The organism is Pseudomonas sp. Sample_11, from assembly GCF_004307505.1.
In the GTDB taxonomy this organism is placed as follows: domain Bacteria; phylum Pseudomonadota; class Gammaproteobacteria; order Pseudomonadales; family Pseudomonadaceae; genus Aquipseudomonas; species Aquipseudomonas atacamensis.
This window is the reverse complement of record NZ_RCOD01000037.1, coordinates 36,301-78,320: the sequence shown is the minus strand read 5'-3', so window position 1 is coordinate 78,320 and position 42,020 is coordinate 36,301. Positions and strand designations below refer to the sequence as shown.

Genomic DNA, 42,020 nt, shown 5'->3' with positions numbered 1-42,020 from the left:
AGCGACCGTTCGACGCAGTCGAACACAGCGGAAGGAGGTGCAGCGAAGCAAACCGGAGCCGCTGCGCCCGGATCAGTCCCGCAGCGAAGGAACCCGAGCCTGCGAGGGCCGAACGTAGGAGCAAGCCTTTTTGGGTACTTTTTCGGCGTCTGGAAAAAGTGCCTCGCCGTAAGGGCGAAACCGTAATCAGCAACACCCGCAGCAACGGATACACACACAAAAACATCAGAAAATGCCCCCACCGCAGCACCGAAAACTCCCCGGAAATTGACTAAAAACCCAAACCCATGTTCTCCTGCCCACCTTGTTACGGGTGCCCTTCACAGGGTGAAACGGGAAACCGGTGAATCATGTGCTTTACTCAAAGCCATGTCAGTCCGGTGCTGCCCCCGCAACGGTAAGCGAGCGAAGCGTCAGATCCACTGTGCCCCGGCATGGGAAGGTGATGCTTGCAGGTCGGCCTCGTGCCAACCCCTCGCAAGCCCGGAGACCGGCCCGCAACACCCAGCGCGCGCAAGCGCGGCTGACCACAAACAAACCCGCGGTGGGCGGGCGCTGTTCGAAATCCCTGCGTGCCCGGCTCGCAGGGATTTTCATGCGCTCTGTTTACCCGCTGACATTTCAGAGGGAAGCGCTATGTCGATCATCAGCAATACAGTCAGCCACACTGACCACATCTCCAGCAGCACCACACTCGGCCAACGCGTCGCCGCCGCCCTCTTCGCCTCGATCCTCGGTGCCAGTCTGGTCTGGTTCGCCGGCTTCTCGCACATCGAAGCGGTGCACAACGCCGCCCACGATACCCGCCACAGCGCCGCGTTCCCGTGCCACTGAGGCCTGCCGAAATGATCAAGCGTATCGCGCAAACCGCAGGCTTCACCGGCTTGCTGGCCGCCCTGCTCCTGACTTTGCTACAGAGTTTCTGGGTATCGCCACTGATTCTGCAGGCCGAAACCTTCGAGAAGTCCGAACCGGTCGCGCAAGTCCACGAACACGCCGCCGGCACCGCCGCCCACAGCCATGATGGCGAAGCCTGGGAGCCGGAAGACGGCTGGCAGCGCGTGGTCTCGACCACTGGCGGCAATCTGGTGGTGGCGGTGGGTTTCGCCCTGATGCTCGCCGGCCTATACACCTTGCGCGCGCCGACCAAGACCTCGCAAGGGCTGCTCTGGGGTCTGGCCGGTTACGCCACGTTCGTTCTTGCGCCGACCTTGGGCCTGCCACCTGAATTGCCGGGCACTGCGGCTGCCGATCTGGCTTCGCGGCAGATCTGGTGGATCGGCACTGCCGCTTCGACCGCCGTCGGCCTGGCACTGATCGCCTTCAGCCGCCACTGGCTGATGAAGCTTCTCGGTGTGGCGATTCTCGCCGTGCCGCATGTGATCGGCGCGCCGCAACCCCAGGTGCATTCGATGCTTGCCCCAGAGGCACTGGAAACCCAGTTCAAAATCGCTTCGCAGCTGACCAACGTCGCGTTCTGGCTGGCCTTGGGCCTGATCAGTGCATGGTTGTTCCGGCGCAAAAGCGCAGGCCCATATCAGGCATGACCGATGACCGCGCAGCGCCGACCTTCGTGGTCGGCCTCGGCTGCCAGCGTGGCTGCCCGGCCAGTACGTTGCGTGCATTACTCGATCAAGCGTTGCAGGCGCACCGCATCGAGCTGCGAGCGGTCAAGGCTTTGGCGAGTATCGACCTCAAGCGCGACGAACCGGGGTTGCTGGAACTGGCCACACAATTGAACCTGCCCCTGCAGTATTTCAACAGTGCCGAACTGGCGCCCTATCAACAGCGCCTCAGCCATCAATCGCAGATCGCCTTTGAACGCACCGGCTGCTACGGCGTGGCGGAAAGCGCCGCGCTGGCGCTGGCCGAGCAGTTGATTCAGGCGCCGGCGAAACTGCTGATTCCCCGGCAGAAATATGCGCAGGCCACGCTGGCATTGGCCGGCGCTGCATAAAATCCCGATAATCCCCGCCATCGATCATGAGCACGCTTCATCTGCCGTGGGGCTGCGCCTCTTCACAAGGATTCAACGATGACCGTCTACTTCATCGGCGCCGGCCCCGGCGACCCTGAACTCATCACCGTCAAAGGCCAACGGCTGATTCGCAGCTGCCCGGTGATCATTTATGCCGGCTCGCTGGTACCTGCCGCGGTGCTGGAAGGTCATCAGGCCGAAACCGTGGTCAACAGCGCTGAACTGCATCTGGAACAGATCATCGATCTGATCAAAACTGCCCATGCCCAAGGCCAGGATGTGGCCCGTGTGCATTCCGGAGACCCAAGTCTGTACGGCGCGATCGGTGAGCAGATCCGCTACTTGCGTGAGCTGAGCATTCCTTTCGAGATCATTCCGGGCGTGACCGCGACGGCAGCATGCGCAGCGCTGCTGGGCGCCGAGCTCACTCTGCCGGATATCTCGCAAAGCGTGATTCTGACCCGTTACGCCGACAAGACCGCGATGCCCGCCGGCGAAGAGCTGGCCAGCCTGGCGCAACATGGCGCGACCATGGCCATTCATTTGGGGGTCAATCATCTGGAAAAGATTTTGGTTGAATTGCTGCCGCATTACGGCGCGGACTGTCCGATTGCCGTGATTCACCGCGCGACATGGCCAGATCAGGACTGGGTCGTCGGTACACTGGCGGACATTGCCGCAAAGGTCGAGGCCAAGGGGTTTCGGCGTACGGCGCTGATTCTGGTCGGGCGGGTGCTGGGCAGCGAGGTGTTCAGCGAGTCTTCGTTGTATCGCGCCGGGCATGCGCATTTGTACCGACCGTGAGTGGAACGCGGAGCGTCCCGGGCTGCATGCCCACGCGGAGCGTGTGCATGATCAAGCCACAGGCATAAAAAAACGGCGCTCACGGGGCGCCGTTTTTCATGTTCGCAGCGAACGCCTTAGTAGTAGGCGTTTTCTTTCTGCGTGTGATCGGTCACGTCGCGAACGCCCTTGAGCTCCGGGATGCGCTCGAGCAGAGTACGCTCGATGCCTTCCTTCAAGGTCACGTCAGCCTGGCCGCAGCCCTGGCAACCGCCACCGAACTGCAACACGGCAATGCCGTCCTCGACCACATCGATCAGGCTGACCTGACCGCCGTGGCTGGCCAGCCCCGGGTTAATCTCGGTTTGCAGGTAGTAGTTGATGCGCTCGTTGACCGGGCTGTCGGCATTGACCATCGGCACCTTGGCATTTGGCGCCTTGATGGTCAGCTGGCCGCCCATACGGTCGGTGGCATAGTCGACAACGGCGTCGTCAAGAAACGCTTCGCTGAAGGAATCGATGTAAGCGGTGAAGCTTTTCAGCCCCAGCGCGGTATCTTCAGGTTTCTCTTCGCCCGGCTTGCAGTAGGCAATGCAGGTTTCGGCGTACTGGGTGCCAGGCTGGGTGATGAAGACACGGATGCCGATGCCCGGGGTGTTCTGCTTGGAGAGCAGATCGGCCAGGTAATCATGGGCGGCGTCGGTAATGGTAATAGCGGTCATAAAAACTCCTCGCAGGCTTGGGCGCAGTTTACGCCAATCGGCGCGGCTGACAAAGTCCTAGTATTTTTGTCGGGAAAGAATCCCGGCATATGCCTGCGAATGCTCAAAGGTTCTCGTACCGGTTCATATCCAGCACACCCTCTTCCACCGGATCGGTTTCGTGTATGTACTGGCTCAGATCGTGGAAATACAGCCAGAACTGCGGATGACTGCGACGAATGCCCCAGCGTTCGACGATCTTGTCGAACCGATTGGCATCCCTGGCATTCTCCATGGCATCGACAAACGCTGGCACCTGCTCGGCCGGTACGTTGAACATGAAGTTCGGGTAACTGGTGAGCACGCCCGGATAGATCGTCAAGGTGTCGAGACCCGGTTGATAGCGCAGTGACTCACCGAGCAAAAACGCCACGTTGCTGTGCGCGCGGTTGCGCAGCACGCTGTAGACCTCGCGCTTGCCGCTGGCGGTTTCGACACGCAGCAAGGTCGCTTCGGGCATCTGGTCGATGACTTTCAACCCTGCGGCCGGTCGCGAGGCCAGACGGCTCAGGGCCTGCTCGGCGTTCTGCAACGCCGGATCTATATTCGGTCGCGAGCAATAAGCGCCGTCGCAGCGATTGATCGGGTCTGGCCGCGCGTTCAGATCACCGTAGCGCGCCAGCAACTGCATGGCGAAATCGTGTTTCGGGTCTTTCTCGTCGAGCTTCAATGCGGTCGGTTTGTCGTCATCGATGGCCTCGTAATCGAGCCACATCTTGAATTGGCCGCCGTCCTGGTACCAATCGTTGAGGTAATCCTCACGTGAGTCGGCGGGCATCAGGCGCAGGAAGTTCTGCTCGGCGCCGTTACGGATCAGGTCGAAATACAGACGGGTCTGCGCCTGATGGGAGACGTTGCCGAACACGTCGAAATTGACCGCGAGCTGGTAGTAGGTGCGTTCCAGCAGCGGATAGTCGAACAGCCACATGGTTTGCGGCACCTCACCGATAAGCCCCTTGGTCACCGAAGCGCTGTCGAAGTGGCGGAAAATGCTCAGCAAGGCGTTGTCGTTGCCGGCCCACAGCGTCGACCAGCTCGGCGCCGGCAGATCGGCGTAGCTGTCGCGGCGCAAGGCTTCGTATTCGTTGCGCTTGTCGCGGTAGTTGCGCCACAGGCTGAGCACGCTGCCGACATCGTCGTTCTGCCCCGGCATCGCCAGCAGCGGCGTGGCCTGGCCACGGTAGTTCGGGTCGGTGATGTAGAGGTCATGCTCCGGGGCCTGGAACAGCGCCCAGAAGTTGTCGCGGATCACGTCGGTCGCGATCTGCCCACGGCACACCGGCCCACGAATGAAGGTGCGGACGAAGTATTCGGCGTTATCGAGCATGAACTGATAGCGCGCCTGCGCCGGAATCGCCTCGAAAGTGGCAAACGGATTGGCACGGCTTTGCGGGCCGTAACCCGGCAGCGCATTGACCTGCCAGTTGCCGTTGTAGAACAGGCTCTTGATCCGCGCCATTTTCGCCGCGCTCAGCGGATAAGTGATGTGCGTCTTGTGCACGATCACCCCTTGCACCGGCCACAAGCGGTAATACACCTGCGTGCCCGGGTCGTCGTTGGGGCGGCGCGTGGCGATCAGGTCGATCGGCTGGCCGCTCGGCGTGCGCGAACGCACCCACTGGAAATAATGCCCCGGCTCGCCGTCCTTGAAATAAATGTGCGCCAGATACCAGTGTTCGAACAACCAGCGCCCCACCAGACTCTGCCGCGCACCGGGAGCATTGAGCAGGTTTTCCCACTGCAGGATCTGCATGGCCTCTTTGGCACTCGGCGCCAGGCTCTGTTCGTCGATCGGCGCGCCAGACGCCAGCCAGCGCTGCAGGGTCTGGTATTGCTGGTCGGTCAGGCCAGTGACCGCCAGCGGCATGCCCTCTTTCGGGTGCGCGCCGGCATATCCGTCGAACTCCGCAGGCATTGCGCATAGATTGTTGCGATTGAGCCCCAGGACAATGTCTTCGGGCAGCTTGGCGTTCGGCGTCAGCGGCGTCTTGTGGCCGAGTTCAAGCATGCGTGCCATCAGCGCAGCCTGACTGCCCTGGGCGTCGAGCACCGAATAGAAGTCTTTCTGCTGCCAGGCGCGCTTGCCGAAGGCATCGTAAAACAGGCGCGTGGTCGGTGCTGCCTGAGTGCGTTCGCCGTCGTACACGGGCATCTTGCTCGCGCCACGAGCAGCGCCTTCGCCACTGCCCAGATTGAGCTGACAGGCCGAGTCATAGCAGGCATGGCAGGCTACGCACTTCTCGGTGAAGATCGGTTGGATATCGCGGGTGTAGGAGATGGAAGAAGAAATGGCAGGATCTTGCGCCGCAACGCTCCCGCTCAGGACCAGCAACCATAAACTGATGAAGCGGTGCGGCATGTTGCTGATCTCGATGATAAAAAAAGGCTGCGATTCTACCGTTATGACGCTCGTACCAACATGAGCGATATTCATGCAAAAGCTGCACATGCTCCAAAAGCGCACAGGTTTGCTATGATCCCGCTCCTTCGTAATGGTCTTTTTCGAGTAGTCCACATGTCCGATCGCAGCGTCCGCCTTCAAGCTCTCAAGCAAGCCCTCAAAGAGCGCATCCTGATTCTTGACGGCGGGATGGGCACGATGATCCAGAGCTACAAGCTCGAAGAACAGGATTATCGCGGCAAGCGCTTCGCGGACTGGCCGAGTGACGTCAAGGGCAACAACGACCTGCTGGTGATCACCCGTCCGGACGTGATCGGCGGTATCGAAAAAGCCTATCTGGACGCCGGCGCCGACATTCTCGAAACCAACACTTTCAACGCCACGCGCATTTCCATGGCCGATTACGGCATGGAAGAGCTGGCGTACGAGTTAAACGTAGAAGGCGCACGTCTGGCGCGCAAGATTGCCGACGCCAAGACCGCCGAAAACCCGGCCAAGCCGCGCTTCGTTGCCGGCGTGCTCGGCCCGACCAGCCGCACCTGCTCGCTGTCGCCCGACGTCAACAATCCCGGCTACCGCAACGTCACCTTCGATGAGTTGGTGGAAAACTACACCGAAGCCACCAAAGGCCTGATCGAGGGCGGCGCCGACCTGATTCTGATCGAAACCATTTTCGACACCCTCAACGCCAAAGCCGCGATCTTCGCCGTGCAGGGCGTGTTCGAGGAGCTGCACATCGAACTGCCGATCATGATTTCCGGGACCATCACCGACGCCTCCGGTCGTACCCTGTCCGGCCAGACCACCGAGGCGTTCTGGAACTCCGTGGCCCACGCCAAGCCGATTTCCGTGGGCTTGAACTGCGCCCTCGGCGCCAGCGAACTGCGCCCGTACCTGGAAGAGCTGTCGAACAAGGCCAGCACCCACGTATCCGCGCACCCGAACGCCGGCCTGCCGAATGAATTCGGCGAGTACGACGAACTGCCGTCGCAAACCGCCAAAGTCATCGAGGAATTCGCCCAGAGCGGTTTCCTCAACATCGTCGGCGGCTGCTGCGGCACCACGCCGGGCCACATCGAAGCCATCGCCAAAGCCGTGGCCGGTTACGCGCCACGTCAGATTCCGGACATTCCCAAGGCCTGCCGCCTCTCCGGTCTGGAGCCGTTCACCATTGATCGCAGCTCGCTGTTCGTCAACGTCGGCGAGCGCACCAACATCACCGGTTCGGCAAAATTCGCCCGCCTGATCCGTGAAGACAACTACACCGAAGCCCTCGAAGTCGCGCTGCAGCAGGTTGAGGCCGGCGCGCAGATCATCGACATCAACATGGACGAGGGCATGCTCGATTCGAAGAAGGCCATGGTCACCTTCCTCAATCTGATCGCCGGCGAACCGGATATCTCGCGCGTGCCGATCATGATCGACTCGTCGAAATGGGAAGTCATCGAAGCCGGCCTCAAGTGCATCCAGGGCAAGGGCATCGTCAACTCGATCAGCATGAAAGAAGGCGTCGAGCAGTTCATCCATCACGCCAAGCTGTGCAAGCGCTACGGCGCTGCGGTGGTGGTGATGGCCTTCGACGAAGCTGGCCAGGCCGACACCGAAGCGCGCAAAAAGGAAATCTGCAAACGCTCCTACGACATTCTGGTCAACGAAGTCGGCTTCCCGCCGGAAGACATCATCTTCGACCCGAACATCTTCGCCGTCGCTACCGGCATCGAAGAGCACAACAACTACGCCGTCGACTTCATCAATGCCTGCGCCTACATCCGCGACGAGCTGCCGTACGCGCTGAGCTCCGGCGGCGTGTCCAACGTGTCGTTCTCGTTCCGTGGCAACAACCCGGTGCGTGAGGCGATTCACTCGGTGTTCCTGCTCTACGCCATCCGCGCCGGGCTGACCATGGGCATCGTCAATGCCGGCCAGCTGGAGATCTACGATCAGATCCCGGTGGAGCTGCGCGACGCTGTTGAAGACGTGATTCTCAACCGCACCCCGGATGGCACCGACGCCCTCCTCGCCATCGCCGACAAGTACAAGGGCGACGGCAGCGTCAAGGAAGCCGAGACCGAAGAATGGCGCAACTGGGACGTCAACAAGCGTCTGGAACACGCGCTGGTCAAGGGCATCACCACGCACATCGTCGAAGACACCGAAGAATCCCGCCAGTCGTTTGCGCGGCCGATCGAAGTGATCGAAGGCCCATTGATGTCCGGCATGAACATCGTCGGCGACCTGTTCGGCGCTGGCAAAATGTTCCTCCCGCAGGTGGTGAAATCCGCGCGCGTGATGAAGCAGGCCGTGGCGCACTTGATCCCGTTCATCGAACTGGAGAAAGGCGACAAGCCGGAAGCCAAGGGCAAGATCCTCATGGCTACGGTCAAGGGCGACGTGCACGACATCGGCAAGAACATCGTCGGCGTGGTGCTTGGTTGCAATGGCTATGACATTGTCGACTTAGGCGTGATGGTTCCGGCCGAGAAGATCCTGCAGGTTGCCAAAGAAGAAAAGTGCGACATCATCGGCCTCTCCGGCCTGATCACCCCGTCGCTGGACGAGATGGTCCACGTTGCCCGCGAAATGCAGCGTCAGGACTTCCATCTGCCACTGATGATCGGTGGCGCGACGACGTCGAAAGCGCACACCGCGGTGAAGATCGAGCCAAAGTACAGCAACGATGCCGTGGTCTACGTGACCGACGCCTCGCGCGCCGTAGGCGTGGCGACACAGTTGTTATCCAAGGAACTCAAGGCCGGTTTCGTCGAGAAGACCCGCCTGGAATACATCGATGTGCGCGAGCGTACGTCCAATCGCAGCGCCCGTACCGAACGCCTGAGCTACGCCGCCGCGATCGCGAAGAAGCCGCAATTCGACTGGGCCAATTATCAGCCAGTCAAACCGACCTTCACCGGCAGCAAGGTGCTCGACAACATCGATTTGAAGGTACTGGCCGAATACATCGACTGGACACCGTTCTTCATTTCCTGGGACCTGGCCGGCAAGTTCCCGCGCATCCTCGAAGACGAAGTGGTCGGTGAAGCCGCCACTGCGCTGTACAAGGACGCGCAGGAAATGCTCGCCAAGCTGATCGACGAAAAACTGATCAGCGCCCGTGCCGTGTTCGGTTTCTGGCCGGCCAATCAGGTCAACGAAGACGACATCGAGCTGTACGACGACACCGGCAAGCCGCTGGCCAAGCTGCATCACTTGCGTCAGCAGATCATCAAGACCGACGGCAAGCCGAACTTCTGCCTCGCCGACTTCGTGGCGCCGAAGGACAGCGAAGTCACCGACTATGTCGGCGGCTTTATCACCACCGCTGGCATCGGCGCCGAAGAAGTGGCCAAGGCCTATCAGGACGCGGGCGACGACTATAACTCGATCATGGTCAAGGCCCTCGCCGACCGCTTGGCCGAAGCCTGCGCCGAGTGGCTGCACCAGCAGGTGCGCAAAGAACACTGGGGTTACGCCAAGGACGAGACCCTGGATAACGATGCGCTGATCAAAGAGCAATACCGTGGCATCCGCCCTGCTCCCGGCTACCCGGCCTGCCCGGATCACACCGAGAAAGCCGCGCTGTTCACCCTGCTCGATCCAGAGGCTGCGGAAATGCGCGCCGGGCGCAGTGGCGTGTTCCTCACCGAACACTACGCAATGTTCCCCGCCGCTGCGGTCAGCGGCTGGTACTTCGCCCATCCGCAGGCGCAGTACTTTGCGGTGGGCAAGATCGACAAGGATCAAGTGCAGAGCTACACCGCGCGCAAAGGCCAGGACCTGAGCGTGACCGAGCGTTGGCTGGCGCCAAATCTGGGTTACGACAGCTGAGTCGACCTGACCTGGGAGCGCGCTGCTCCCAGGTCAGGTCGATCACTCAGTCGCGGCGCCACGAAGGCCCGGGTTTCGGTGACGACGGGGCCGATGGCGACGCTCCCGCATCCTGCGACGCCAGGCTCTCCAGCTCTGTGCGAGTCAAATCCTTGAGTTTCTCGATACGCGCATCCGCCAGTTCGATTTCAAGCACCCTCATCGCGTCCAGATAATCGCTGTTTTCTCTGTCCGGGTAGGCATCCTCGACCGCTTCGTGCCGCCTGGTAGCGTCGCGTTCAAGTGCCTCGAACGCCTCGGCGTGGCGATCCTGCAGATAGCGGATCCAGTAGTCCCGCGCAATCAGATCCTCCAGAAACATGGGTGATGCCTCGTCCGCGAGAACCGAGGCACGCGCATTGAGCAATCGTCGCCCGCGAATCGGTGAGGCGTACAACATGTGTTCGGGTTGCGCCGGCAACTCCAGGTCGTCCGGCCAGCCGCGTGTCATGGCGATGCGGTATTGCAGGCGGACTTCCGCGCGATCCTTGTTCCTGGCGGCGGCTTCGGCCAGTCGATCCACCCTTTCCAGGCGAAACAGCCGTCGAGTCAGATCAAGCAGCGCTCTGCCGCGTTGCAGCTGACGATGCCGCGGAATGTCGCGCAGAGCGTTGTATTCATAGACGCGGGTTTCCAGTTCGCTGAACGACAGGATCCGGCCATCGGGGCACGTGCCGTGGGTTTCGGCGTTGAAAAACAACAGCTCGCGCAGTTCAGCGTTTTCCGTGGCAGCCTGGATCACTTGCCAGACCCGGTGGGTCAGATCGGCACCGGCAAACCTGAATTCCAGGGTGTCGGGCAAGGTCGAGAGCAAATGAAAGAACGCCTCATGGTTGGCCTGTCGAGCCAATTGCAGCCATAGCGCTTGCCGCGCTGCACGCGCATCTGCATGCGTATAGGTCATCCATATATCCATCGCCGGCGCCGCCACGTCCTGCGCCGGATTGGCAATCACCTCCGCAGCCTCCACACCGGCATGCATATCCACGGGCCTGCTACTGCTACCGCCACCGCCTCCGCCACGCGGATCATCACCATCGTCGCTATCGGAGTCGGGGTCCGAACCCCGATCCGAATCCGATTCGGATCCGCTATCGCTTTCCGAGTCGCTCGTACGCTCGGCGATCAAGCGCTGCAAGGACTCCGGCGTGTAGCCCAGCACGTCACTGCCGCCATGCGCGACGCTGTAGTCCCTGATCTGCTCCAATGCGTTAAGCGACAGCGAGTTCTCCGACAGATCGGTGCCTGCCACGAGCGCCTCATGATTGCCGCCCAACAGCCGGTCCGGGAAAATCATGATGTTGTTGCCCGACAGGTCCAGCCTTTGCAGATGCGCCAGTTCAAGCACGCCTTCAGGCCAGAAATCCAGGCCGTTCTGGCCGAGGTTGAGGGTTTGCAGACTGCTGAAGGTTGCGGCGTTGAATTCTTCCAGCTGATTGTGACTGAGGTCGAGCCAGCGCAGCCGCGCCCCGCTCGCGTGCTGATACACCGATTGCGCCACGGCCAGGCGATTGCCGCTCAATTCCAGCCGTTCGAGCCGGCTCAGACTGCCGACAGCTTCCGGCAGGCGTGCCAGGCCCGTGCCATTGAGCATCAGCGTGGTCAACTCAGGAAACGCCGGGCAGAAGAGGTTGAAACTCTCGACGGAAAATTTGGCCCCGGTCAGGTCCAGCGTCCGCACATGGGAAAACACGTTCGACAGCGCAGGCAAATCACCCAAGCCGCCCGCTGACAGGCTCAGCGTGCGTCCGGCGGATTCGGTATGGCCGGTGAGCCCGTCCCGCCAGCAAGCGCGGATCCTGGAGGCATCAAAGAATCTTGTTGACGACGCCCCTTCACCAGCCCCTTGCGCCGGGTTGAAGATCCAGCCGTTCAACTCACGCGTCAACGCCTCGTTACTTGCTCGCCACTGATTCAGTCTGCCGACCATTTGCTCAGGGGATAGGCCTTCAGTGCGTAAACGCTCAACGCTGGCCTGGGCCTTTTCAAGCGACAGTGACGGAAAGATTTCCAGCACTGCGCGATGCATGTCGGTGCCTTGCTGAATGACCGAGGCAGATGGCAGTGGCAAGAGATGAGCAGCGCGATTGAGTGCCGTGTCAGGCGTGGCACCGCTGGAACCGCTGGAACCGGCGGGTAACGACGGCGCTTGCGATTCAAACCGTTGCAGCGCCCCTTCGGGCAAACCCAAGGTCATTTCGATCCGTCGCTGCGCCGCCTTTAGGCTCGCTTCGCCGCTGACACTGAAGCGGTTGTCCAGCAGCCGGGTCTTGAGCAGCACAGCGTTGTCGGCAAGCACGTGATCGGGGAGCGAGCCGATGGTGTTATGCCGCAAATCCATTGCTTGCAAATGCGCCAGGTTCTCCGCCCCCTTCGGCCACACATTGAGCCCGTTTGAGCTGAGGTTCAGCGTCCTGAGCCCGGTCAGGCGAGAAACGTCCAGTGTGTCCAGCCGATTGAGGCGGGCATTGAGATGTTCGAGATTGCTCAGCGCGTCGAATTGACCTTGCACCTCGGGGGTCACGGCGATTCGGTTGAAAGACAGGTCCAGCTGTGTGAGCCGGGGCAAATCGGCTGGCCGCACCGGCACTTCGGTCAATCCGCAGGCGGTGACCTCCAGGCTTGTGGCGCCACTGAACGCCTGGAGAAAGCCGCGGATCTGTTCGACCGGCACAGTCAAGCGGTCCAGCCGAACCCGCTGTACATGAGCAAACGTACCGGCCGGCAATTGCGGCAGCTCACTCACCGACTCCGCGCCCAGCGCCCAGGCGGTGTCAACCAGTTCAAACATGCTGGCGTCGTCCAGATCGCTGGCGGATATCCAGTCCTCAGCATTGAAGGGACGAACGTCATCGTTCAAGCGATAACGCCGGCGTATGGCCGCGCGCCAGTTTTTTTCCAGTGCACGAACCACCCGGGCATTGGGCGGCGCTTGCCAGCGCGCTGCCGGCGTCGCCGTACGCAACTCTGCGGATGCGCTGGCCTCGTAGAACTGGCGGAAAATTGCGCTGTGCTCCACGCGCAGAATCTCCACGGCTCCAAGTCGGGTCTCCGGTGTGTTCCACAGACTCATGATGCGCTGAGGTAACGGGTTGAGACGGCCGGCCTCACCCGTCAGAAACTGCAGTTCCCCGGCGCAGTAGCGGCGGACCATCAAGTCCAGATCAACCAGATGCCCCCATTCCCCCATGTAGTTTTTCACATAGTCGTAAGCCGGTTTGAACGCTCCGTGGGAGAACCTCGACCAGTCCAGGGACAAACCGGCCCAGAGTCTCTCGTGCCCGACATAAAGGGTCTGTGGAAGGGATGCGATGGCAGTCTGCGTCAGATCCAGACGCTCCAGCTCAGGCAGTTGTTCCACATAAGCCGGCCACTGCGTCAGGCCCGGCGCTTCAATCTTGAGTTTCTTCAGTCGTTCAAGGGGAGCCAGGTCCAGCTCGGGCGGGCTGCCTGCGCCGCCGGGAAAATCGAGATGAAGCTCCTCAACCGCGGTCAGGCTACGCAATCTTGTCGACAGATCGGCAGCCATCACCCGCGCTGGCGTTCGGAACTTGAGCTTTTTCAACGCGGACATGCGAGTCACGCTCAGGGGCAAGGTCGTCAGTGACTGCTCGTGCTCCATGTAGGTGCCGAACAGACTGCCCCGCTCCCCCAGCGACAACTTTTCGATATTGGCAAATCGCGTCAGGAAGGCATCGGCGTTGGCGTCGGTCAAACCTCCGCCGCCAATCGACAGTTCACGCACGTGAGCAAAGTCGACGGTCATCTCTGGCAGAGGATCGTAGGTGAGAATCGACAGTTGATCGGCACCCGCGACCCCAGTGGACAAAGCGTTGCGCCAGCAGGTTTTCAGCGCTTGCGCGGTGCGAAACTTGTAATTTGTTCCGGAGCGTTCCCAGGGCGCCGCCGTTGCTGTCCCCGCCCATTCATCCAGCGTCGCATTGAGCTGTTCCCACTCACGCCGACGTGATTGCAACAGCTCGAAAATGGCCCGGTCGTTTTTTCCTGCCCGATACTGGTCAAGGAGGAAGCCACGAGCCTGTTCGTCGCTCAATTGCGGGTAGATATCCTGCACGTGAGCCAGCAGGTTCGGTGCCAATCCGGCGCCGCGTCCACTGGCGGGATAACCGATCAAGGTAGCGTTCACCCGCACCGGCGGTTTTATCCACTTGACCTGAGGCGCCAGCAACGCGGGTGCATCGGCCTGGTGCTGGTCGGCGTGATCGATGATCTTTGCTTGCAACTCTGCGGACTGCCCGACCTCAGGGACACCGAGGCTGCGGCGCGCATCATCAGGCAGGGCATGCATGATCGACGAGTAAAAATTGTCGCCGTTGCGAGGCAGGCTGTTGAGTGCCTCACCGCGCTCGTTGAAAGCCTGAAACTGAACGCCTGTTTTGATCAGGTATTTTTTCTCGCTGGCGGTTTCACTGCCGATGCTGTCGAGCAGCATGCCGGCGTCGTGGCCTTCGCGTACTTCAATGCGAAGGCTGTCGGGCCAACCCGCCAATTGCTCCAGCGTGTGCAACGCCAGGCGCCGGCTGTCCGCAGACGCGACGTTTTCGCTGCGCAGACCGGCATATGCCGCTACCTGTCGACTTTGCCGCGCGTACCAGCGGGCCTCCTCCAACAGGCGCAGCGGTACTCGTTGCCCTGAGCCGAGTCGCTGAAGATCATCGGGTCGACCATGCGCCAGTACCGTTTGCGCCGCCGGTTTACTGAGTCCCGGGCAGGCCTTCTGCAAGCGCGCAACCTGCGGATCGACGGGGTCGGTGCCCGAATGAATGCTGTCGTAGATCGCCGGCTGGCGGGTGTTGGCGTAGTCGGCGATCTGCTTGCCAAATTCTGCCGGTCGGCCATCGCGCACGCGTGCCCCCTGCTCGCCGAGGAGCCGAGTGATTTCTGACTCGTCCAGCCCTGCGAGAATACGTGCTGGCAGTTCACCGCTGAAGATATCGGCCCGCGATATCTGAATGGGTGGCTTGACGCCGACATCGCGGAACCGCCGCGCGGAGCCATACCTGACGAACTTGCCGGACAATTGCTCGCCGTCGAAGACTTCCAGCACCCGGTTCTCCGGCCAGCGCGGCATTTCGGTGATCAGCGGCAACGCGTAGAGGTACAGTTCATCGATCGGTTTTGTCCCGCGCAACTGCTCGACAACCAGTGCCGCGTTGCCATCTGCTTGCATCATGCGCATGGCTTGGGTCAGTTCCGGTGGTGGCAGCGAAGAATCAATGTGCATCTTGCGCAGCGCGGCTTCACTGACACCGCTGATATCGGCAGCCTTGATCAGCTGTGCATCGGAAAAAGCTTCGGTTGCATGGCCGATGCGCCGCAACAGGGTCAGACGATCCCAATCCTGCGGACGTTCCAGAGTATGGCGCCAGGCACCGCTTCCATTGCTGTGGAGCACCGGCTGCCAGGCGTTGATGTCGGTCGGATGGCTGATCCGCCATTTGCCGATCGATTCATCGAAAAACTGCTCATAGACCTTGCCGCTCTGGCGAATATAGGTTTTACCCTCAAGCACGTGCTGGCCGGCACTGTTTGGCCCGGGACTGACAGGCAGTGCGACAGCTGACTCGTAAGCGCTCAGGTCGGGTTTCCACAGCCGGGTTTCGCCGTTGGGCAACTTCACCGGATGCAGACTTTCAATGACCGGCACGGCTTTGGCGCTTGAGATTTTCCTTACTGCGGCGCCCACACCGGCCATCAGCGCAATCTGCGCAAGGTTTTCCGCCACATCGATCAAATGATCCTTGGCCGCCCGCCGATCGCCCTCGGCCCATTCGATTGCGCCCTCAAGCGTTTCATAGAGCAGTTGCCCGGCCATCACCACCATCATCACTTCGCCCAACACAGGCACGAACATCGAGACCATGTTCAGACCGAGCATGCCAAGTTGCATCAGATGAGCCAGTTTGGCGTCCCTTGCTCGCGCGTCTACCTCGGCAGTCGGTACCGCATGGCTTCGGGCATCATCGATCAGCTTGGTGCGGTTCTGGCTATAGAGGTATTGCCACAGGTCCTCGTTGGGAGCCCAAAGTCCCTGCCCCTTGCGTCCCAGGGTGGACGGTGCGATGTAAGGGTCCGCCACTGGCTCCCATTTGACCTGGCGTTCGGGCGGTACCTGCTGAATGCGGGTGAACGCCGAGCCGGCGGTGAAGCCCTGCAGCACCGACAGCCATGGCGAGCGCAGCAGATCCCAGCCATCGCCGGGTGAGTCAGGCGCCTTTTGCCTGAACTGGCTGAAATACTCGGGACGCTGGTCATAAGGCAGGAACTGGCTGAGAAAGCGCTGGTAGGCGGTGGGCTCCGCGCCCGTCTGTTGCAAAGCGTCGCGTGCAGTGAGCAAGCGTTTGAGCTCGTCGCGCATCTGCTGGAACGTGTAGCGCTTGAGCGGATGTTCAGGATCGTGCGGGATGTAAAGAATCAGTTCGTCGGTGTAGCGGTATTTCTCGCAGATGACGAACGCGACGCAGCCGGTGAGTCTTTTTTTCATCAACCCCAGGTCCTTGAACCAGACCTGTTTTTTCCCCATCCAGGGATGCATCTCGCCGTCAATCACCGAGACGATCATCGCGTGATCCGCCGCCTCGATATCCTTTTGCAACAGCGCTTGCTCGGCCGCAGCGCGCAGCGTCGCCTTCTGCGCGGCGATGAAGCGTTCGGCAAGCACTGCCTCTGCCACCGCTTCCTCAGGATGAAAGAATCCTTGCAGGTAAGTCTGGTACCGCTGGCCGACATCCAGATCGCGGCAAAGGTGCAGAAACTGGCTGACCGAAATACCGATGCTCACATGGTCGAACGTCTGCGCCGTGGACCCTGCCACCACAAAACCAGAGCTCGAATGGTAGGTCCCTTCGCATTCGCCAGCTTCGAAGTTGTGCAGTGCGGCTTCCAGCAGCGTTAGCTTGAGCACCTCGAATGAGGCCAGTTCGATTTGCTGGATACCCATCTCCACCGGGCGGCGCAGACACAGCAGCGTTTTGTCGACATCGATATCCAGCGAGTGTTTGTCTTTCAGCGCTTTGATGACTAATGGCCGGGCAAACGTCTCGACGTCCTGAAGTTTCGCCATGCACTTGTCGAGACTGTTCTGGGCGATGACACTGGCCTTGAACGTGTCGTCCACGGTTTTGCGCTGGGCCGGCGTCGCATCCTGATACCAGGCTGGCAATGCTGTCGCAACCGCCTTGAAGGCTTCGCGCCGTTGCCGCGAAGCGTCGGTCAACCATTGCGGGATCGAAGCTTCGAGAAACTCGCCGTGCAGGCTTTGCGTGGCAACGAGCTTTACTGACTGACTGGCCTCTGCCGGCTGATCGGTCGACGCAGGCTGCGTCGACACGGGTTTTGGGGAAATAGCGATCATGGTCACTCCTTGTTGATGGAGCGCTCAGCAAACCATGTCGCGTTATCGCTTCTGCGTTATCCGGGTATTGCGCAACCAGCAGTGGTAAGCGGATGTGACTTGGCCTGCCTCGGACCGCCTTAGCAAGGTGCCCTCAGGAACCGGATGTTGGTGGCAGGCGGCCGGGTTGTTCGGATTCCCCGGCGAAGCTGTTCAGCTCGCTGATCACCCGGCGGGTCAGCTCGGCGCGTTTCTGTGTGCGCAGCACGTCCATGGCCTTGCCCAACCTGTTCAGCTCAAGGTCGTATTCCTCGGAACTCAATTCATTGCGGGCGAGACGCTGATTGAGCTGGTCCCACAGTTGCTGGCGTCGCTCGTCAACCGCAACGTCCAGCGCGGCCATCTCTTGTGGGTGGAGATCTTGCAGGTAAGAGATCCAGTAGTCGCGCTCTGCCATGCTTACGGACAGCGCATCGGTGCCCTCTGCCTCAAGAATCGAGGCGCGGGTGTACTCCAGCAGTTCATCACTCAGCGGGACGTCATAAATCATCGACGCGGGTTGGCCCGGTAAATCGACACCGTCGCCCCAGCCGCCCGTCAAACCGATGCGATATTTAAGGCGCACTTCCGCACGATCCATACCGAGTCCGGCGGCTTCAGCCAGCGTCTCGACGCGATCCAGGCGAAACAGTTGCCGCGACAGACGCAGCAGCGCCCGACCTCTGGACGCCATTCGATTCAACGGAATGTCACGCAATTGGTGATAGACCGCGACCCGCACTTCCAAATCACTGAATGTCAGTATCCGCCCGTCCGGGCAGGTGCCGTGGGTCTCGGCGCCCTGAAACAACAGTTGCCGCAGTTCGGTATTTTCCTCAGCGGCCTCCATGACACGCCAGACTCTTTGCGTCAGATCGCCTCGCACCAGCCTGTAGTCCTGCGTATCGAGCAACAAGCGCAGCAACTGGAAAAACCGCTCGTGATTCGGCTCTTGCGCCAATTGCGCCCAGAGCTCGGTTCTGCGTGCAACCAACTGCGGATCGCTGTCCACAAGCCACGGATCGCGTGAGCGTGGCGCAACATCGTTGGCTGGATCAAAAACTTTCTCGGCGGGAAATACCTGCGCATGGGGATCGTCGACAACGCCGCCAGCGTGCTCGGTTGGAGCACCGTCTTCAGGAATCCCGAACAGATCACCGAACACCTGACGGTTGATCATCGTCTCAATCTGCGCGCGCGTCATGCCCAGCACATGCGGTATGGCGCGCTCGCGGCTGTAACGCCTGAGGTCTTGCAATGCAGAAAGCGACAAACTGCGATTTTCTGACAGATCCGTGCCTGCGATCAGACCCGAATGATCGCCATCGAAAAGCGCCGCGGGGATTTCCGCGATTGCGTTACCGCTGAGGTTCAGGGCCTGCAACCCGGGCGCCCGCAACACACCGTCAGGCCATTCGCTCAGTTGGTTGTAGCGCAGATCCAGAGACTCGATCACGCCATAATCGGGCGGATTGAAAACACGAAGTTCGTTGTAACTCAAATCCAGCGTGCGCAGCCGCGAGTTGCCCAGCAAAGGGTAAACACTCGTCGCACTGCGCAAGCTGCAATACTGCATGTCCAGGCGCGTGAGATGACGCATGTGCAGCACCGGCGCGGGCACCGCGCCCAATTCGTTACCACTCAGATACAAGGTCTCGAGGTCAGGAAAACCGTCGAGAAAACCCGCGCTCCCCCGCGCCGTGATCCCTGCACCGCTCAGATCGAGCGTCGTCACGCCCGGAAACTGCACCACAAGCGTCGGCAGTTCTCCGGTCTGCAATCCTGCCAATTCGAGCTCCAGGCCATCGCCGCCGGGGTGCTGGGTCAGGGTGTCGCGCCAGGTCTCGCTGATTCGCCGGGCCACCAGCGAACGCACTTGCGCACTGACCAGGACAGTGTTCGTTCGTACTTCCCTGGTATAGAGCCAATCGTTCAACTGACGGGTCAGCGCCTCGCAGCTCAGATGCCATTGGCTGATCTGCGCATCGATCTGAGCGTCATTCAAGGCCCGTGTTCGCAGCACCAGCAGGCTACGTTGCGCTCGTTCGCGATTGAGGATCACCGCCAACCGCTGCAGATGCCCCGAAGCGCCTGAACTGACAGGCGCCGGCTGCGGGAGTGGCAGGAGCAGATCACTGAACGAACCGCCGGTTTCCAAAGGCGGAAAATGCTCAGGCACCGGCTCTGCGGCGAAGCGAGACAACGTGCCCTGGCCCAACCCCCGCTGCTGCTCGATGCGCTGCAGCGCCGCGTGAAAAGCTGCCTCACCGTCGGCACTGAAGGCGTTGCCCGACAGATTCGTCCTCATCAATGCGTCAGGATGCGCCAGCGCTTGCGGCGACAGGGACGCGATCCGGTTGTCTCGTAAATCGAGCCATGACAGCCGTGGCAGAGTTTCCGCCCCGGTGGGCCAGGCCAGCAAATCCGTCGATCTCAGATTCAAGGCCTCGAGCCCGCTCAAAGCCGTGGCATCGAGTCGCCCCAGCGGGTTATGACTCAGGTTCAGTCGTACCAGTTGTGGCAGCGCATTGAGTTGGCGCTGGACCATTGCCGTCACCGTGATTCTGTTACCGGACACGTCGAGCCGACGCAGCGCGGGCAACGCCTGCGCTGCAAAAGGTAGCTCGGTGAACATGCATCCCCGCAGTTCAAGCGTCTCGATATGACTGAAGGCGCGAATAAAATCCCGCGCCTGGCCGGAGGGCACGTTCAGCCCTCCCAGACGCAGCGTGCGCACATGGGCGAAACTGCCGGCCGGCAACGAAGGAAGCTCGACACCGGTGGTGGCGCCGGGCAGCTCGACGAAGCTAAAGCGCTCAACGTCGGCAGACAGGCCATAGCGCTGACGAATCGCACCCTGCCAGCTGCTTTTCAGCGTATGCAACAGGTCCGCGCTGGCCCCTGTCGACCAACGCCGCGCGGGCGCTGCATAGCGTGATCCCTGGCGCGGGGATGGCGGATAAAACGCGGCGAAGATGGCCTCATGTTCGGCCCGAAGCTGCTCGATCGCCGCCACCCTTGCCGACGGTGTTGACCAGGCTGCATTGAATGCCTGCGGCAAAGGGTCGGCGCTATCCGGGGCGACGGCCATGCTATCGAGTTCGGCGCGGCAATAGTCACTGACCATCTGATGCACATCGAGCAGGTGGCCGCGCGGGCCGGAGCGGCGGCTGACAAACTCATAGGCCCGACGGAACGTCGCTGGGGTGACACGCGACCAATCCAGCGATAGCCCGGCCCAGAGTCTTTCATGGCCGCTGTAGAGCGAGTCGGGCAAGGTTTCAATCAAGGTGTGCGTGAGGTCAAGGCGTCTGAGCTGCTCAAGTCGTTCAACGTATGCTGGCCACCGCCATAACGCGTGGGGCGCATCGATGCGTAATCTGCGCAGTCGTGTCAGCGATTGCAGGTCAAGACCATGCAAGGTGGTGGAATCGAATCCGTGATAGTCGATGCGCAGTTCCTCCAGCGAAGTCAGTCCACCCAGCCTTCGCGCAAAGCTTTCCGCGAGCAATGGCGCATCGGTAGAGAAACGCAGACGTCTCAGCCCGGGCAGCCGCTCAACCGCCTCTGGCAATGTGCTAAGCGGTCGGGTGACAGGTGTCTGGCCATAGCGCCTCAATTCACCGAGCCATAAATCAGTGACATTCGGGAACGCCGCCAGAAACCCGTCCGCATTGGCGTCGGTTATGCCGATGCCGGTGATGGCCAGTTCGCGCACGTGGGGAAAGCCTGTACTCAGCTCGGGCAATGGCGTGTCGCAATGGATTGTCAGGCGGGCCGCCTCCGCCGCCTGCCCCTCCAAGGGACCATTACGCCATGTCTCTCGCAGTGTCTGTGCCAGTTGCGCCCTGTGCGTTGCAATGCGGCTATCACTCGGCGCTGCCTGCCATCGCTCAAGTGCAACGTTCAACGCGTCCCAATCCTGGCGGCGAGATTCCAGTTCGAGCTGAATCTGCGTTTCACTCTGGCCGTGTTGCCGGGCGAGAAATGCCCGTGCCTGACGCGACTCGGGGTATAGATGCGCAATGCGTGATTCGAGGGATGGATTGAGGCCTGTACCACGGCCACTGGCGTAATAACCCAGCAGTCGCGCGCCCACGCGTACCGGCGGTTTGAACCACTTTGCAGCCGGTGACAGCAATCGCGCAGCTTCGGCTCGATGACGGTGGGCCGATTCGATAATTTTCTGTTGCAGCTCACCATGGGCGTTGCCGACAGACAATCCGATTGATGAACCTGTGTCCTCAGGCAACGCGTGCATGAGCGAACTGTAAAAGCTGTCCTGGACCCTCGAGACTCTGTTCAATGCCTGGGCGTGATCATTGAACGCTTGATAGAAGGGTCCGTTTTTCACCAGATAGCGTCTAACCGGCGCCATCGGCTCGCCGATGCTGTCGAGCAAGGTGCCAGTCACGCTCCCCTCGCGAATTTCCAGACGCAGCGAGTGCGGCCAGCCAGACAATTGTTCCAGCGCGTGCAAAGCCAGTCGCCGACTGTCCGCCGACGCCAGGTTTTCGCTGTGCAAACCGGCAAATGCGCGGGCCTGGCGGCCATGGCGGACATGCCAGCGAGCCTCTTCCAGCATTCTCAAAGGGGAACGCCCGGTCGCATCCATTCGGGCCAGCTCGTGCGTCGAAGCATGCTCGATCACATCCTGGGCCGCCACGTCGCTGAGACCGGGACATTCACGCTGCAACAGGCGCACGGGCGCACTCGACGATTCGGTACCCCGATAAAGACTGTCAAAAATCGCCGGTTGACGCGTATAGGCGTACTCGGCGAGTTGTTTGCCGAACTCATCGGGCCGTGCCGGGCGAAATTGGGCAGCCGTGCGTCCCAGCAGATAGTTGATTTCCTGCTCTTCCAACGCAGCCAGAATCCGCGCCGGCATTTCCCCGTTCAACACTTGCGAACGTGTCAGGCGGATAGCGGGCTTGTGGCCCAAACCGGGCAGCGTATTCTGCGCACCATAGCGGATGGACGGCCCTGCTCCGTGCGGATCAGCTGTCATCTCCAGAACCCGATCGGCGGGCCAACGGGGCATCTCGGTGACCAGCGGGACTGCATACAGGTAGTGCTCGTCGATGGGCCTGGCTCCGCGCAATTGCTCGACCATTTGCCTCGCCTGTGCATCGGCATCGAACAGGCGCATGGCGTCTCGCAGTTCAGGGGGCGGGGGCAACTGATTCAGATGCATTTTGCGCAGGGCGCCATCGCTGATACCGCTGATATCGGCCAGCGCCAGCAAGGTGTCATCGGAGTAACCATCGGTGAGGTGCCCGATGCGTCGCAGCAGGGTCAAGCGATCCCACGCCATGGGCTGTTCCAGGCTCAGGCGCCAGGCACCGTGGCCGTTATGGCTGAGCAACGGTTGGTAAGCCAGAGAGTCGGTGGGATGTTTCAACCGCCAGTGCCCGCTGGAGCGGTCAAACGTCTGCTCATAGAGCCTGCCGCCCTGGCGTATCCAGGTTGTGCCGGCGACGCGGTACTGCCCCGCCGCGTCGGGCCGCGACAACTTGCCGGGGATGAGCGCTTGTTCATAGCCGCGCAAGGTCGGCCGCCACAGGCGCCTCTTGCCATCAGGCAGCGTCACCGGGTGCAGATCTTCGATCACAGGCTCCGGTTTAACGGCTGTCACCCGATTGAATGTTGCTCCTGCGGCGGCCATCGCACCGATCTGCGCAAGGTTTTCAGCAACGTCGACAAGATGCGCCCTGGCGGCGTGTTTATCCCCCTCGCTCCACTCGATCACGCCTTCGACAGTTTCGTAGAGCAACTGGGCCGTCATGACAACCAGCATGATTTCGCCCAGTACCGGAACGAACATGGACGCCATGTTCAGCGCCAGCAGACCAAATTGCAGCAGCCCGGACAGCTTGGCATCGCGCGCCTTGGCGTCGACGTCGGCGGTAGGTACCGCGTGACCACGAGCGTCGTTGATTAGCTTGTCACGATGTTTTTCGTACAAGTACGCCCAGAGGTCGCTATTCCTCGCCCAAGGATATACCTGAAGGTGCGGCATCAACGAAACTGCCACGTAAGGATCGGTATCCGGGACCATTTTTTGATATTTCGGTGAAGTCTTCCAGATCTCTACAAAAATCAACGTTGTCTGCAGAATCTTGCGCCACGGTGACGACAGCCAATCCGATGCGCCGTCTGCAGACTTTACGAATTGGCTGAAGTAATACGCACGCTTCTCATATGGGAAGAACTGACTGAAGAATCGTTGATAGGACGTAGGGGCCGTGCTGTCCGCCTGTTGCGCATCGCGAGCACTCAACAGGCGCTTGAAGGTGTCCTGCATTTGCGTGCCGGTATAGCGCTTGAGCGGGTGTTCGGGATCGTTGGGGACGTACAGAATTACCGCGTCGACCGGGCCATACTTTTGCGCGATCTTGAACACCACACATCCGACCAGCCGGTGCCGCATCAAGCCCAGGTCTTGAAACCACACCTGCTTGTCGCCGATCCGGGGGTGCCTGTTGCCTTTGATCACCGAAAGGATCATCGCGTGATCCTCAGGTTGAATATCCTTGGTCAACAGTGCGCGCTCGGCTGCCGCGCGCATGGCCGTTTTCTGACTGGCGATGAAGTGCCGGCGCAACTTCGCTTCCGCGGCCGGATCGACCGGATGGAAAAACCTTGTCAGATAAGCCTGGTACCGGGCACCGATATCCAGTTCGCGGCACAGGTTCAGGTAGTTCCTGACCGACACATTCACCGGAACAGCCTTGAGGGCACCTTTTACGGCGGTCGCGGTTGCGAAGCCAGAGCTGCTGTGAAAGGCGCCATAAGCACACTCATCACTTTCGAAGTTGTGCAAAGCGGCCTGGAGCATCGGCAGCGTCAATGCCTCGAATGAACCGATTTCCTCGCCGAGAATGCCAGCGCGTATTGGCCGCCTGAGGCACAACAGCGTGTTATCCAGATCCACGGCGACCTGATAGCGGTGTTTCAGCGCCTGCGCCAGGAGCGGCCGGGCGAAGGTTTCGATGTCTTTGAAGGTGGACATGGAGCGGTCCAGCCTCGTCTGTGCAATAAAACTCATCCTGTAGCTGGTATTGACCACCTGACGCTGGGCCGGCGTCGCTTGCGTGTACCAGCGCGGGAACACTGTCTGCGCCTGCTTGAGCTCGGTTTTCCTGTGCACCGGCGCCTGAATCAGCCAATGCGGCATCACGGATTCGAGCCAAGGTGCGTGGAGGCTCTCGGACGCCGCAGGTTTGAGGGGGCGCTCGGTTACGGTCGAAACGTCTGAATCGGTGGACATACATCGCTCCTGTAAATGGAGCGACAGCACATCACTGACGCCGCGCTGTCCGGCGGTACATGGCTATATCCCGTGCGCAAAAGTTGTAACGTGGCATCCGTGACCACAGCGATTGACTATGCTTCGGGGGACGATTTTTCGCAGAGGGATTTATGGACGATCCAGTCGACAACAAACCGCCGAGTTTCTGGCAGATGTTGCACAGCGTCATGGCAGCGGCGTTCGGCGTGCAAAGCGGCAAGAACCGGGAAAGGGACTTTACCCACGGCAAACCCAGCCACTTCGTGATTCTCGGCGTTTTGTTTACAGCCGTGTTTGGCCTGACGCTGTTTGCCATCGTCAAACTGGTGTTGTATCTGGCCGGGGTGTGATGGCGCCAGGCCGGGCACCGACTCGAGCTATCCGGGCCCTGGAAGAAAGGCCCGGAACGCTGATTTACTGATGGCTGACCCAGAAGACCGCTGTTCCTACAACGAGAATGATCAGGAACAAAATGGCCCACGCATCGACGCTACTGTCGCTTTTCCTGGCTTTGGTCGGGTTGCTCATTGCATCGCCTCTTGTCGGTTTTATCGGTGATTGCACAAAGACTCGATCACAGTTAAGACGATGATTGTCCGCACGACAAATGTGGATTAGATGACCGGCATTCGCGTTAGGCGATTTGGTTCTTTACATATACTCAAACATCACTTTTGCGCATAACTGCAAACGGGTATATTGCCCCGGCTCCGTGACGGAGTGCGCGGCCGTGCGCGCAGAATTGCAGAGGCAACATCGGACTCCAGCAAGCGAAAACGCAGCGTTTTCCGAGTAGCCCAAGCCTGAGAACAGGACTTATATGTACGTATACGACGAGTACGATCAGCGGATCATCGAGGACCGCGTCAAGCAGTTCCGTGATCAGACCCGACGCTATCTGGCAGGTGAGCTGAGCGAAGAAGAATTCCGCCCCCTGCGCCTGCAAAATGGCCTGTACATCCAGCGCTTCGCGCCGATGTTGCGCGTGGCGGTGCCTTACGGCCAGCTGACTTCGCGTCAGGTGCGCATGATGGCCAAAATCGCCCGCGACTACGACAAGGGCTATGCCCACATCAGTACGCGGCAGAACGTGCAGTTCAACTGGCCGGCGGTGGAAGACATCCCGGACATCCTCGCTGAACTCGCGACCGTGCAGATGCATGCGATCCAGACCAGCGGCAACTGCCTGCGCAACGTCACCACCGACCAGTTCGCCGGTGTCGCTGCTGATGAAGTGATCGACCCGCGTCCATGGTGCGAGATCGTCCGCCAGTGGACCACGTTCCACCCGGAATTCGCCTACCTGCCGCGCAAATTCAAGATCGCTGTCAACGGCTCGACCAGTGACCGTGCTGCCATTGAAGTCCACGACATCGGCCTGGAACCTGTCTACAACGCTGCTGGCGAGCTGGGTTTCCGCGTGCTGGTTGGTGGCGGCCTCGGTCGTACGCCGGTGGTGGGCGCATTCATCAATGAATTCCTGCCTTGGCAAGACCTGCTGAGCTATCTCGACGCCATCCTGCGTGTGTACAACCGCTACGGCCGTCGCGACAACAAATACAAGGCGCGGATCAAGATCCTCGTCAAGGCGCTCACGCCTGAAGTGTTCGCGCAGAAAGTCGATGCGGAAATGGAGCACCTGCGCGGTGGCCAGACCACGCTGACCGAAGCCGAACTGCATCGCGTCGCCAAGCATTTCGTCGACCCGGACTACAAAACCCTCGACAACCAGACTGCGCAACTGGCCGATCTGGACCAAGAGCATCCGGGTTTCGCCCGCTGGCGCAGCCGCAATACCCTGGCGCACAAGAAACCCGGCTATGTGGCTGTGACGCTGTCGTTGAAGCCGACCGGCGTTGCCCCTGGCGACATCACCGACAAGCAACTCGACGCCGTCGCCGATCTGGCCGAGCGCTACAGTTTCGGGCAACTGCGCACTTCCCACGAGCAGAACATCATTCTTGCCGACGTCGAGCAGAGCCAGTTGTTCACCCTGTGGGGCGAGTTGCGTGAAGGCGGCTTCGCTACGCCGAACATCGGCCTGCTGACCGACATCATCTGCTGCCCAGGCGGTGACTTCTGCTCGCTGGCCAACGCCAAGTCGATCCCGATTGCCGAATCGATCCAGCGTCGCTTCGATGATCTGGACTACCTGTTCGACATCGGCGAGCTGGACCTGAACATCTCCGGTTGCATGAACGCCTGCGGTCACCACCACGTTGGCCACATCGGCATTCTCGGCGTGGACAAGAAAGGCGAAGAGTTCTATCAGGTCTCCCTCGGCGGCAGCGCCAGCCGTGATGCGAGCCTGGGCAAGATCCTCGGCCCGTCCTTCGCACAGGAAGCCATGCCTGACGTGATCTCCAAGCTGATCGACGTGTACATTGAACAACGCACCGAAGACGAACGCTTCATCGACACTTATCAGCGTATTGGCATCGACCTCTTCAAGGAACGCGTCTATGCAGCGAATCATTAAGAACAACGAAGTCGTCGACGAAACCTGGCACCTGTTGCCGAAGGATTTCAATATCGATGAAATCAGCAACTGCGACGATCTGATCGTACCGCTGCAGCTGTGGCGCGAACACAGCCGCATGCTCCTGGCCCGCGACGGTGGTCTGGGTGTGTGGCTGGATGCTGATGAAGAGGCCGAGGAAATCGGTGAGGACGTCGCCAAGTTTCAGGTGATCGCCTTGAACTTCCCGGCGTTTACCGACGGCCGTAACTACTCCAATGCCCGCCTGCTGCGTGACCGTTATGGTTTCAAAGGCGAGCTGCGTGCGATTGGCGATGTACTGCGGGACCAATTGTTCTACATGCATCGCTGCGGTTTCGACGCCTTTGCCATTCGTGCGGACAAAGACCCGTACGAAGCACTGGAAGGCCTCAAGGACTTCTCGGTGACTTACCAGGCTGCCGCTGACGAACCACTGCCGCTGTTCCGTCGCCGCTAAGCGTCGGACGTTTGTCGCAGACACAAAAACGCCGGTCATGTGACCGGCGTTTTTTTATGCCTGCGGTTTACCAGAAGCGTTGCTGGGTAAGACGGCTCCACCAGCTCAACAGCACGCGGTCCACCGAACCGCTGGCAGCCATGCCGATGCGTTCCTGCAGGCTTTTGCGCTCGGCATAGTGCAGGTGATAGACCTCGGCCTGTTTGGCCTTCTGTGCCAGGTATTCATCGCTGGTCTTCAGTTCGTCCACCAGTTGGTTTTCCAGCGCAGCGATACCGAGCCACACCTCACCGGTAGCCACCTCATCGATCGCCAGTTGCGGGCGATAACGGGCGACGAAGTTTTTGAACAAGCGATGGGTGATGTCGAGGTCTTCCTGAAACTTCTCGCGGCCCTTTTCGGTGTTCTCGCCAAACACGGTCAGGGTGCGCTTGTACTCACCGGCGGTCAGCACTTCGAAATCGATATCGTGCTTCTTCAAAAGGCGATTGACGTTGGGCAATTGCGCGACCACGCCGATCGAACCGAGGATGGCGAACGGAGCGCTGATGATCTTGTCGCCGATGCACGCCATCATGTAACCGCCGCTGGCCGCGACCTTGTCGATGCACACGGTCAGTGGCACCCCAGCGTCGCGAATGCGCGCCAATTGTGACGACGCCAGACCGTAGCTGTGCACCATGCCGCCGCCACTTTCCAGACGCAGAACCACTTCGTCTTTCGGCGTGGCCAGAGTCAGCAGCGCGGTGATCTCGTGGCGCAGGCTTTCCGTGGCGGAAGCCTTGATATCGCCGTCGAAGTCGAGCACGAACACCCGGGATTTGGTCTCAGGCTTGTTTTTTTGCTTCTTCGCGCTTTTTTCCGTTTTCGCTTCGCCCTTGCGCAATGCCTTGAGCTGATCCTTGTCGAGCAGGGTCTGCTCCAGGCGTTCACGCAGGCCCTTGTAGAAATCGTTGAGCTTGCTGACTTGCAACTGGCCCGCCGATTTGCGCCGGCCCTTGCTGCGCAATGCAGCAAAACTGGCCAGCACCACCAGAATGGCGATCACCAGCGTGACGGTCTTGGCCAGGAAGCTGGCGTATTCGGTGAAAAAATCCACAGAGACTCCTCAAAGCAATGCGTGACGGTGTATTACACGCGGAATGGCTCCAGCATACCCATGCGCCGGCTCATCGGCCAGCCGTGAAACCTCTGGCAACACGCCTGTAACGGGCATTTCAAACAAGCGTATGTTTTTTCATTGACAGCCTTACGCCATCCTCATAACCTCGCCTGACCTTCAACGTACCGGGACGACGCGGACGTGGGCAGCATCTACTTGATACGACATGGCCAGGCCTCCTTTGGTGCAGACGATTACGACGTGCTGTCGCCGACCGGTGTGCGTCAGGCAGAAATCCTCGGCCAGCACCTCGCCGCGCTCGGTATCAGCTTCGATCGTTGCCTTGCCGGTGACCTGCGTCGTCAACAGCACACCGCCACCAGTGCACTGGAGCAATTCAGCGCCAGAGGCCTGCCGGTTCCAGTCCTCGAAACCGATTCCGCCTTCAACGAATTTGACGCCGACGCGGTGATCCGCGCTCTACTCCCGGCCATGCTGCCGGAAGAGCCGGAAGCCCTCGACATCCTGCGCAACGCCGCGCAGAACCGCGGTGAATTCCAGCGCATCTTCGCCCTGATCGTCGAGCGCTGGCTTGCCGGCACCTACGACACACCCGGACTGGAAAGCTGGCTGGGTTTCGTCGAACGGGTTCAGGCCGGGCTGCACCGCATCCTCGACCTGGCGGAAAAAAACCAGAAAATCGCCGTGTTTACCTCCGGCGGCACCATCACTGCCCTGCTCCACCTGATTACGCAAATGCCTGCCAGACAGGCCTTTGAATTGAACTGGCAAATCGTCAACACCTCGCTCAACCAATTGAAGTTTCGTGGTCGCGAGGTGGCTCTGGCTTCCTTCAACAGTCACGCACACCTGCAACTGCTGAAGGCCCCGGAACTCATCACTTTTCGCTGAGTCCGGCTTACTGTGACCCTGGCTGTAACCACCCAGCTCCCATGACCAAGAAAGGATCGAACCATGACCTCCGTAGCTGATGCCGTAAAAGCAATGCAAGCCAAGTTCAACCCAGCCGCCGCTGCCGGTCTGGACCTGGTCTTCGGTTTCAACATCACCGACGAAGACAAGCAATACGCGCTGATCGTCAAAGACGGCACCTGCGACATCCAGGAAGGTGAAAACCCGGACGCCAACTGCACGCTGGTGCTGGACAGCCAGACCCTGAAAGACATCGTCAGCGGCGAAACCGACGGCATGCAGGCCTTCATGGGCGGCAAGCTGCGCGTTGAAGGCGACATGATGCTGTCGATGAAACTGTCCGAGCTGTTCCCTTCGTAAGAAGCAGCCTGGTTCAAACAAATCCCGTCCTTGTGACGGGATTTGTCGTTCATGCAGGAGATCAGCGCAGGGCTCGGCTTCGCGCTCCGCTCACGGAGGTACGATCAACCCTCCTGCAACAACCGCGTATCCAGCCCAAACCGCTCTTGCGAAACCATCCTGAACTGACCCTCCGCCAGATCGCAACTCACCAGCAAATTCCACGAGTGTCGGGTGGCCACCGAAGGCACCAGAACAAATGGATGTTCAGCCAACAGTGCATCGGCAAACTTTCGCTGGTTGGGTGAGGTTTTGATCGGGGTGAGCCAATGCGGATTAGGCACATCTTCCGGTTGCACGATTCTGACGCTGGCGTCGTGGGTGATTTCAAAACAGGTCAACACATAGGGTTCCTGATCAAGCGCATCGAAGCTGCCATGGGCGGCCACCTCCAGTATCGCCGTGGAGGGGTCGACCGACGCATAAACGACTCTGCGGCCGGGCGTATTCCAGCGGCCGCCGTCCCGTTTCGATCCGAGGCCGCTGTCCCAGGTCTCGCTGTACACCTCGCGATCCAGCCGCCAGGCGTACCAGCGATCATCCCAGGGCAAGGGATTCATTGATAAACCCCGTATTTGATCTGGTTCAGATACTCCTCCACCATCCTGAAGCCCAGCGCATGTCCAACCAGATCGAGCGGCACATAACCGTAGAAGTAAGTAGCGCGTTGCTCCAGCCATGATTCGGCCTTGGCCTGACGCCCGAATACTTCGATGGCCAGTTCCAGCGCAGCGGCATATTGGTAGGCGATGACGCTCTGCGGCGTGTCCAGGCGCACCGACGCGCCTTCCTTGAGCAGGCGTCGCACGGTTCTCACGGATTTGCCGGTGATACGTTTGACCATCTCTCCCTGTTGGTACAGCTCGGAGGTTGCGATCATGTTCACCACATCAAGCAGCTCAAATCCTTCGCTTGTGCAGCGCAGGATGAGCATCGGATCGTCGCCGGTGTCCTGCCCACGCAACAGCAACTCCAGAGGTTTGCCCTCGAGCTTCTTCAAGCCCGTGAGCCGGGGCACTTTGGCGCTCGGCATGGCAACGTCCTCCGAGGGACACCTGGCGCGATCGTCGCGCCAGTAATGGCGAGGCGAGTAAGCAGGCGTATGGCTTTCAATCAGTGGGATTCGCATAGTCCATCCTTTGTCCGGGTCCAGAGCGATCTGTGCGCTCGATGACTTCAATGTCAGGACTGATCCTATAGACCCGGCGTCCGACGACCAACCTGAAAAAGTCGTCAGAAATATCCCCAAATCTGATCAAAACGCTCCTGTTTCCGTAGGACTCAAACGCAATTTTCAGCGGTTCAATCCGTTGTTGCTTTCAAGTTGGGGAGAGGGACTTTTGACTTACAATGCGCCCCACCTCCAGATACCGGCCCCGCCCCATGGACATCGACCTCGCTCGCACTTTCCTCGAAATCGTCCGTCACGGCAGCCTTGCCGCCGCCGCGCAGAAGCTGTTCGTCACGCAGACCGCCATCACCGCGCGGGTGCAGAAACTCGAGAGCCAGTTGGGCAGTACGCTGTTCGTGCGCAATCGCGCCGGGGCGAAGTTGACGGCCAATGGCGAAGCGTTCGTGATCTACGCCAATCAACTGGTGCAGACCTGGGAAGCCGCGCGCCGCGACTTGCCGCTGCCCGAGGGTTATCACAACGTTCTGCATATCGGTGGCGAGGTCAGCCTGTGCAACCCGTTGATGCTCAGTTGGGCGGCGGAACTGCGGGAGAAAATCCCCGGCCACGCACTGCGCATGGAAATCCGCGATGGCGAGAATCTGTTGCGTCAGCTCGAACTCGGTGTGCTCGATGCCGCGCTGGTTTATCAGCCGGAATACTGGCCGGGTCTGCAGGTCGAGCAAGTGCTGGAGGAAAAACTGATTCTGGTGCGCGCGCCCGAGCGTCCGGAGCCTTACGTCTACATCGATTGGGGTCCGGATTTCCGCCGTCAGCACGACGCCGCCCTGCCGGAAAAAGCCAAAGCCGCGCTGAGCTTCAACCTTGGCCCGCTGGCCTTGCAATACATCCTCGAACATGGCGGCAGCGGCTATTTCCGCACTCGGGTTGTGCGCACTTACCTGGAGACCGGAGCCCTGGAAGCCGTCACCAAAGCGCCGGAATTCGGTTATCCGACCTATCTGGTGTATTCCCGTGATCGCGACTCGGCCGTGCTGCAACAGGCCTTCGATCTGTTGCGCGAAGTGATCCGCACCGATGACGACTGGTCACAGCGCTGGAATCCGTTGAGCTGACGGGCAGCTTCAGTCCAGAGCATGGCGCTTAAGGCCGCAAGGTTCGCGCTGCACAAGTCAGCGGATCGGCTAATCTGCCGGGTATAAAAACAATACCCGCAGGTGAAACGCATTGAGGCAGACCACCGAGGCATTCCGCAGCCGCTACCGGGCGGCCATTCATCCGTTGTACAACCCATGGCTGCATGGCGCGTTCGTGCTGCTGTTCGGGATTTTCGCGGTCGCTGCGTTCTGGCGCACGGTGCATTCGGTGAGCTGGCTGGAATGGCTGACGGTGCCGCTGAGCCTGTTGTTGTTCAACTTCGGCGTATACATGGTCCATCGCCATTTGGGCCATCACAAAAAAGCCTTCGCAAAGATGTTCTACGCGCGGCATGCCGGCGACCATCACAGCTTTTTCACCCCCGGGCACATGACCTACGACAGCGCGCGGGACTGGCGAGTGATTCTGTTTCCAGCCTGGCTGATCGTCATTCATACGCTATTGATCACCCTGCCGCTGTGGTGGCTGCTCGCGCAGGTCAACGCCAATGTCGCCGGGCTGTTTGCCGGGTGCATGGTGCTCGGTTATCTGCTCTATGAGGTGTTCCATGCCTGTGAGCATCTGCCGCCGCAGAATCCGTTGACTCGTTTGCCGTGGATCCGCCAGATGCGCCGTCTGCATGAACTGCATCACCGCCGCGAGCGCATGCAGGAGCGCAATTTCAACATCGTTCTGCCCTTGATGGACTACCTGTTCGGCACGCTGTACCTCGAGCCGGAACCCGCCCCTTTGAGTAATTCGCAAATGCCCATGACGCGCATGCAGCACCAGATCGATATCGCCGGCGAGCCGGTCGCCGTGCTGGCCTATGCCGCCAGCGTCAGTCACTGGCCGGACTGGCATCCCTCCTCATTGAAGATTGACGGTCCGCACGGTCCGCTGCATGCCGGTGCGCGTTTCGAAGAGGACATCCATGCCGGCGGACGTGCCGGTCACTTGCGCTGGGAAGTCACTGAATACCTGCCGGGCCGGCGCTGGTGCGCACGCGCGCAAAGTGATCAGGGCCTGTCCCTGCGTTTGACTTACGAGTCCTCGGCGGAGGCTGGTGGCACGCGATTCGTGCGTACGCTGGAATATCGCTTTGACGGTTTGCTCATGCGTCTGGCCAATCGCCTGTTGCTCAAGCGGCGCATTGAGCGCGAGTCTGCCGCGTCCATGCTTGCCCTGCGCGACACGACCGCGCAGTACATCGGCGCGGCGAGGGCCAGCGCGTGAAATTACGTTATCTGCTGTGCCTGCTGATCGTTCTGGTCATCGCCTTCTTGTTGTTGCTGCCAACCAAAGTCGAACCAGTGGCCTGGACACCGCCACCGGCGCCCTCGTTGAAAGACGGCATCTACGCGGACAACCAGCGCCTAAAAGCTGTTGCAAAGGTCGGGCCGAGCGACATCGAAGGGCCTGAGGCGCTGCTGCTGGAAGACGAATTCCTCATCACCGGATTGCATGACGGCCGGCTGATCCGCAGCAGCCTCGACGGCACGCAGCGCAAGGTCCTGGCCGACACCGGTGGCCGTCCCTTGGGCCTGGCCCGTCATCCGAACGGCATGCTGGTGATTGCCGATGCGGTCAAAGGCTTGCTGTCGCTGGATGCACAGGGCCGCGTGATCCCCTTGACCACCGAGGCCAACGGCGTGCCATTTGGATTTACCGATGATGTGGCGGTCGACAAGTCAGGCCACTACGCCTACTTCAGCGATGCCTCGAGCCGCTGGGGCTATGGCCATGATGGTGAGGCGATCATCGAGCACGGCGCCGACGGCCGTTTGCTGCGTTACGACTTTCAGAGCGGCAAGACCAGCGTCTTGCTCGACAAGTTGCAGTTCGCCAACGGCGTCACCCTTGGCCCCGACGAAGCCTATGTGCTGGTCAATGAAACCGGTGCTTATCGCATCAGCCGCTACTGGCTGAGCGGGCCGAAGGCCGGTACCCATGATGTGTTCATCGACAACTTGCCGGGGCTTCCGGACAACCTCTCGTTCAATGGCAGCAATCGCTTTTGGGTAGCGTTGTACGCGCCGCGCAACGCGTTACTCGATGGCACCGCGCAGCACCCGTTCGTACGCAAGATGATCGTGCGGGCGTTGACGGTTTTGCCCAAGCCTGTCGAAAAGCGTGGGTTTGTGCTGGGACTGGATCTGGACGGCAAGGTGATTGCCAATCTGCAGGACGCGAGCGAAGGCAATTATTCGCCGATTACCACGGTGCGCGAATATGGGCAGTGGTTGTATTTCGGCTCGTTGAAGGCGAGGCATATGGGGCGGATGGGGTTGGATGCGGCGCTTAAGTAAAACAGAAAAATTTTCACCGTATGGACCGACGATATCGCTGGCAAGCCAGCTCCCACAGTGTCCGTGTGAACTCCAAATATGTGTTCACCAGATGAACCTGTGGGAGCTGGCTTGCCAGCGATAGCGGTCTGTCAGTTGCCGAACCGGTCGAACTTCTCCGGATCTTCATCCTCCGGCAGTTCTTTCACGGTTTTTTCCGGATGCGCTGTGGTATGCGCCGGGCTGTTGGGTTCAGGGCGGGTCGGAATCGGGTCGAAGCCGCCCTGCTCTTCACTGGGGAATTTCGGATCGTTCATGAGGCACCTCGCAACGAGTCGATGGTTTGCAGACTCTGCACATTGGAGGTGCCGTGGGTGGTCGCCGTTCCCTTTGGATGGCGACCACGGGTCAGGTAATTATTGCCCGGTCAGCGGCTGCCCGGCCAACCGGGCGACGATCTGCTCCTTGACGATCACGCGCTTCTCTTTGAGCTTCTTCAATTCGTCATCACTGGGGGCGTCTGACTGGGCGTTCTCGGCCTCGACCACTTCAGCATCCACCTCGAAATACTTGTTGAGCAGCGAATCCAGCTTCGCATCCTCGGAGCGTTTTTGCTCGATCTCTTCCTTTTTGCAGCCCAGGTCCTGATACAGATCATGTGAAACCGGCATGAAACACCTCCATCAAATTGATCGACAACCAACGCGACCGATGCGCTGACTCGTTATCAGCATGGCCTTGCGCAATGGCTTCTGTCGACACCCTGTCAGACCAGCGGTTGCCGTTCGTCGCCCTGTCGTAAATGCGATAAAACCTTTGGCTTATGCGTTCGCTCCATTGGATAACGCTCACAAAAACCTGCGTGGAGATACCCAATGGACGGATTCAACCTGCGTCATCTCGCTCTGGCTGTTGCACTGTCTGCCGGCATGGGCAGCGCCTTTGCCGCGACCGACAATGACTTTGTCGATAACGCCGCCGCCGGTGGCATCGCTGAAATCGAAACCAGCCGCCTGGCTCTGGAAAAAAGCCAGTCAGCTGACATCAAAGCCTTTGCCAATCAGATGATCACCGATCACAGCAAAGCCAACGATGAGCTGGCAGCAATTGCCAAGGCCAACGACATCGAAGTCCCGGACACCACTACCCTGGTCAAACAGGCCAAGGAAAAGATTCTCGACATGCGTGATGAATCCTTCGATGCGGCCTACGCCAACAACCAGGTCAAGGCTCACGAAGAAACCATCGAGCTGTTCAAGAAACAGGCGAACACCGTGACCGATGACAAGGCCAAAGGCGCCACTGAACTGAAAGCGTTCGCGCAGAAGATGCTGCCAGCGCTGGAAAAACACCTGGCCCACGCCAAAGAGCTGCAAGCCAAACATCCGAGCAAGTAACCGCCCGGCAATAAAAAGGCCGCATCCTTCGATGCGGCCTTTTTGCGTTTCAGCGATCAACCGCCATCGGTGTCGATATCGGCGTCGGTGCTTTCGCCCGGTTCAGGACGGTCCGGGTCAGGCATGAAGCCGGGGCTGAAGTCGTTGCTGTTGTCATTGTGATGCTGCTTCTGATCGACCTCGGCAGCCGCGCTGTCCGCCTGTCCTTCTTCAGCCGGCGCGGGGGTATTTTGTCCCGGTGTCTGCGGGTCGATGGCCGGGTCGTTGCGGTTAATTGACTCTGAGGACTGATTTTGCTGTTGCGGCGCTTGCTCGTTCATATCCACCTCATTCATAGTCCTGCCTCCTTCTTCCAGCACGACTGGAAAACGTCGGGCATGCAGATTCGAAGCCTGACGCCGCAGATTCGTTCAAAAGATCGCTGCCTGTTGCCACGCCGACTAGAGTTACCGGGGCCTTCGACGCGGCAGGCAGAAAAATTCGCCGCTGGATGAACAACTATTTCAAGCGGCAAATGTCAGTCAATTCGCGCCGGTCATTTCGCTGAGCCGGCACCATTACGTAACGGAGCGACACGCACATGGCAGCACTGCAGAACAGCACAGTTGAAGCAATCAGGAACAACCAGGCTCAACTGCTGAGCGAATGGACCAAACGCCTCGAAGCCAGCGGCGCCACGCGCAACCTCAAGGAACATGACCTCGCTCAGCAAACCCGCGACTTCCTCAGCCTGTTGCTGACCGGTCTGGAAAACGGCAACGGCAGCAAGATTGCCGCCGCAGGCTGGGAAGACACCCGTCAGTTTCTTGAAAAGCTGTCGCAGAGCCGCGCCCTGCTCGGCCAGGACTCCCAGCAAACCGCCAATTTCATCTTTGCCCTGAAGGGCCCGTTGTTCGCCCTGCTGCAAAACCATTATCAGGACCAGCCGGCACTGCTCGCCGAGCAACTGCTGGAAGTTTCCGAACTGCTCGACACGGTCGGCATGCACACCATCGGCACCTTCCAGAAATCCCGCGAAGCGGTGATCAAGCGTCAGCAGGAAGAGCTGCTGGAACTGTCGACGCCGGTGGTCAAGCTGTGGGACGGCGTTCTCGCCCTGCCAATGATTGGCACCCTCGATTCGCAACGCACTCAGGTAGTCATGGAATCGCTGCTGCAACGCATCGTCGACACCGGTTCCGAGATCGCCATCATCGACATCACCGGCGTGCCGACCGTCGACACCCTGGTTGCCCAGCACCTGCTGAAAACCGTGACCGCGATTCGCCTGATGGGCGCTGACTGCATCATCAGCGGCGTGCGTCCGCAGATCGCCCAGACCATCGTTCACCTGGGTCTGGATCTGCAAGGCGTCGTCACCAAGGCCAACCTGGCCGACGCCTTGAAACTGGCCCTGACTCGCCTGGGCATCAGCCTCGGCAAAGCGGTCTGAGCCGATGGAACGTATTCCGATTCTTCAAATGGGCGATTTGCTGCTGGTGACCATTCAGGTCGACATGCACGACCAGCTCGCCATGACCCTGCAGGACGATCTGTCCGAGCGCATCAGCCGGACCTCGGCCCGTGGGGTGCTGATCGACATCTCGGCGCTGGACATGGTCGACTCGTTCATCGGGCGCATGATCGGCACCATCTCGGGGTTGTCGAAAATCATGGACGCCGAAACCGTGCTGGTCGGCATGCAGCCGGCCGTGGCGATCACGCTCGTTGAGCTGGGCATGACCTTGCCGGGCGTCAGCACCGCCCTCAACGTCGAACGCGGAATGAAACTGCTGCAGGATCGAGTACGCCTGCAATGACCGTGCGCAGCAGTGGTACTCAACCCATCCTGATCGAACAGGACGTGGTACTGGCCCGCCAGACCACACGCAAACTCGCCACCGAATGTGGCATGCGCCTGATCGACCTGACCAAACTGGTCACCGCCGTCAGCGAGCTGGCGCGTAACACCATGGTCTATGGCGGCGGCGGCGACATGGATTGGCAGATCCTCGAGGAAAACGGCCGGGTCGGTTTGCGCATCACCTTCCGCGACGAAGGCCCGGGCATCCCCGATATCAAACTGGCGATGACCGACGGCTGGACTTCCGGCAGCGGACTAGGCCTCGGCCTGACCGGCGCCAAACGTCTGGTCAATGAATTCGAACTCGACACTGAGCCCGGCAAAGGCACGCGCATTACGATCACACGATGGACATGAATATCACCGGGTCGTTGACCCAGGTTCTGCCGATCGAGGACAGCAGCCAGATCGGCCACGCCCGACGCACCGCGCAGAAACTCGCCGAGCAGCATGGCTTCGACGAAAACGATGCCGGCCGCGTGGCACTTGTCGCGACGGAACTTGCAAGCAACGTGCTCAAGCATGCCCAGCGCGGCGAGTTTCATCTGCGTGTGCTGACTCGTCCGGATAACGGTTTCGGCATCGAAATGCAGACCGTGGATCGGGCCCAGGGCTTTGATCTGGATGCCTGTCTGGCGGATGGCTTTTCCACTGGCGGTACGCAGGGCATCGGCCTCGGCGCCGTATCGCGGCAGACCAATGTCTTCGATGTCTACGCCGATCACCGTGGCGCGGTGTTGCTGGCGCGAATTTTTCCGCGCAGCGATCGTCAGGCCGATATCCGCTTCGGCGTCAGCCAGCATTCGCTGCATGCCGATCCAGCCTGCGGCGATGTCTGGCATCTGACGTATGAAGGCTCGCGGATCAGCGCGCTGGTGGTCGATGGCCTCGGTCATGGCGAAGACGCCGAGCGCGCAGGCCTGGCCGGGGCGCAGGCATTCGCCCGGGCACCGTTTGCCGATCCAGTGGTATTGATGGAAGACCTGCATCAGGAAATGCTCGGCACCCGTGGCGGCGCCGTCGCTTTCGCGCAGTTCGACAGCCAGCGCGATGGTCTGACGTTCGCCGGTGTCGGTAACATTGGCGCCAGCTTGCTGGACCCGGCAAAGTCACGCGGGCTGGCCTCGCACCCCGGCATCGTTGGCGGCCAGTACCGTAAAGCCAAACCCTTTGACTATGCTCACGTGAACGGACATTTATTGATCATGTACAGCGACGGCTTACAGTCCCGTTGGAATCTCAAAGACTACCCCGGCCTGGTGCATCGCCATCCGTCCGTGATAGCCAGCGTCCTGCACCGCGACTTCTGTCGTGGTCGCGATGACGTGACGGTACTGGTCGTTGCTCTGGAGGCCGCCCATGGCTGAATCGACTACCTTGAGCCATGCCGAACAGGCGGCGCTCATCGCTCAGTTGCAGCGCGAAACCACTGCCCTGCGCGAAGAGCTCGATGAAACCAACCAGGGCGTGCTGGCGCTGTACGCCGAGCTCGACACTCAGGCAGAAGAACTGCGTCAGGCATCGGATTTGAAGAGCCGCTTCCTGTCGTACATGAGCCACGAATTTCGTACGCCATTGGGCTCGATCCTGAGCATCAACAGTCTGCTCGCTGACGAACTTGACGGTCCGCTCAGCCCTGAACAGCACAAGCAGGTAGCCTTCGTCAGCACCGCTGCCCGCGAGCTCAGCGACATGGTTGATGACCTGCTCGATCTGGCGAAGATCGAAGCCGGGCGAATCAGCATCTCGCCGGCCTGGTTCGACATGTTCGACCTGTTTTCGGCCCTGCGCGGGATGTTCCGGCCAATCGTCGACGCCTCGGCGGTGGATCTGATCTTCGAAGAGCCGCTGGGCCTGCCGCGCCTGTATACCGATGACAAGAAGCTCGGGCAGATCCTGCGCAACTTCATTTCCAACTCGCTGAAATTCACCACCCGTGGCGAAGTGCGCGTGTCGGCGCGACTGGAAGGTGAAGACAAGGTGCGCTTTGCCGTCAGCGACACCGGCATCGGCATCGCGGCCGAGTTGCATGACACGCTGTTCGAAGACTTCTCCCAAGTCGATTCGCCATTGCAGAAACGTCTGCGCGGCACCGGTCTGGGTCTGTCACTATGCAAGCGTTTCGCCGCCCTGCTCGGCGGTGAAGTCGGGGTAGACAGTACGCCGGGCGTGGGCTCGACGTTCTTTGTCATCATCCCTCTGGCAATCGCTCTGGAGAACGTCGATGAATCGTGACATCCGCCTGTTGATCGTCGATGACAACGTCGCCACCCGTTACGCCCTGCGTCGGCGCCTGGAGCGCCACGGCTACACAGTGCTCGAAGCCGGCACCGGCAGCGACGGCCTGGCCCTGATCGAGAGCGAAGCCCTCGATGCGTTGATCCTCGACGTCAACCTGCCGGACATGAGCGGTTTCGACATCGTCCGCCTGTTGCGCGCCGACCCGCGCACTGCGCTGCTGCCGGTGATTCATGTGTCAGCGGCGTCGATCCAGACCGGCGACATCATCACCGGCCTCAACGCGGGCGCCGATGCCTATCTGATTCACCCGGTCGACCCCGATGTGCTCTTGGCCACGCTGCGTACCCTGCTGCGGGTGCGCGACACGGAAAATGCCCTGCGCGAAAGCGAGGCGCGTTTCCGCGAGATCTTCGCCAACGTCTCGGCGCCGATCGCCGTGCTCGATGCCAATCTGAAAGTGCATGAGTGCAATCACGCATTTGCCCAATTGATCGTCGATAACCGCGATCAGCAGGCGCTGCGTGAATGCTTCGCCGAAGATCAATGCTCGATCCTCGATGAACTGCGTCTGCGTCTGGTAGACGGCGAGCGCTGGAAAGGCACGCTGAACATGCGCGTGCAGGGCGAGATTCGCGAGACGCAATGGCAGATTTCGCCGTATCGCACGCCAGAGCTGAGCCTGGTGTTTGTCGAGGACGTCACCGAACATCGCCACCGCGAGCGCTCGCATCTGGCGCGACTGGATGACACCACCACGCAGCTGGCCAAGGAAGTCGCCGAGCGCGTGCACGCCGAAGCGCAATTGCTGCAAGTGCAGAAAATGGATGCGCTGGGCAAGCTCACCGGCGGTATCGCCCACGACTTCAACAACCTGCTCACCGGGATCATCACCAGTCTGGAACTGATCCAGAAACGCGTGGCCGATGAGCGTCTGGACAAGGTGCAGTTCTACACCGAAGCAGCGCTGAATTCAGCCATGAGCGCGGCCTCGCTGACCCATCGTCTGCTGGCATTTGCCCGTCAGCAGCCACTGGATACTCGCCCGGTGGACATCAACGAGCATGTCCGCTCGCTGGAAGAATTGCTGGTGCGCACCATCGGCGAGCGCATCACCCTCAAGCTGGAACTGACCAACAAACCGGCGATTGCGCTGGTCGACCCGGTGCAGCTGGAAAGCGCCGTGCTCAACCTGGTGATCAACGCCCGCGATGCCCTGCCCTCCGGCGGCAATATCTGGGTCAATACTTACGCCGCTTATTCCCACGGCGATCCGAATCTGGCCGATGGCGCGTACGTGGCGCTGTCGGTACGCGACGACGGCACCGGCATCGAACACAACGTGATCGACAAGGTGTTCGAGCCGTTCTTCACTACCAAGCCGCTGGGCCAGGGCACCGGGCTCGGTCTGTCGACGATTTACGGCTTTGCCCGTCAGTCCGGCGGTGACGCGCACATCCGCAGCGTCGCCCGCCGTGGCACCGAAGTGACCATCATGCTGCCGGGTACCAACGACCCGACCGGGGCCGACGCGCCTGTGCCCGTGCCTGATGCCAAAGGCAGTGGCGAACATGTGCTGATCGTCGAGGACATGGCCACGGTGCGCTTGTTCGTCACCGAAGTGCTGGAAGATGCCGGCTATCGCTGCACGCAAGCGGCGGATATCGAATCGGCGCTGGAGCGCTTGCAGAACGACCCGTCGATCGACCTGCTGTTGACCGACGTCGGCTTGCCGCGCATGAGCGGCCGTGAACTGGCGGATGTTGCCCGTGGCTGGCACGAAGGACTGCCGATCCTGTTCATGACCGGCTACGCCGAAACCGCGCTCAACCGCCAGGTCTTCCTCGGCACCGGCATGGACATGCTGGTCAAACCGTTCCAGATCAGCGAACTGCTCGACAAGGTCCGCCGTACGCTGGATGGCGCCTGAACTGGCGCACATGCCCGTATAGGAGCGAGCCTGCTCGCGAAGGCGTCCGTCCAGTCAGCTGATCTGCGACTGACACTCCGCTTTCGCGAGCAGGCTCGCTCCCACAGGGGGTCTGCTGCGTTACCACTTTATTGGGTACAGCCTGCAAAACTGTGGGAGCGAGCCTGCTCGCGAAGGCGTCCATCCAGTC

General features: G+C 60.3%; 30 protein-coding genes and 1 riboswitch. Of the genes, 20 read left to right on the top strand and 10 right to left on the bottom strand.

Going from position 1 to position 42,020, the window contains the following annotated elements; translation table 11 throughout:
• Positions 1 to 294: 294 nt before the first annotated feature.
• A riboswitch (cobalamin riboswitch) is annotated at positions 295 to 514 on the top strand.
• 122 nt (positions 515 to 636) lie between these two features.
• The 4 genes from D8U60_RS09305 (at position 637) to cobM (ending at position 2,782) form a co-directional block, all read left to right on the top strand.
• Entirely contained in the window at positions 637 to 834 is a 198-nt protein-coding gene (locus D8U60_RS09305; RefSeq protein ID WP_016774486.1) for a CbtB domain-containing protein, read from the top strand.
• 11 nt (positions 835 to 845) lie between these two features.
• Positions 846 to 1,547 carry a CbtA family protein gene (locus tag D8U60_RS09300; protein WP_056785224.1) on the top strand — a complete coding sequence of 234 codons (702 nt, stop codon included), beginning with the start codon at positions 846 to 848 and terminating at the stop codon, positions 1,545 to 1,547.
• Positions 1,544 to 1,957 (top strand): cobalamin biosynthesis protein, encoded by a 414-nt coding sequence (locus D8U60_RS09295; RefSeq protein ID WP_056785220.1) that lies wholly within the window; start codon positions 1,544 to 1,546, stop codon positions 1,955 to 1,957. The genes D8U60_RS09300 and D8U60_RS09295 overlap by 4 nt, the downstream gene beginning before the upstream one ends.
• A gap of 78 nt (positions 1,958 to 2,035) precedes the next feature.
• The gene (gene cobM, locus D8U60_RS09290) at positions 2,036 to 2,782 is read left to right on the top strand and encodes a precorrin-4 C(11)-methyltransferase (protein ID WP_130899975.1); all 747 of its coding nucleotides are present in this window, start codon (positions 2,036 to 2,038) and stop codon (positions 2,780 to 2,782) included.
• A 116-nt stretch (positions 2,783 to 2,898) separates the two neighbouring features.
• Here cobM and nfuA read toward each other — a convergent pair whose 3' ends face one another.
• Entirely contained in the window at positions 2,899 to 3,483 is a 585-nt protein-coding gene (nfuA, locus tag D8U60_RS09285) for a Fe-S biogenesis protein NfuA (protein WP_003225494.1), read from the bottom strand.
• A gap of 103 nt (positions 3,484 to 3,586) precedes the next feature.
• The gene (locus D8U60_RS09280) at positions 3,587 to 5,881 is read right to left on the bottom strand and encodes a fatty acid cis/trans isomerase (RefSeq protein ID WP_051600701.1); all 2,295 of its coding nucleotides are present in this window, start codon (positions 5,879 to 5,881) and stop codon (positions 3,587 to 3,589) included.
• A 156-nt stretch (positions 5,882 to 6,037) separates the two neighbouring features.
• On the opposite strand from D8U60_RS09280, the gene metH reads away from it, so the two are divergent.
• Positions 6,038 to 9,748 carry a methionine synthase gene (gene metH / locus D8U60_RS09275; protein ID WP_024012732.1) on the top strand — a complete coding sequence of 1,237 codons (3,711 nt, stop codon included), beginning with the start codon at positions 6,038 to 6,040 and terminating at the stop codon, positions 9,746 to 9,748.
• Positions 9,749 to 9,794: 46 nt separating this feature from the next.
• Here metH and D8U60_RS09270 read toward each other — a convergent pair whose 3' ends face one another.
• Together D8U60_RS09270 and D8U60_RS09265 are read right to left on the bottom strand one after the other, a co-directional pair.
• Positions 9,795 to 17,162, bottom strand: a complete 7,368-nt coding sequence (locus tag D8U60_RS09270; protein ID WP_130899974.1) for a DUF6543 domain-containing protein — start codon at positions 17,160 to 17,162, stop codon at positions 9,795 to 9,797.
• A gap of 133 nt (positions 17,163 to 17,295) precedes the next feature.
• Positions 17,296 to 24,453: a DUF6543 domain-containing protein gene (locus D8U60_RS09265; protein ID WP_130899973.1), complete on the bottom strand. Its 7,158-nt coding sequence runs from the start codon at positions 24,451 to 24,453 to the stop codon at positions 17,296 to 17,298.
• 152 nt (positions 24,454 to 24,605) lie between these two features.
• Between D8U60_RS09265 and D8U60_RS09260 the strand changes: the two genes are divergently transcribed.
• From D8U60_RS09260 to D8U60_RS09250, 3 genes are all read left to right on the top strand, one after another.
• Positions 24,606 to 24,824 carry a DUF2970 domain-containing protein gene (locus D8U60_RS09260; protein WP_016774481.1) on the top strand — a complete coding sequence of 73 codons (219 nt, stop codon included), beginning with the start codon at positions 24,606 to 24,608 and terminating at the stop codon, positions 24,822 to 24,824.
• 470 nt (positions 24,825 to 25,294) lie between these two features.
• The gene (locus D8U60_RS09255) at positions 25,295 to 26,953 is read left to right on the top strand and encodes a nitrite/sulfite reductase (protein WP_130899972.1); all 1,659 of its coding nucleotides are present in this window, start codon (positions 25,295 to 25,297) and stop codon (positions 26,951 to 26,953) included.
• Positions 26,937 to 27,431, top strand: coding sequence for a DUF934 domain-containing protein (locus D8U60_RS09250; RefSeq protein ID WP_016774480.1), 495 nt, complete (start codon positions 26,937 to 26,939; stop codon positions 27,429 to 27,431). The genes D8U60_RS09255 and D8U60_RS09250 overlap by 17 nt, the downstream gene beginning before the upstream one ends.
• 67 nt (positions 27,432 to 27,498) lie before the next feature.
• Here D8U60_RS09250 and sohB read toward each other — a convergent pair whose 3' ends face one another.
• Positions 27,499 to 28,530 carry a protease SohB gene (sohB, locus tag D8U60_RS09245; RefSeq protein ID WP_016774479.1) on the bottom strand — a complete coding sequence of 344 codons (1,032 nt, stop codon included), beginning with the start codon at positions 28,528 to 28,530 and terminating at the stop codon, positions 27,499 to 27,501.
• 204 nt (positions 28,531 to 28,734) lie between these two features.
• Here sohB and D8U60_RS09240 point away from each other — a divergent pair, with 204 nt between their 5' ends.
• Positions 28,735 to 29,445: a histidine phosphatase family protein gene (locus D8U60_RS09240; protein WP_110599334.1), complete on the top strand. Its 711-nt coding sequence runs from the start codon at positions 28,735 to 28,737 to the stop codon at positions 29,443 to 29,445.
• A 63-nt stretch (positions 29,446 to 29,508) separates the two neighbouring features.
• Positions 29,509 to 29,826: an SCP2 sterol-binding domain-containing protein gene (locus D8U60_RS09235; RefSeq protein ID WP_016774477.1), complete on the top strand. Its 318-nt coding sequence runs from the start codon at positions 29,509 to 29,511 to the stop codon at positions 29,824 to 29,826.
• 104 nt (positions 29,827 to 29,930) lie between these two features.
• On the opposite strand, the gene D8U60_RS09230 is transcribed toward D8U60_RS09235, so the two are convergent.
• Both D8U60_RS09230 and D8U60_RS09225 read right to left on the bottom strand, forming a co-directional pair.
• The gene (locus D8U60_RS09230; RefSeq protein ID WP_016774476.1) at positions 29,931 to 30,425 is read right to left on the bottom strand and encodes an RES domain-containing protein; all 495 of its coding nucleotides are present in this window, start codon (positions 30,423 to 30,425) and stop codon (positions 29,931 to 29,933) included.
• A complete protein-coding gene (locus D8U60_RS09225) occupies positions 30,422 to 30,898 on the bottom strand; it encodes an MbcA/ParS/Xre antitoxin family protein (protein ID WP_024012725.1) in 477 nt (158 codons plus the stop codon). Before D8U60_RS09225 ends, D8U60_RS09230 begins: the two co-directional genes overlap by 4 nt.
• A gap of 350 nt (positions 30,899 to 31,248) precedes the next feature.
• On the opposite strand from D8U60_RS09225, the gene D8U60_RS09220 reads away from it, so the two are divergent.
• The 3 genes from D8U60_RS09220 (at position 31,249) to D8U60_RS09210 (ending at position 34,443) form a co-directional block, all read left to right on the top strand.
• Positions 31,249 to 32,112 (top strand): LysR family transcriptional regulator, encoded by an 864-nt coding sequence (locus D8U60_RS09220; RefSeq protein WP_024012724.1) that lies wholly within the window; start codon positions 31,249 to 31,251, stop codon positions 32,110 to 32,112.
• Positions 32,113 to 32,224: 112 nt separating this feature from the next.
• Entirely contained in the window at positions 32,225 to 33,370 is a 1,146-nt protein-coding gene (locus D8U60_RS09215) for an SRPBCC family protein (RefSeq protein WP_130899971.1), read from the top strand.
• Positions 33,367 to 34,443, top strand: coding sequence for an SMP-30/gluconolactonase/LRE family protein (locus D8U60_RS09210; RefSeq protein ID WP_130899970.1), 1,077 nt, complete (start codon positions 33,367 to 33,369; stop codon positions 34,441 to 34,443). Before D8U60_RS09215 ends, D8U60_RS09210 begins: the two co-directional genes overlap by 4 nt.
• 131 nt (positions 34,444 to 34,574) lie before the next feature.
• On the opposite strand, the gene D8U60_RS27635 is transcribed toward D8U60_RS09210, so the two are convergent.
• Positions 34,575 to 34,739, bottom strand: coding sequence for a hypothetical protein (locus D8U60_RS27635; protein ID WP_177435453.1), 165 nt, complete (start codon positions 34,737 to 34,739; stop codon positions 34,575 to 34,577).
• Between the two features lie 99 nt (positions 34,740 to 34,838).
• Positions 34,839 to 35,093: a DUF465 domain-containing protein gene (locus tag D8U60_RS09205; protein ID WP_016774470.1), complete on the bottom strand. Its 255-nt coding sequence runs from the start codon at positions 35,091 to 35,093 to the stop codon at positions 34,839 to 34,841.
• 204 nt (positions 35,094 to 35,297) lie between these two features.
• Here D8U60_RS09205 and D8U60_RS09200 point away from each other — a divergent pair, with 204 nt between their 5' ends.
• Positions 35,298 to 35,819, top strand: coding sequence for a DUF4142 domain-containing protein (locus D8U60_RS09200; protein WP_016774469.1), 522 nt, complete (start codon positions 35,298 to 35,300; stop codon positions 35,817 to 35,819).
• 56 nt (positions 35,820 to 35,875) lie between these two features.
• Here D8U60_RS09200 and D8U60_RS09195 read toward each other — a convergent pair whose 3' ends face one another.
• Positions 35,876 to 36,139 (bottom strand): hypothetical protein, encoded by a 264-nt coding sequence (locus D8U60_RS09195; RefSeq protein ID WP_130899977.1) that lies wholly within the window; start codon positions 36,137 to 36,139, stop codon positions 35,876 to 35,878.
• A 260-nt stretch (positions 36,140 to 36,399) separates the two neighbouring features.
• Between D8U60_RS09195 and D8U60_RS09190 the strand changes: the two genes are divergently transcribed.
• From D8U60_RS09190 to D8U60_RS09165, 6 genes are read left to right on the top strand one after another with little or no spacing between them, the layout of a single operon-like run.
• Positions 36,400 to 37,251 carry an STAS domain-containing protein gene (locus D8U60_RS09190; protein WP_122610540.1) on the top strand — a complete coding sequence of 284 codons (852 nt, stop codon included), beginning with the start codon at positions 36,400 to 36,402 and terminating at the stop codon, positions 37,249 to 37,251.
• A 4-nt stretch (positions 37,252 to 37,255) separates the two neighbouring features.
• Positions 37,256 to 37,618, top strand: a complete 363-nt coding sequence (locus D8U60_RS09185; RefSeq protein WP_016774466.1) for an STAS domain-containing protein — start codon at positions 37,256 to 37,258, stop codon at positions 37,616 to 37,618.
• Positions 37,615 to 38,019: an anti-sigma regulatory factor gene (locus D8U60_RS09180; protein WP_016774465.1), complete on the top strand. Its 405-nt coding sequence runs from the start codon at positions 37,615 to 37,617 to the stop codon at positions 38,017 to 38,019. Before D8U60_RS09185 ends, D8U60_RS09180 begins: the two co-directional genes overlap by 4 nt.
• Positions 38,016 to 39,029 (top strand): ATP-binding protein, encoded by a 1,014-nt coding sequence (locus D8U60_RS09175; protein ID WP_071172075.1) that lies wholly within the window; start codon positions 38,016 to 38,018, stop codon positions 39,027 to 39,029. Before D8U60_RS09180 ends, D8U60_RS09175 begins: the two co-directional genes overlap by 4 nt.
• Positions 39,022 to 39,897, top strand: coding sequence for an ATP-binding protein (locus D8U60_RS09170; protein ID WP_024012718.1), 876 nt, complete (start codon positions 39,022 to 39,024; stop codon positions 39,895 to 39,897). The genes D8U60_RS09175 and D8U60_RS09170 overlap by 8 nt, the downstream gene beginning before the upstream one ends.
• On the top strand, positions 39,887 to 41,830 hold the full coding sequence (locus tag D8U60_RS09165) for a response regulator (protein WP_024012717.1): 1,944 nt from the start codon (positions 39,887 to 39,889) through the stop codon (positions 41,828 to 41,830). Before D8U60_RS09170 ends, D8U60_RS09165 begins: the two co-directional genes overlap by 11 nt.
• Positions 41,831 to 42,020 lie beyond the last annotated feature (190 nt).

What these genes read in the sequence shown, in the direction of transcription:
- D8U60_RS09305 (WP_016774486.1), top strand. Translation starts at nt 637, where the DNA reads ATGTCGATCATCAGCAATACAGTCAGCCACACTGACCACATCTCCAGC.
- D8U60_RS09300 (WP_056785224.1), top strand. Translation starts at nt 846, where the DNA reads ATGATCAAGCGTATCGCGCAAACCGCAGGCTTCACCGGCTTGCTGGCC.
- D8U60_RS09295 (WP_056785220.1), top strand. Translation starts at nt 1,544, where the DNA reads ATGACCGATGACCGCGCAGCGCCGACCTTCGTGGTCGGCCTCGGCTGC.
- cobM (WP_130899975.1), top strand. Translation starts at nt 2,036, where the DNA reads ATGACCGTCTACTTCATCGGCGCCGGCCCCGGCGACCCTGAACTCATC.
- nfuA (WP_003225494.1), bottom strand. Translation starts at nt 3,483, where the DNA reads ATGACCGCTATTACCATTACCGACGCCGCCCATGATTACCTGGCCGAT.
- D8U60_RS09280 (WP_051600701.1), bottom strand. Translation starts at nt 5,881, where the DNA reads ATGCCGCACCGCTTCATCAGTTTATGGTTGCTGGTCCTGAGCGGGAGC.
- metH (WP_024012732.1), top strand. Translation starts at nt 6,038, where the DNA reads ATGTCCGATCGCAGCGTCCGCCTTCAAGCTCTCAAGCAAGCCCTCAAA.
- D8U60_RS09270 (WP_130899974.1), bottom strand. Translation starts at nt 17,162, where the DNA reads ATGATCGCTATTTCCCCAAAACCCGTGTCGACGCAGCCTGCGTCGACC.
- D8U60_RS09265 (WP_130899973.1), bottom strand. Translation starts at nt 24,453, where the DNA reads ATGTCCACCGATTCAGACGTTTCGACCGTAACCGAGCGCCCCCTCAAA.
- D8U60_RS09260 (WP_016774481.1), top strand. Translation starts at nt 24,606, where the DNA reads ATGGACGATCCAGTCGACAACAAACCGCCGAGTTTCTGGCAGATGTTG.
- D8U60_RS09255 (WP_130899972.1), top strand. Translation starts at nt 25,295, where the DNA reads ATGTACGTATACGACGAGTACGATCAGCGGATCATCGAGGACCGCGTC.
- D8U60_RS09250 (WP_016774480.1), top strand. Translation starts at nt 26,937, where the DNA reads ATGCAGCGAATCATTAAGAACAACGAAGTCGTCGACGAAACCTGGCAC.
- D8U60_RS09235 (WP_016774477.1), top strand. Translation starts at nt 29,509, where the DNA reads ATGACCTCCGTAGCTGATGCCGTAAAAGCAATGCAAGCCAAGTTCAAC.
- D8U60_RS09230 (WP_016774476.1), bottom strand. Translation starts at nt 30,425, where the DNA reads ATGAATCCCTTGCCCTGGGATGATCGCTGGTACGCCTGGCGGCTGGAT.
- D8U60_RS09225 (WP_024012725.1), bottom strand. Translation starts at nt 30,898, where the DNA reads ATGCCGAGCGCCAAAGTGCCCCGGCTCACGGGCTTGAAGAAGCTCGAG.
- D8U60_RS09220 (WP_024012724.1), top strand. Translation starts at nt 31,249, where the DNA reads ATGGACATCGACCTCGCTCGCACTTTCCTCGAAATCGTCCGTCACGGC.
- D8U60_RS27635 (WP_177435453.1), bottom strand. Translation starts at nt 34,739, where the DNA reads ATGAACGATCCGAAATTCCCCAGTGAAGAGCAGGGCGGCTTCGACCCG.
- D8U60_RS09205 (WP_016774470.1), bottom strand. Translation starts at nt 35,093, where the DNA reads ATGCCGGTTTCACATGATCTGTATCAGGACCTGGGCTGCAAAAAGGAA.
- D8U60_RS09200 (WP_016774469.1), top strand. Translation starts at nt 35,298, where the DNA reads ATGGACGGATTCAACCTGCGTCATCTCGCTCTGGCTGTTGCACTGTCT.
- D8U60_RS09195 (WP_130899977.1), bottom strand. Translation starts at nt 36,139, where the DNA reads ATGAACGAGCAAGCGCCGCAACAGCAAAATCAGTCCTCAGAGTCAATT.
- D8U60_RS09190 (WP_122610540.1), top strand. Translation starts at nt 36,400, where the DNA reads ATGGCAGCACTGCAGAACAGCACAGTTGAAGCAATCAGGAACAACCAG.
- D8U60_RS09185 (WP_016774466.1), top strand. Translation starts at nt 37,256, where the DNA reads ATGGAACGTATTCCGATTCTTCAAATGGGCGATTTGCTGCTGGTGACC.
- D8U60_RS09180 (WP_016774465.1), top strand. Translation starts at nt 37,615, where the DNA reads ATGACCGTGCGCAGCAGTGGTACTCAACCCATCCTGATCGAACAGGAC.
- D8U60_RS09175 (WP_071172075.1), top strand. Translation starts at nt 38,016, where the DNA reads ATGAATATCACCGGGTCGTTGACCCAGGTTCTGCCGATCGAGGACAGC.
- D8U60_RS09170 (WP_024012718.1), top strand. Translation starts at nt 39,022, where the DNA reads ATGGCTGAATCGACTACCTTGAGCCATGCCGAACAGGCGGCGCTCATC.
- D8U60_RS09165 (WP_024012717.1), top strand. Translation starts at nt 39,887, where the DNA reads ATGAATCGTGACATCCGCCTGTTGATCGTCGATGACAACGTCGCCACC.